This window comes from Paraburkholderia lebeckiae (genome assembly GCF_050436225.1).
Taxonomy (GTDB): domain Bacteria; phylum Pseudomonadota; class Gammaproteobacteria; order Burkholderiales; family Burkholderiaceae; genus Paraburkholderia; species Paraburkholderia tuberum.
Genome location: NZ_JBNDLU010000001.1, coordinates 460742 through 518412 on the forward strand (window position 1 = coordinate 460742; position 57671 = coordinate 518412).

46 protein-coding genes and 7 pseudogenes (1 of these 53 cut by a window edge) are annotated in these 57671 nt (G+C 62.9%); 30 read left to right on the forward strand and 23 right to left on the reverse strand.

Annotated features, from left to right (window positions below; all coding sequences use genetic code 11):
- The 4 genes and pseudogenes from OKW45_RS02150 to OKW45_RS02165 form a co-directional block, all read left to right on the forward strand.
- A protein-coding gene (locus tag OKW45_RS02150) for an outer membrane protein assembly factor BamB family protein (protein WP_429465622.1) crosses the window boundary here: on the forward strand, positions 1-1603 show its 3' portion. Its footprint begins 191 nt before the window's first position; the window shows 1603 of its 1794 coding nt (coding positions 192-1794); its start codon lies beyond the left edge, outside the window; it ends in the stop codon at positions 1601-1603.
- A 317-nt stretch (positions 1604-1920) separates the two neighbouring features.
- A pseudogene (locus OKW45_RS02155) lies at positions 1921-2262 on the forward strand (alpha/beta fold hydrolase); the annotation flags it as partial.
- Positions 2263-2702: 440 nt separating this feature from the next.
- The gene (locus tag OKW45_RS02160; protein ID WP_429465624.1) at positions 2703-3869 is read left to right on the forward strand and encodes a hypothetical protein; all 1167 of its coding nucleotides are present in this window, start codon (positions 2703-2705) and stop codon (positions 3867-3869) included.
- Positions 3870-4020: 151 nt separating this feature from the next.
- Positions 4021-4161 (forward strand): annotated as a pseudogene (locus OKW45_RS02165) (UDP-galactopyranose mutase); the annotation flags it as partial.
- Here OKW45_RS02165 and OKW45_RS02170 read toward each other — a convergent pair.
- The 7 genes from OKW45_RS02170 to OKW45_RS02200 form a co-directional block, all read right to left on the reverse strand.
- The gene (locus OKW45_RS02170) at positions 4149-4484 is read right to left on the reverse strand and encodes a recombinase family protein (RefSeq protein WP_429469200.1); all 336 of its coding nucleotides are present in this window, start codon (positions 4482-4484) and stop codon (positions 4149-4151) included. The pseudogene OKW45_RS02165 and the gene OKW45_RS02170 overlap by 13 nt on opposite strands.
- Before the next feature lie 30 nt (positions 4485-4514).
- Positions 4515-4652: a hypothetical protein gene (locus OKW45_RS02175; protein WP_429465626.1), complete on the reverse strand. Its 138-nt coding sequence runs from the start codon at positions 4650-4652 to the stop codon at positions 4515-4517.
- A 351-nt stretch (positions 4653-5003) separates the two neighbouring features.
- Positions 5004-5837, reverse strand: a complete 834-nt coding sequence (locus OKW45_RS02180) for a DUF707 domain-containing protein (RefSeq protein ID WP_429465629.1) — start codon at positions 5835-5837, stop codon at positions 5004-5006.
- 108 nt (positions 5838-5945) lie between these two features.
- Complete coding sequence (gene glf / locus OKW45_RS02185; protein WP_429465631.1) at positions 5946-7058, reverse strand: UDP-galactopyranose mutase; 1113 nt, start codon at positions 7056-7058, stop codon at positions 5946-5948.
- The gene (locus OKW45_RS02190; RefSeq protein ID WP_018424679.1) at positions 7048-8313 is read right to left on the reverse strand and encodes a flippase; all 1266 of its coding nucleotides are present in this window, start codon (positions 8311-8313) and stop codon (positions 7048-7050) included. Before OKW45_RS02190 ends, glf begins: the two co-directional genes overlap by 11 nt.
- Positions 8314-8521: 208 nt before the next feature.
- A complete protein-coding gene (locus tag OKW45_RS02195) occupies positions 8522-9502 on the reverse strand; it encodes a glycosyltransferase family 2 protein (protein ID WP_429465633.1) in 981 nt (326 codons plus the stop codon).
- 71 nt (positions 9503-9573) lie between these two features.
- Positions 9574-9804, reverse strand: a complete 231-nt coding sequence (locus OKW45_RS02200) for an NHL domain-containing protein (RefSeq protein WP_246530000.1) — start codon at positions 9802-9804, stop codon at positions 9574-9576.
- A gap of 450 nt (positions 9805-10254) precedes the next feature.
- On the opposite strand from OKW45_RS02200, the gene OKW45_RS02205 reads away from it, so the two are divergent.
- Together OKW45_RS02205 and OKW45_RS02210 are read left to right on the forward strand one after the other, a co-directional pair.
- On the forward strand, positions 10255-10815 hold the full coding sequence (locus tag OKW45_RS02205; protein ID WP_429465636.1) for an MFS transporter: 561 nt from the start codon (positions 10255-10257) through the stop codon (positions 10813-10815).
- On the forward strand, positions 10784-10996 hold the full coding sequence (locus OKW45_RS02210) for a hypothetical protein (protein ID WP_239499260.1): 213 nt from the start codon (positions 10784-10786) through the stop codon (positions 10994-10996). Before OKW45_RS02205 ends, OKW45_RS02210 begins: the two co-directional genes overlap by 32 nt.
- Here OKW45_RS02210 and OKW45_RS02215 read toward each other — a convergent pair.
- Entirely contained in the window at positions 10971-11906 is a 936-nt protein-coding gene (locus OKW45_RS02215) for a LysR family transcriptional regulator (RefSeq protein WP_429465638.1), read from the reverse strand. The genes OKW45_RS02210 and OKW45_RS02215 overlap by 26 nt on opposite strands.
- 136 nt (positions 11907-12042) lie before the next feature.
- Here OKW45_RS02215 and OKW45_RS02220 point away from each other — a divergent pair, with 136 nt between their 5' ends.
- The 3 genes and pseudogenes from OKW45_RS02220 (at position 12043) to OKW45_RS02230 (ending at position 15605) form a co-directional block, all read left to right on the forward strand.
- On the forward strand, positions 12043-13383 hold the full coding sequence (locus OKW45_RS02220) for an MFS transporter (RefSeq protein ID WP_429465640.1): 1341 nt from the start codon (positions 12043-12045) through the stop codon (positions 13381-13383).
- Positions 13384-13406: 23 nt separating this feature from the next.
- Positions 13407-14580, forward strand: a pseudogene (locus tag OKW45_RS02225) (L-rhamnonate dehydratase).
- 131 nt (positions 14581-14711) lie between these two features.
- Positions 14712-15605: a 4-hydroxythreonine-4-phosphate dehydrogenase PdxA gene (locus tag OKW45_RS02230; RefSeq protein ID WP_503129154.1), complete on the forward strand. Its 894-nt coding sequence runs from the start codon at positions 14712-14714 to the stop codon at positions 15603-15605.
- 4 nt (positions 15606-15609) lie between these two features.
- Here the strand turns inward: OKW45_RS02230 and OKW45_RS02235 are convergent, their stop codons facing one another.
- Positions 15610-16626, reverse strand: coding sequence for a LacI family DNA-binding transcriptional regulator (locus OKW45_RS02235; RefSeq protein WP_090809209.1), 1017 nt, complete (start codon positions 16624-16626; stop codon positions 15610-15612).
- Between the two features lie 202 nt (positions 16627-16828).
- On the opposite strand from OKW45_RS02235, the gene OKW45_RS02240 reads away from it, so the two are divergent.
- From OKW45_RS02240 to OKW45_RS02265, 6 genes are all read left to right on the forward strand, one after another.
- Positions 16829-17968 (forward strand): ABC transporter ATP-binding protein, encoded by a 1140-nt coding sequence (locus OKW45_RS02240; protein WP_429465643.1) that lies wholly within the window; start codon positions 16829-16831, stop codon positions 17966-17968.
- A 117-nt stretch (positions 17969-18085) separates the two neighbouring features.
- Positions 18086-19339, forward strand: a complete 1254-nt coding sequence (locus OKW45_RS02245) for an ABC transporter substrate-binding protein (protein ID WP_018424687.1) — start codon at positions 18086-18088, stop codon at positions 19337-19339.
- A 76-nt stretch (positions 19340-19415) separates the two neighbouring features.
- Entirely contained in the window at positions 19416-20321 is a 906-nt protein-coding gene (locus OKW45_RS02250; protein ID WP_018424688.1) for a carbohydrate ABC transporter permease, read from the forward strand.
- A 27-nt stretch (positions 20322-20348) separates the two neighbouring features.
- Positions 20349-21200: a carbohydrate ABC transporter permease gene (locus OKW45_RS02255; protein WP_018424689.1), complete on the forward strand. Its 852-nt coding sequence runs from the start codon at positions 20349-20351 to the stop codon at positions 21198-21200.
- A 60-nt stretch (positions 21201-21260) separates the two neighbouring features.
- Complete coding sequence (locus tag OKW45_RS02260) at positions 21261-23225, forward strand: beta-galactosidase (protein ID WP_429465645.1); 1965 nt, start codon at positions 21261-21263, stop codon at positions 23223-23225.
- A gap of 162 nt (positions 23226-23387) precedes the next feature.
- Entirely contained in the window at positions 23388-24578 is a 1191-nt protein-coding gene (locus tag OKW45_RS02265) for a glycoside hydrolase family 53 protein (RefSeq protein ID WP_429465647.1), read from the forward strand.
- 64 nt (positions 24579-24642) lie between these two features.
- On the opposite strand, the gene OKW45_RS02270 is transcribed toward OKW45_RS02265, so the two are convergent.
- The 5 genes and pseudogenes from OKW45_RS02270 to prpR form a co-directional block, all read right to left on the reverse strand.
- On the reverse strand, positions 24643-24975 hold the full coding sequence (locus OKW45_RS02270) for a hypothetical protein (protein WP_429465649.1): 333 nt from the start codon (positions 24973-24975) through the stop codon (positions 24643-24645).
- Between the two features lie 385 nt (positions 24976-25360).
- On the reverse strand, positions 25361-26719 hold the full coding sequence (locus OKW45_RS02275; RefSeq protein ID WP_018424694.1) for an MFS transporter: 1359 nt from the start codon (positions 26717-26719) through the stop codon (positions 25361-25363).
- Positions 26720-27102: 383 nt separating this feature from the next.
- Positions 27103-27367: pseudogene (locus tag OKW45_RS02280) on the reverse strand (succinylglutamate desuccinylase); the annotation flags it as partial.
- Positions 27368-27452: 85 nt separating this feature from the next.
- A pseudogene (locus tag OKW45_RS02285) lies at positions 27453-27722 on the reverse strand (isocitrate/isopropylmalate family dehydrogenase); the annotation flags it as partial.
- A gap of 302 nt (positions 27723-28024) precedes the next feature.
- Positions 28025-29983, reverse strand: a complete 1959-nt coding sequence (prpR, locus tag OKW45_RS02290) for a propionate catabolism operon regulatory protein PrpR (RefSeq protein WP_429465651.1) — start codon at positions 29981-29983, stop codon at positions 28025-28027.
- Between the two features lie 236 nt (positions 29984-30219).
- Between prpR and prpC the strand changes: the two genes are divergently transcribed.
- The 5 genes from prpC (at position 30220) to OKW45_RS02315 (ending at position 36835) form a co-directional block, all read left to right on the forward strand.
- Positions 30220-31389 carry a bifunctional 2-methylcitrate synthase/citrate synthase gene (gene prpC, locus OKW45_RS02295; RefSeq protein ID WP_090809234.1) on the forward strand — a complete coding sequence of 390 codons (1170 nt, stop codon included), beginning with the start codon at positions 30220-30222 and terminating at the stop codon, positions 31387-31389.
- Between the two features lie 112 nt (positions 31390-31501).
- Positions 31502-34099, forward strand: coding sequence for a Fe/S-dependent 2-methylisocitrate dehydratase AcnD (gene acnD / locus OKW45_RS02300; RefSeq protein ID WP_429465653.1), 2598 nt, complete (start codon positions 31502-31504; stop codon positions 34097-34099).
- Between the two features lie 106 nt (positions 34100-34205).
- Positions 34206-35393 (forward strand): 2-methylaconitate cis-trans isomerase PrpF, encoded by a 1188-nt coding sequence (prpF, locus tag OKW45_RS02305; protein WP_429465654.1) that lies wholly within the window; start codon positions 34206-34208, stop codon positions 35391-35393.
- A 10-nt stretch (positions 35394-35403) separates the two neighbouring features.
- The gene (locus tag OKW45_RS02310; RefSeq protein ID WP_429465657.1) at positions 35404-35550 is read left to right on the forward strand and encodes a hypothetical protein; all 147 of its coding nucleotides are present in this window, start codon (positions 35404-35406) and stop codon (positions 35548-35550) included.
- Between the two features lie 43 nt (positions 35551-35593).
- Positions 35594-36835, forward strand: a complete 1242-nt coding sequence (locus tag OKW45_RS02315; protein WP_429465659.1) for an MFS transporter — start codon at positions 35594-35596, stop codon at positions 36833-36835.
- A gap of 13 nt (positions 36836-36848) precedes the next feature.
- Here OKW45_RS02315 and copM read toward each other — a convergent pair whose 3' ends face one another.
- Positions 36849-37244 (reverse strand): CopM family metallochaperone, encoded by a 396-nt coding sequence (copM, locus tag OKW45_RS02320; protein ID WP_429465661.1) that lies wholly within the window; start codon positions 37242-37244, stop codon positions 36849-36851.
- Between the two features lie 189 nt (positions 37245-37433).
- Here copM and hmuQ point away from each other — a divergent pair, with 189 nt between their 5' ends.
- The gene (gene hmuQ, locus OKW45_RS02325) at positions 37434-37748 is read left to right on the forward strand and encodes a heme-degrading protein HmuQ (RefSeq protein ID WP_018424703.1); all 315 of its coding nucleotides are present in this window, start codon (positions 37434-37436) and stop codon (positions 37746-37748) included.
- Between the two features lie 129 nt (positions 37749-37877).
- On the forward strand, positions 37878-38885 hold the full coding sequence (locus tag OKW45_RS02330) for a zinc-dependent alcohol dehydrogenase family protein (protein WP_026226572.1): 1008 nt from the start codon (positions 37878-37880) through the stop codon (positions 38883-38885).
- Between the two features lie 49 nt (positions 38886-38934).
- Here OKW45_RS02330 and OKW45_RS02335 read toward each other — a convergent pair whose 3' ends face one another.
- The gene (locus OKW45_RS02335) at positions 38935-39558 is read right to left on the reverse strand and encodes an ABC transporter ATP-binding protein (RefSeq protein WP_429465663.1); all 624 of its coding nucleotides are present in this window, start codon (positions 39556-39558) and stop codon (positions 38935-38937) included.
- Positions 39559-39686: 128 nt separating this feature from the next.
- Positions 39687-40531: pseudogene (locus tag OKW45_RS02340) on the reverse strand (shikimate dehydrogenase family protein).
- A gap of 557 nt (positions 40532-41088) precedes the next feature.
- Here OKW45_RS02340 and OKW45_RS02345 point away from each other — a divergent pair.
- Positions 41089-42987 (forward strand): ATP-dependent metallopeptidase FtsH/Yme1/Tma family protein, encoded by a 1899-nt coding sequence (locus OKW45_RS02345; RefSeq protein WP_429465665.1) that lies wholly within the window; start codon positions 41089-41091, stop codon positions 42985-42987.
- Between the two features lie 200 nt (positions 42988-43187).
- Here OKW45_RS02345 and OKW45_RS02350 read toward each other — a convergent pair whose 3' ends face one another.
- Positions 43188-44312: an acyltransferase family protein gene (locus tag OKW45_RS02350; protein WP_429465667.1), complete on the reverse strand. Its 1125-nt coding sequence runs from the start codon at positions 44310-44312 to the stop codon at positions 43188-43190.
- Positions 44313-44697: 385 nt separating this feature from the next.
- Between OKW45_RS02350 and OKW45_RS02355 the strand changes: the two genes are divergently transcribed.
- Both OKW45_RS02355 and OKW45_RS02360 read left to right on the forward strand, forming a co-directional pair.
- Entirely contained in the window at positions 44698-45813 is a 1116-nt protein-coding gene (locus tag OKW45_RS02355; protein ID WP_429465669.1) for an OpgC domain-containing protein, read from the forward strand.
- Between the two features lie 74 nt (positions 45814-45887).
- Positions 45888-47505, forward strand: a pseudogene (locus OKW45_RS02360) (tannase/feruloyl esterase family alpha/beta hydrolase).
- Positions 47506-47604: 99 nt separating this feature from the next.
- Here the strand turns inward: OKW45_RS02360 and OKW45_RS02365 are convergent.
- Positions 47605-48063: a hypothetical protein gene (locus tag OKW45_RS02365; RefSeq protein WP_184010637.1), complete on the reverse strand. Its 459-nt coding sequence runs from the start codon at positions 48061-48063 to the stop codon at positions 47605-47607.
- 352 nt (positions 48064-48415) lie between these two features.
- On the opposite strand from OKW45_RS02365, the gene OKW45_RS02370 reads away from it, so the two are divergent.
- Both OKW45_RS02370 and OKW45_RS02375 read left to right on the forward strand, forming a co-directional pair.
- Complete coding sequence (locus OKW45_RS02370; RefSeq protein ID WP_018424712.1) at positions 48416-49342, forward strand: ABC transporter ATP-binding protein; 927 nt, start codon at positions 48416-48418, stop codon at positions 49340-49342.
- On the forward strand, positions 49339-50100 hold the full coding sequence (locus OKW45_RS02375) for an ABC transporter permease (protein ID WP_429465671.1): 762 nt from the start codon (positions 49339-49341) through the stop codon (positions 50098-50100). The genes OKW45_RS02370 and OKW45_RS02375 overlap by 4 nt, the downstream gene beginning before the upstream one ends.
- Before the next feature lie 76 nt (positions 50101-50176).
- Here the strand turns inward: OKW45_RS02375 and OKW45_RS02380 are convergent, their stop codons facing one another.
- Complete coding sequence (locus OKW45_RS02380) at positions 50177-51178, reverse strand: helix-turn-helix transcriptional regulator (RefSeq protein WP_429465673.1); 1002 nt, start codon at positions 51176-51178, stop codon at positions 50177-50179.
- Positions 51179-51360: 182 nt separating this feature from the next.
- Here OKW45_RS02380 and OKW45_RS02385 point away from each other — a divergent pair, with 182 nt between their 5' ends.
- The 3 genes from OKW45_RS02385 to OKW45_RS02395 all read left to right on the forward strand — a co-directional run bounded on the left by OKW45_RS02385 (position 51361) and on the right by OKW45_RS02395 (position 54165).
- A complete protein-coding gene (locus OKW45_RS02385) occupies positions 51361-52272 on the forward strand; it encodes an AraC family transcriptional regulator (protein WP_429465675.1) in 912 nt (303 codons plus the stop codon).
- Positions 52273-52572: 300 nt separating this feature from the next.
- The gene (locus OKW45_RS02390; protein WP_018424716.1) at positions 52573-52998 is read left to right on the forward strand and encodes a DUF3830 family protein; all 426 of its coding nucleotides are present in this window, start codon (positions 52573-52575) and stop codon (positions 52996-52998) included.
- A gap of 132 nt (positions 52999-53130) precedes the next feature.
- The gene (locus OKW45_RS02395; protein ID WP_429465677.1) at positions 53131-54165 is read left to right on the forward strand and encodes an SGNH/GDSL hydrolase family protein; all 1035 of its coding nucleotides are present in this window, start codon (positions 53131-53133) and stop codon (positions 54163-54165) included.
- Positions 54166-54239: 74 nt separating this feature from the next.
- Here the strand turns inward: OKW45_RS02395 and OKW45_RS02400 are convergent, their stop codons facing one another.
- The 3 genes from OKW45_RS02400 to shiA form a co-directional block, all read right to left on the reverse strand.
- Complete coding sequence (locus tag OKW45_RS02400; RefSeq protein ID WP_018424718.1) at positions 54240-54368, reverse strand: MFS transporter small subunit; 129 nt, start codon at positions 54366-54368, stop codon at positions 54240-54242.
- Positions 54369-54378: 10 nt separating this feature from the next.
- Positions 54379-55782, reverse strand: coding sequence for an L-lactate MFS transporter (locus OKW45_RS02405; RefSeq protein ID WP_018424719.1), 1404 nt, complete (start codon positions 55780-55782; stop codon positions 54379-54381).
- Between the two features lie 416 nt (positions 55783-56198).
- Positions 56199-57518, reverse strand: a complete 1320-nt coding sequence (gene shiA, locus OKW45_RS02410) for a shikimate transporter (protein ID WP_429465678.1) — start codon at positions 57516-57518, stop codon at positions 56199-56201.
- Between the last annotated feature and the right edge of the window lie 153 nt (positions 57519-57671).

Sequence of the window (57671 nt, forward strand, 5' to 3'; positions counted from 1 at the left end):
GTCTGGCGTCGGACCGAAAGTGCCGCCAGCCTTCGCCCTCGATGGATCGGACGTAGACAAGCAGAACGGCGGAGACAAGATCAATCCGAATAAATTCCGCGACGATACCGGGCCGGCGGTGGATACGCCGTACCAAGCTCCCGAAGCAGCGACTAAAGCTACATTGAGCCGGACACCAGGGGCCGTCGCCGCGCCAACCTTTACGACGACCGACTGGCCGACGTTTGGCATGAACAGGCAGCGGACTGGGTATAACTCAGTCGAGACGGTGCTCACCCAGACCAACGTGACGACGTTGAAAGAGCACTGGAAGTCACCTGTCCTGGACGGTGCCATCCTGACTCAGCCGGTACTGGCTACCGGGGTGACAATCAACGGGGTGCCAACCGATATCGTCTATGTTGCGACAGAGGGGAACACTACATGGGCACTGAATGCCGCGACAGGGGCGGTCATTTGGCAAAGCGCCCCTATCCCTCAAGCTATCTTGACGTCGAACTGCACCGGGCTGTTCCAAGGCAAGATCGGGGTGCAGGGCACGCCCGTCATCGACCATGCCAACAACCGGATTTTCGTTGTGAGCGGGCGAGGCTACCTGCATGCGTACAACCTCCAGACCGGCGTGGATCTCCCGGGCTTCAACCTGCCACTTCTAGACGCAGCCAACGCTTCTCCAAGAACGATGGTCTATGGCGGCTTGACGCTCAGTCCCGATAGTTCGTCGATATACGTGGCGACAGCCGGCGACCCCTGCGATACGGTGCCGTACCATGGACAGGTCGTCCGCGCGTCCACCACCAACCCAGCTGCGATTCTGCAACGCTGGTACCCAGACGGCGCAAGCGGGCCAGACGGGGGCGGTATATGGGGTGCGGGAGGCGTATCGATTCCGCCTGATGGGACGGTCGTCTATGCACTCACGGGCAACGCATTCGCCAATCCGGAAAATGCCGCGTTCGCGGAGCACGTCGTGAAGCTCACGCCGACCCTGGCGGTAGCCGCGTCGAACTCGCCGCTTTCTCCGCCCAGCACGGACTCCGACTTCGGCGCTACAGCATTGCTCTTCCAGCGTCCCACCTGCCCGACGATGCTCGCGGCCTACAACAAGTCCGGCAGCCTCTTCATTTATAACCGAGCCACTATTCAGCAGCAGGGCCCCATTGAAAAGTTGACGATTTCCCTCAGTTCAGTCGAGGGCAGCAACATAGGCCTTCCTGCATTCGACCCGGTGCTAAATCGGCTTTACGTCGTGTCCCCTGGCGGTTCGGGGAGCAACAACTTATACAAACACGGGGTCATTGCACTGTCGATCGACAGCAACTGTACTGTGAACCCCAAACCCGTGTGGCAGGCGCAAGTCGGCTTGAACAGATCCTCGTTCAACCCGGCTATCCCGCCCGTCGCCGCAAATGGTGTGGTGTATTACGCAGACGGTTTGGGCAACGACTTTTACGCATTGGATGCAGCGGACGGGACCATACTCTTCCACCGCCAATACACGCCAGTTCAAACCAGCGAGGGTAACTTCGCGTCGCCGATGGTTGTGAACGGGCAAGTCTTCGTCGCTGGTAGCGACCACGTGGTTCATGCCTATGGCCTCTGACTGCTTAATTCGTTAGGAATACGGTACCTTTTTCGCAAGAGTAACCACTCTGCCCTTATTGCGCGCAGTGATTCGCAGTATCGCGCCGCTGCGCGCGTCCTGCGGACACATCGCAATTCGATGTCGTCGACGCAGGCATTGCCGCGAGCGCTTCACGACATCGCGAATCTTTTTTAATAGTTGATAGCAGCGCGTTCCTTCGCGCTCGGGTCCTTTATTCACAGTGCCCTGACATCGAGTTCGACGAGCCTATCGTCTTAGCTCACTTTGTGGCTGTCCTTAAAAATCAGATTGAAAAGATAATTTCTCCAACCGATACCGGTGGGACCAGCACGTTCGTTCCCCAGCCGACAGAAGGGATCAAGCTACTGAATTTCGTTTATCGAGAGCCCACGCTGGAAAACGTCAAACGCATGATGAATGTGTTTGTTTATGATCCTTCGGCACTGACCGATGACCTGCTGCAACAGCGTGTCAATAACTTGCAAGCCAACAAGCACCACGTCGAAAACTGGCTGGCGAGTATGGCAGCAAACCCCAGGCAGTTCACAGGCTACCAACTGCGATTGTCGGAGATCAAGGCGCCGACACTGATCGTCTGGGGTAGAGAAGATCGATTTTTGCCCTTTGACATCGGGTTGCGTCTGCTATCCGGATTGCAGGAGGGGTCGCCGGCCCGAAGCGTGGGTAGCATCACGGGTAGGAGGCTGTCGGGAACGGTTGAGGTGGCACATGGCGACGCTTTCCGGGCGGCAGTCGGCATTTGCTGCCACCCGCCATGATGGTTTGGCGGATTTTAGCGCACTGAAATGTCCGATAATTCATAAAACGTCCTCCCCGCAGTTGATTGGCTTAGAACAGCGACGCGCTATGGAATACGGCTTCACTTCATCTTCGCTTGTACTATGATGAACCGGTGTGTTCCGTCCTGTCTCTTGAGTAGTCGCGATCGGTGCTGCGACCGGAGGCGCGGTTATTAGCATCGGCACCGTTGGTGCTGGCATATTCGTGATGCACGTGATGCCAGGTTCGGTGCCTTCCGATATTCGCATGTATGTTCCCTGGGCAATGTGCTCGTCGCTACCTACGAAGGAGTAGCATGACTGCATCCGGTTCTAACGTGGCATCGAGGCGAGTCGCCATTCTGGTCCTGCTCTGTCGCGACTATGCAGCGCTCGAACTCACCCTCGCCAGTCACATGGCGTACCGGCCAACAGGCGTCGAGTTCATCCTGCTTCAGAACTGCCGGGGCGGCTATGACGCGGAACGCACGCTTGCCGTCGCGCGGCGCTACGCAAGACTTTTTCCGGGCATCGTTCGGGTCGTCGACGACATTCCGCCTGGCCCACCCTATCGCACGATCAAAAAACTACTCTCGCAACCGGCGCTCGCCGAAATCGACTTGATCTGCAAGGTGGACGACGACGCGTTCCCGATCGCCGGCGAGTGGCTCGACAAGATGCTCGCCACGTACGACGCGGCGGAAAATGAAAGCGCGAACGAGCTTGCCTACGTCACCCCGCTGATCAACAACAACAACTGGGGCTTCCCTGAGGTGATGCGTGTGATGAACCTGGAGCGCGAGTACTTCACGAACCAGGCGCATCCGCATTTCGTCGGTGCCGCCGGGGACAAGCGCTTTCCGATGCGAATCATCCCTGCGGAGCAGATCGAGATCGGCACCAATGGCACGATATGGGGCTATCCGCACATCGCGCGCTGGCTGCATGAACGGACCACGCTTCAGCCTGATGCTTTCATCGCTGCCACGCGGGACCTCGAACCTTGCGAAGTGCCGTCAGAATCGCGCTATTCGATCGGCTGCATTCTTTTTCGCAAGCAGTTATGGGACATGATCGACGACGGTGGGCAAGACGACGAGCACATGATGCATATGTACTGCGCGCGACACCAGCTGCGAATCGTTTGTACGCGCAGCGTGCCGTTCGTTCACATCGCGTACTTTACCCAGCGTGAGGAGAACCGCGACATCGTCGATGCCGCTCGCGCGCTTTACGACGCGAGGCTTGGCCATCCCTTCCCGATTGCACTCTACGCGGACCGTGAACGCGATATCGAAGCACGGCTGCGCTGGCTCGAAGATCACCCGCCGCAGGCCACCAAGGGGACGCTTGAAGCGTCGAAGCGTGTGAGCCGCGCGATCTATCGGCGAGTGCGCGCGCTGTGGAAAAACGGTCGCCGAGCGTGGTATGTCGTGACTGGCAAGCGCGATGCGACGAGCGGCCGACGCTCTCCGTCGCCATGACGATGCGCAAGATCCATCCCCGGATCTTCTATTGCTTCGTGAGAAGCCTCAATAGCCGCTGACCCTGCGAAATGCGCCATCTGGCACATAACGCAGAGCGCGCTGCTATCTATCGAATCGAGTGCGCACTGCGCTTGTTCATGGCGGTGACTCTGGTGCCGTCAACTATCCGAACGATCACGAATACACGAGGATTACGGAGTTCAAGTACCTCACCGGGCACCAGCATCAGGGAACCTCGATCGTCAGGGAGTATCCGCGAGCCGAAGGCGAGTCGTACTATCCGATTCCACTCTGGCGGCTCAGGCGGTCAAGGTTTTCGACGATCAGCGTATCGCCGGGTACGACGTCACCGGCCTTGATACGCTCGATGAACGCGCCGAGCGCGCCGCCTTTCTTTACGTGCTCGCCCTTGTGAGCGGACTTGCCGCGGTCCTCCATGCGTAAAGAGCGATCGAGTATCAAGCCGTGCTGCTCGGCCCACGCTTCCGCGTAGGCATCCTGCCGCGCGATCGAGCTACCGTCTGCCTGCTGTGAACTCGAAAAACGGGCGCATGTATAGATTCGTGGCGTGTTGCTTATCGCTTTGCGCTTTCGTTGACATGGTTCATCTATCCTGTGGCGTACTAGCTATATTCGGCAAATCTATTCGCGGCAATCGAGCTTCGTCGAACTCATCGCGTCCGGATAGAGCTGCATCAGCACGCGTAGCACACCAGCGGTCGAGCCTTCGCTTCCATTCGGCTGAAGCCCTTGCTGGACCGGAGCCCTGCGGGCATTCATCTATTGTGCTTTGAGGTCCAACGAGCTTGCCGGTGCGCTGGTAGTACGCGACGTCGGTGCGGATCCAGCGCGTCGCGATATGAAGCGTTGCGATGCGATCAACCCTTGCACATTGCGTACCAGTTCGTGAGGCTAGTGCCGGTCGCGGGTAGTCGACGCTGTTCAGCTTGCGAAGTGCTGGTCAGTCAGCAAAGTGCTGGACGAAAGCTGCTGGAGCCGCAACCCGGTTGGCTAGCTTTGGCCGTGTTCGGATCGCAGAGCCGTTTCAGGCGTTCACAAGATTGGTGATGCCGGTGCCTTTATCACTACGACGCAGCAGCGATACGGCATTCAAATCAATTATCCATGTTGTTACCCTAAGGGACTCGAACGTCCATTCGGAGCCCAATATGGCTGCGTTTTGCGCTTGGTATAGTGAAGCCACGGAAGATACTCTTTCAGCAGCCCCAGATAGGCGATGAGATTTTTCCGTCGCGCAGGATGGCTGCCTTTTACTGCATGGATGAACAACATTGGGTTGCCCAGCCGACCGCTCGCATAGGTTTTGCCTATGTAGCGTGTTCTGCCCCGCAGAACCTTGATCGACGCGCGCATTCCGTGTTGCGCGAGCGTCTGATGCAATTCCGACCACGCCATGCTGTGGTCCGCTGAGGCGACCGGCCGTGTATGCAACACGGCAAAACGGTCGACAATGCCAACCTTCCCTAGCGGGGCGACCTGTTTGGGCCACAGGTAATCCAGACCCCAGCCTGTGCTGGTCCATCCAAAGCTGTCCTTTATCGCATGCAAGGCATTCGACGAGAAACATGGCACCATCACTTCCACGAAATTGGTTTCACGAAACTCGAACGCCCTGTTCTGCAACGTCGTTGCGTGACTGAAGTAGCTTCTCTGGTCGAGAGACGGTTGCGCGAGTGCGAAATTCTCCCGTTCTACATAGTCGAAGAACTCGTTGAGCGTTTGAACATCGGTCAGGATATCGTCGTCCGGGAGCCAGATGTAGCGGTATTGCAAAACCAATTCGGCGTTTCGCAACATGAAGTCGTGAAGACCTTCCCACTTTGATCCCTTGAATCGATGTATGGTTTTAGCAAAGTCGTCCGCAAATTTTTTGTCTTTCCCGTAGTAACTCAGTATCAGGTCAAAGTGCGGGGTCTTTCCGCCGCTGAACCATTGCGGATGCAAGGAGCGGTCTCAACACCTCAGAACGACCAGGTACTTTTCCATCTTCCGAACTCCCTATGCGATGCTCCGAATCTTCCAGTCAGTCCCAGGAAAGCTCTCAGGTGCCCGCTAGCACTCGCTGATTGCAGCGCCCTGGATGAGCCCTTCCGCAGCTTTAAGCGCCGCACCAACGACCTGGTCCATGTTGTAGTAGCGATACTGCGCGAGCCTGCCCACAAAAGTAATATCGGCAACTGTCTCCGCAAGCGCGTTGTAGCGCAGGAACAATGCCTCGTTTTCCTTGCGTGGAATCGGGTAGTACGGCTCACCTTCGGCTCGCGGATACTCCCTGACGATCGAGGTGCCCGGATGCTGCTGCCCGGTGAGGTGCTTGAACTCCGTAATCCTCGTGTATTCGTGATCGTTCGGATAGTTGACGGTACCTGTCGTCTGAAAGCGCTCCACGTCGCTCAGATGCTGGTGCTGAAAATCCAGGCTGCGGTACGGCAGCTTGCCGAAGCGATAGCCGAAATACGCGTCAATCCGTCCTGTGTACACAAGGTGTCCGCATTCGATACTCGCTTTCACCTCGTTATAGTCGGTCGACAGACGTACCTCGATGTCCGGACTGCCAAGCATCCTTTCGAACATCGCGGTGTAGCCTTGCGCCGGCATGAATTGATACGTATCGGTGAAGTACCGGTCGTCGTCGTTCGAACGTGTCGGGATTCGCGCAGCGACACCCGCGGACAGTTCAGAAAGATCGAGTCCCCATTGCTTGCGCGTATAGCCACGGAAAAACTTCTCGCACAGATCGCGGCCAACGCTGCTGAGCACCGCGTCTTCGCTGGTGGAGACGGTTCCTCGCGCTTCACGTACCGACTCTAGAAACGCCACGGTGGCCTGCTCGTTCAGGTCGAGGCCATATAACCTGTTGATCGTCGTGCGATTAATCGGTATTGGATAGAGGCCCCCGTCTACATAGGCCTTCACGCGATGCTCGTAGAAGCGCCAATCGGTAAAAGCCGACAGGTATTCGAATATCCGCTTGCTGTTGGTATGAAAGATATGCGGACCGTACGGATGGATCAGCACGCCGTTCTCATCGTGCCGGTCGTAGGCGTTGCCGCCTATATGATTCCGTTTGTCGACGACGAGCACGCGTTTTCCGCTTGCCGCGAGGCGTTCGGCACAGACCGCGCCCGCAAAGCCGGCGCCTACGATAAGGAAGTCATATTTCATCTGTGCGCACCCTCGTTTGGAAAGCCGGAACCTTGCATTTGATCAGGTAAAGCGCCATCGAGGCCGTGACGAGAAACTCGGTGGCCAGCGCTGACATTGCCGCGCCCTGAGCGCCGTAAAACCATACAAGCGGCACGAGGATGGCAAGATTGAACAGGCCGGCGACGATCAGGATCTCGCTGACCTTCTTCTTCATGCCGAGCGGCAGCATCAGCTGAACGCCGAATACACCGCTCAGCCCGATGAGCAGTGGCATCGGCGCCATCCACTTCAGGACGATCACGGCCGGCTCGTATCCGGAGCCCATCGCGATACGAACGATCAACTCGGCGCCGCCCCACAGCGCGACCGAAGCCAGCAACATGGACGAGCCCGCCAGGTAAAACATCTTGCGCACCAGCGCAAACGCCTTGGCGGAGTCTTCGGAAAAGAGCGCCGTCATGCGCGGGTACACCGCGTTGGCGACCGGTCCGAGCGGCGCCTGGGCGAGGTTGCGGATCTTGTCGGCGACGCCAAAGAAGCCAACAGCGGCATCCCCCGCAATAAATCCGAGCACCACGCTATTGGTGGTGGTGTACAAACTGATCGCTGCGGTGGAAATGAACGTGTGCCAGCCGTCACGAAGCGTCTCCAGGATCTCCTCCTTGCCCGGCACCATCGCGACAATCATCCGGTCTTTTACGATCAGGAACGAGGCGACGAGTCCGGCAGCAACCACGCTCATCGAGCTGATCAGCGAGGCGATCCACGTGTCGGCCGGCGAGTGCACCAGGATGAACGTGAGCGGAAGCAGCAGCAGCCGCGCGCTCAGCATCGAAACGGTAGTCAGCGTCATCTGCTCCAGACCCTGGAACAGCCACTGCGGAAACAGCACCGTTCCGATCACGACCGGATAGGTCGCCAGCAGAACCGGCAGCAATTCGCGCAGTCTTGCCACGAACAACGCCGCTAACAGCAGCATCGCGAGGCAGACCACCGCGATCAGCGCCTTGGCGCCTTGCGTCGCCCAGAAGATCTTCGACACCGCGTACCGGTCATTCTGGACCCGTGCGACGTGGGCAGTCGATGACCAGTTGAAACCGTAGTCGGTCAGCAGTACGAGGTAGCCAATGATGGCTTGTGCGAAGATGTATGCGCCAAAGTGTTCCGGGCGCAGCACGCGCAACAGGTAGGGAACGGTTGCAAGCGGCAGCAGCATGTTAGCCGCCTGCAGGATGGTCAGCGCGACGATGTTCTGTCGGAGTGAATTCGCCATGGTTAGACCGTTTTCAATACTTCGATGAAAGTTCAGGACAAGCGCGGCATAAGCATAAGTCCATCATATATGTCATACGCAGGGTCACCAGATTTCGTCGTCAGTAGGCGCGGCCCGTTGGGGTACGCAAACGCCGTGCCTTTCAGAGGGTTAAACGGATACTTCCAACGCGCTCTGCGTTATGTGCCAGATGGCGCATTTCGCCGGATCAGTGATGATTGAAGCGTCTTACGAAGCAATAGAAGATCCACGGATGGATCTTGAGCATCGTCATCGCAACGGAGAGCTTCGGCCGCCCGTCCGCATACATGCCGATCCGTTGCTTCACACGCAGCTTCTTCGAAACGCTATATAGGATCGGGCTCGCGAGCTCGTAGCGCGGCGCGGTCATAGCGGCCTGAAACGCGATCGTGCGGTATCCGAAGATGTATCTGAGCCGGAACAACAGACGTTTGTAGTCGGGAATCGGGAGGAACGCAGTGCGTTTTTCAACGCGGTCGATGATGACAAAAAGATCGACGACCCGCGGGTTGAAGCGCCTGGAAATTGCCGATTCGCGGAACATGTATGAGTAAAGGCTGTCCGGAATGAGCCGCACGATTTTCGCGCTGGCGAGCGTCTGCACCGTCACGCAAATGTCTTCGTAGATGAGACCGCACGGATGGTCGGCCGCGACGAAAATGGAACGGCGCACGAGTTTGTTCCAGCAAAAGGCTTGCAGTTCCAGTCCCATGATTTTCTGCACGGCTTGCACGCCGGTGATGATGCAGTCGCCGGAATCGATGCGAGCGTTGACGGCGCCATCGGGGCTCACGTGTTCGGCGGCGAAAATGACGACATCGGCGTCGTGCTGATCGGCTTCGCGCAGCACGGTGCGAATCAGATCGCGATGAACGTGGTCGTCGCTGTCGACGCAGAGCACATAGTCGCCGCGCGCTTCCGATGCGGCGATTTTTCGCGTTTCAGCGAGCCCTTTATTGTCGGTGTTCCTGATCAACTTCCATGGAATGCGATCCTGTTGCGCGAGCAGGCGGGCGGCGATTTCACCTGAGCGATCGGGGCTGCTGTCGTCGACGGCGATGATTTCGAAATCAGTGCAGGTTTGTGACAGCAGGGAATCCAGACAGTCTTCGATATAGTCCTCGACCTCGTAGACCGGCAGCAGAACGCTGATTCTCGGCGCGGACATGGACAGGCTCCTGGAAGCTTCGGTTTCTCCGGGCCAAGCGATGCCCGTTGTTTTGCTCTGCAATTCTGACCTCAATCTTCGTCACCATCGTTGCCGTCAAGGCCGTAGCGCCGTTTGTCCCGGCAATCCCAGCGGTGACGACCTGGGAGTCCGGTGATCTTGCGGATCCTGAAACCATCGGCGACATACAGCGCTCCGTCACGCCCGAACGCGAGCCCCCTTGGACCCGACAGCATCGCCTGAACCGCGAGACCGCCGTCACCTGCGTAGCCCGCCGCACCAACCATGCACGAATGGGACATCTCATGACACACACCCTTGGATCTGTCCTGACGCAAGTAGTCGACGGAATGATCCGTCGACGCCCCGTAGCGGGCAATCAGCCGGAAGGCAAGGTTTGAATATAGTCCTTGGCGCGAGGGCATTTGAAACACTGACCCGAAGCGCTGAAGATTTGGCGCGTTTGTTCGAGTGTATGCGTCATCCAGTTCAATGAGCCATGCGAGAAAACTTCACATATCCAGCGGGCGAAGCCCTACCGGGCGGTGACAAAGCTCCAAAGCGCTGCGCATTCTGTATCGCTGAACGTGTATTGCGGCATCGCTTTCTTCAGCACGATTCCTGTCGGATCGACGCCGACATTCGGGACACGGCAGAACGAGCCCAAATCGTAACGACTCGGCGGGCCGCCGCGTCGGCGGGTATCGCTGAGCAGATACTGGCTTGTCAACGGGGGCGCAAAAGACGCTGCGTTGTCCGCGTGGCCGTGGCGGGTGTCGTTTCTCGCGGTCGCCGCGCTGACGCTCGTGTGGGTCGTGGTCTACGCATGGTATTTCACGGACGATCCGCGCAAGCATCGCCATATGACCGCGGACCAGGAAACGCAATTGCCGCCGGTCCGTCGATCCGCGGTCGAAGCGACACGCGAGCCCACGCCGTGGCGGCGTCTGCTCAAACGCATCGCACCAACGATGCTCGTCTACTTCTGCTACGGCTGGACCGGCTGGCTGTTCTTCACCTGGCTGCCCACGTTCTTCATGCACGGTCGCGGCCTCGATCTTAAAAGCTCGGCGATGTTCTCCGCGGGCGTGTTTCTGTCCGGCGTGGTCGGCAATACCGCGGGCGGCGTCCTCAGCGACCGCGTGTTGAAGCGTACGCGCAACGTCGTCGCGGCGCGCCGCAACGTGATCATCTGCGCGTTTCTCGGTGCCTTGGTGTTCCTCGCACCGGTGATGGTCGTGAAGTCGCTGCCGGTCATGGCGGCGTGCATGAGCCTGTCGTTTGTTCGGCCTGATCGTGGACCGCACGGGTAGCTGGACGCTGCCGTTCGCCGGCTCGCTCGGACTGCTCGCGCTCGGCATCGTCGCGACCTTCTTCATGCGGCCGGATATTCCGCTCGACGCGGCTCGCGCTCACCCGGATCTCGCGGACATCAATGCGGGCGGCGAATTGCGCTTCGCGGAAAACCTCACGCCGCGCGAATCGAATCGATGACCAGTTGCATCGCCGGCGTGATGCGCCGGTTTCTGCGCAGAATCAGCCCATACGGCGCGAGCCGGCCGCGCAGCGGCGTCGCGATCGCGGCGATCGCATCGAGCGCGACGTAGTATTGCGCGACCGAACTCGGTAGTACGGCGAGCATGTCCGAATCGCGCAGCAACGACAGCGTGGTCAGAATCGACGACGTCTCGACCGTGCTGACCGGCGGCGCGACGCGCGACTCGCGAAACGTTTGATCGATGACCTGGCGCATCGGGCTCGGATGCGGCTGGATGATCCACGGATAGCGCGCGAGGTCCGCGAGCTTCGGCCGCGTGCCCGTTTGTTTGTCTGTTTTCACGGCCGGATGATCGGGCCGCACGACGATCGACAGCGCCTCTTCCGCCAACGTTTCGAAGCTCAGATCGAGCGCCGGAAAGCCATCGGGAATCCGGCCAATCACGATATCGAGCTGATCCTGTTGCAGCGACTGCACGAGCACGTCGCTGGTGTCGATCGTGACCGCCATCTGCAGGCGCGGGTGCGCTTCCTTCAGCTTGACGATCGTGTTTGTCAGCAATTCGGGCGACGGCGCCATCACCGCGCCGATGCGCACCTTGCCGATGTCGCCGGCCTCGATGCCGGCCAACTCCTCGCGCAACTCGTCGAGATCCTCGAACACGACGCGCGCATAGCGCATCACGGCCTCGCCGAAGATCGTCGGCGCCATGCCGCGCGCATGGCGCACGAACAGCGATACGCCGAGCGTGTCTTCGAGTTCCTGCAAGGCCTTGGTCGCGGCTGGCTGGGTCATCGCGAGATCGTCGGCGGCGCGGCGCAGCGATTCTGTTTCCGACAGCGCGACCATCAGTTGCAGATGACGCAGGCGCAAGCGTTTGCGAATGGTGGAGGCGGCCGGGATCATGAGCGATAACTTTAGCGAATCGGCCGATTCGAATTATTCAGTGGTCAGTTATCGGATAGTTTCGCACACTAGCGGTTATCGCAGGACGGCAATCGCAACGCCGTTCGCGTTGACAAGACAAAACCGGAGACGACGCATGACGATGACCGCGAGCCCCGCGCTCGACAGCGCGATTACCAAAGCGCGTACGAGGCTGCTGCCTTTTCTGATCCTGATGTACGTACTGGCGTTCATCGACCGCGCGAACGTTGGCTTCGCGAAGAACGTGCTGCAGGCCGACACGGGCTTGAGCGACGCGGCGTTCGCGTTCGGCGCCGGCATTTTCTTCATCGGCTATGCGGTGTTCGAAGTACCGAGCAACCTGCTGATGTACCGCTTCGGCGCACGCGTCTGGATGAGCCGCATCATGGTCACGTGGGGCATCGTGTCCGCGTGCACGGCTTTTGTCGACAGCGCCACGAGCTTCTATGTGCTGCGCACGCTGCTCGGCATCGCCGAAGCCGGTTTCTTTCCCGGCATCATCCTGTTCCTGTCGAACTGGTTTCCCGCGAAAACGCGCTCGCAGACGATTGGCATGTTCTATTTCGGCTTCCCGCTCGCGCTCCTGCTCGGCAGCCCGATCTCGGGTCTGCTGCTCGATACGGGCAATCCGTTCGGCATGCATCCGTGGCAATGGCTGTTTGTCATCGAAGGGCTGGCGGCGTCGGTAGTGGGCGTCGTCGCTTACTTCTATCTGACCGACCGGCCCGTGCAGGCGCGCTGGCTCGATGGCGAAGAGCGCGATGCACTGGATCAGGCGTTGCGCCAGGAAGACCGCCAGAAGCTCGCGCATGGTCCGGCTTCGGTGCTCGGGGCGCTGCGCGATTCGCGCGTACTGTTCTGCGGCCTGATCTACTTCGCGGTGCAGATGAGCGTGTATGGCGTCGTGTTCTATCTGCCAACCCGCATCGCCGGGCTCGCGAGCGGCGGCCATGTGGGCGTCGAGGTCGGAATGCTGACAGCGATTCCGTGGATCGCCGCGATCATCGGCACGTTCTGGGTGACGCGCTACGCCGACCTCCACGGTCATCACCGTATCTGGGCCGCGGCGATGCTTGCGCTCGCGGCGTTCGGCATTGCCGCGTCGGCGATGACGTCGTCGGTCACGCTTGCGATTGCCGCCTTCTGTTTCGCCGCCATCGGTTTCGTCTGCGTGCAGCCATTGTTCTGGACGCTGCCCACCGGTTACCTGGGTGGCGCCGCGGCCGCGGGCGGCATCGCGTTGATCAATTCGATCGGCAATCTGGGTGGCTTCGTCGCGCCGAATCTGAAAGGGTTGGCCGAGCGCGCGATCGGCTCTTCGCAGGCGGGTATGTTCTCGCTCGCGGTGGTCGGCCTGATCGGCGCATTGCTGCTGCTGACGTTCCGCTTCGCCCCTGCCGCCTCGCATTCCGTCTCTCATCGCAGCGGCCCGCTCGGCGAACGCCCGGGCCACTGACTCTTTGAAGGAAATCGTCGAACATGAAAATCAAGCATATCCGAACGCGTGTTTTCGAGTGGAAAGGCAAAGTCGTGCCGCCGCAAGCGCATTTCTGCACGAACGCGGTCGATATTCTGTACGAGCGTGGCGACGCGATGGGGTCGTTCCGCTTTCACGGCTGGCTCGTCGTCGAAGTCGAATGCGACGACGGCACCGTCGGCATCGGCAATTGCGCGCTCGCGCCGCGCATCGCGAAGCAGATCATCGACGAATACCTCGCGCCGATCGCGATCGGCGAAGACCCGTTCGACAACGAATACATCTGGCAGAAGATGTATCGCCGCACGCTCGCGTGGGGCCGCAAAGGCATCGGCATGGCGGCGATCTCCGCGATCGATATCGCGCTGTGGGACATCATGGGCAAGGCCGTGAAAAAGCCGGTGTTCAAGCTGCGGCGGGCGCACGAAAGAAAAGATCTGGTGCTATGCATCGAAGCTTTACAACAACGATGATCGCAACGCTTTCCTCGGCGAAGCGGAAAGCTATCTGGACAGCGGCTTCACCGCGATGAAGATGCGCTTCGGCTACGGTCCGAAAGACGGCCCGAAAGGTATGGCGAAGAACATCGAACAGGTGCGTCTGTTGCGTGAACTGGTCGGCGACGAAGTCGACATCATGCTCGAATGCTATATGGGCTGGACGCTCGAATACGCGCGCAGAATGCTGCCGCGCCTCGCCGAATTCAATCCACGCTGGATCGAGGAGCCGGTGATCGGCGACGACGTCGAAGGCTATCAGGAGTTGAAGAAGATGAACCTGATGCCGGTGTCAGGTGGCGAGCATGAGTTCACGAGCTATGGCTTCAAGGATCTGCTCGAACGCCGCGCGATCGACGTGATCCAGTACGACACGAATCGCGTGGGCGGGATCACGGCGGCGCGCAAGATCAACGCGATGGCCGAAGCGTGGTCGGTGCCGGTGATTCCGCATGCGGGACAGATGCACAACTATCATCTGACGATGTCGAGCACCGCGAGCCCGATGTCGGAGTTCTTCCCGGTGTTCGATGTCGAAGTGGGCAACGAATTGTTCTACTACATCTTCGAAGGCGAGCCGCAGCCGGAAAATGGCTATCTGCAACTGTCGGACGACGTGCCGGGTTTTGGCATCAAGTTGAGCGACAAGTATCTTGCCGACTTCAACATCGTCGAATGAGTGGACCCATCCGAGGAAAGCACATGAAGCCACGCATCGCAGTCCTTCTTGGCGACCCCGCCGGTATCGGTCCCGAGCTGATCGCGCGTCTGTTCGCGTAGCGGGCGAACCGGGCGCGCGCGGAGCTGCTGATCATCGGCGACCGGCGCGAGCTGGAAACCGGCATGAAGATCGCGCAGCAGCGCTTCGATTACGACGTGGTCGAAGATGCGCATGCCGCGTTTCAACGCGACGGCGTGCCGTCGCTGATCGATTTCCGTCTGCCCGGCGATCAAGCTTTCGAGCGTGCGGTGGCGACCGAACACGGCGGCCGCTATAGTCTCGCCGCGTTCAGGCACGCGCTCGCGCTGACGCAAAGCAACGTCACCCAAGGCATGCTGTTCGCGCCGGTCAACAAGACCTCGCTGCATCTGGCCGGCATGGAAACCGGCGACGAGATGGAGTGGTTCGCGAAGCAGCTCGGCTACACGGGCAGCTTCTGCGAGTTCGACGTGCTCGACGAGTTATGGACTTCGCGCGTGACCTCGCATATGGCATTGAAGGACGTCAGCGCGAAGCTGTCGGAGGAGCGCATCGTCGGCGCGGTACGGCTGATTCACGAAGGCCTGAAGCGGGCCGGCCATCCGCAGCCGCGTATCGCGGTATGCGGTTTCAATCCGCACAACGGCGACAACGGCGCGTTCGGCCGCGAGGAGATCGACGTGATCGCGCCGGCCGTCGAGGCCGCGCGCAAGCTCGGTTACGACGCGCAGGGACCGTTTCCCGCCGACACGATCTTCGTGCGTGCGCGCGACCAGAAGGCCTTCGACGGCGTCGTCACGATGTACCACGATCAAGGCCAGATCGCGATGAAGCTGATGGGTTTCTGGCGCGGCGTGACCGTGCACGGCGGCTTGCCGATTCCGATCGCGACGCCCGCGCACGGCACCGCGTTCGACATCCACGGCCAGGGCAAGGCCGACGTCGGCGCGACGCAGAAGGCATTCGACATCGTCACGCGGATGGCGACGGAGCGCGTGAACTAACGCGTCAGCGTTTCCTGCGCGGCCCGGTCGAGGCGCGCACCACGAGCTCGGGCGGCGGCCCGAGCACCATCGACGGCTGCCGCTCCGGCGTCTGGATCAAACGGATCAGGCTCTTGATCGACAACTCCGCGACGGCCGCGGTTTGAATCGCGACCGTGGTCAGCGCGGGATGCACCTGATGCGCGAGCTGAATGTCGGTGATGCCGATCACCGACACGTCGTCGGGCACCGAGCGGCCGAGCGTGATCAACGCCTGGATCGCGCCGATCGCGAGCAGGTCGTTGGTCGCGAAGATCGCGCTCAGTTGCGGGCGGTTCGCCATCAGTTCCATGCAGGCGGCGAAGCCGGCGTCGATCGAGTCGCGAATCTGCAGCACGGCGGCCGCATCGGCTTCGATGCCGGCCATGCGCATCGCGGCGCGAAAGCCGTTCGAGCGCGCGTCCTGCAAACCGCCGCAACCGTCGCCGATCAGCAAGCCAATCTCGCGATGGCCGAGTCCGAGCAGATGCCCCGCGGCTAGCTCGCCGGCACGCGCGAAGTCGACTGCGATGCACGGTAGCTCGGGCGGCGACTCGGGGTGCTCCCACATGGCGAGCAGAATCGGCGCGCTATGCGTCGCCGATGCGCACAGGTCGTTGATCGTGATGTCCGTGTTCATCACGAGCACGCCGTCGGCGAGCGTGCCGGCAATCTGGTTCAGATACGCGCGGCCGATTTCGGCATCGTCGTCGGTATTGCAGACCATCAGGAAGTGGCCGGTCTTGCGCGCCGCGCGCTCGGCGGCGAGCACGAACTCCGGGTAAAACGGGTTCGAGATGTTCGACAGCATGAGCGCGAGCGTCGACGAACGGCCTTCGGCCAGCGCGCGCGCATTCAGGTTCGGCCGATAGCCGAGTTCAGCGATCGCCTGCAGCACGCGCTCAGCCGTTTCAGGGCGGACTTTCTCGCGATTGCGCAGCACGTTGGAGACCGTGGCGGCGGTAACCTGCGCGCGTTTCGCGACTTCTGACAACGTGACCATGTCGTTATCCCATATTTAGGGAGGTCAATTCAAATGTTGCAAACGGCCTGCGACATTGCTAACTTTCTCAAAAACGTAACGGAGACACCCACCACGACTTTTCCCGTCGAACTCGAATTTAAGCGATTAAATGCCGCCGGCACAAGACCGGGACGTTTTATTTCGGCGAAAATTTAAGCGGTTAAATCAAGGCGGAGACAGCATGGCGACGATTCGTTTGAGCGATGTGCAAAAGGCCTACGGCGACCATCCGCCGGTGATCCGGCGCGTGAATCTCGAGATCGCGCAGCATGAATTCTGCGTGTTTCTTGGCCCCTCGGGCTGCGGCAAGTCGACCTTACTACGGATGATCGCCGGTCTCGAAGACCTCAGCAAAGGCGAGCTGCATATCGGCGGCCGTCTCGTCAACGACGTGCCGGCCGCCGAGCGCGGCGTCGCGATGGTGTTCCAAAGCTACGCGCTGTTTCCGCACATGACCGTGTTCGACAACATGGCGTTCGGATTGAAGCTCGCGAAGCAGCCGAAGGACGTGATCGAGCGCAAGGTCCGCGAAGCCGCGCGGATTCTACAACTGGAAAGCTTGCTCGAACGACATCCGAAAGCGCTGTCGGGCGGCCAGCGGCAGCGCGTCGCGATCGGCCGCGCGATCGTGCGCGAGCCGGGCGTGTTTCTGTTCGACGAGCCGCTATCGAATCTCGATGCCGCGCTGCGCGGTCAGACGCGCGTCGAGATCGCGCGTCTGCATCAGCGCTTCGCGAATGCGAGCGTCGTGTACGTCACGCACGATCAGGTCGAAGCGATGACGCTTGCCGATCGCATCGTGCTGCTGCATGCGGGCGCGGATGCCGAGCGCTTCGGCAGCATCGCGCAGAGCGGTGCGCCACTCGAGCTGTATCACCACCCGAAGTCGCGCTTCGTCGCGGGCTTTATCGGCTCGCCGCGTATGAACTTCGTCGATGCGACCGTCGAGTCGATCGAACCGGGGCGTGTGACGGTGGCGCTCGTGGCCGGGGCGGAAAAGCTGGTCGCGCACGTCGACGGTAAACGGCTGCAACGCGGCCAGCGCGTCACGCTCGGCGTGCGCCCCGAGCATCTGCGGCTCGATGGCGACGAACAGTTCATTCAGTGCGCGACCGTGCTATCGGAACGGCTCGGCGAGCACAGCTATATCCACGCGGACCACGCGGGAGGCACGCTGATCGCGAAGGCGCCCGGCGATACGCCGCTCGGCGCGGGCGAGCGCATCCGCGTCCATGTTCCGCCCGCTGCCTGTCATCTGTTCGACGAACAGGGACTCGCGCTGCGGCGTAGCACGTTCGAGCCGGAACGCGCGGCCGCCTGATCGATCGTCGACGGCGGACCTGCTTCAACGGTTCGTCAGACTGAATTCCGCCATAGAGCGGGTTACATCGCCGGCCACACTGCGTAGCCGGTCAACAAGGTAGACAAGGAGACATAGATGATCGCTCTTCGCCTTCGCCGTTTTGCACAGGTGTCGATCGCCGCGGCCGTGGTGGCCGGCGCGCTCGGCAGCGCCGTGGTCGACGCGGCCACGCTGAACGTCAACGTATCGGCGCGTGGTAATCAGCGCTCGACCTGGCAGGACGCATTCGACCAGTTCAAGAAAGCCAATCCCGACATCGACCTGAAAATCACCTACGTGACCGAGGAAGCATACAAGGTGCAGATGGGCGGCTGGCTCGCCACCGATCCGCCCGACGTCGTGTCGTGGCACGACGGCGAACGAATGGCGTATTACGCGCAACGCGGTCTGCTCGAGGATCTGAGCTCGGACTGGGCGAAGAACGGCTGGTCGCAGCAGTATGCGTCGGTCAAGGACGCGTCGACGTACAAGGGCAAGCAGTATGCGGCACCGCTCGGCTATGACGCGTACGGCTTCTTCTATCGCAAGGATCTGTTCGAGAAGGCCGGCATCAAGAGCGAGCCTAAAACGTGGGACGAACTGCTCGAAGCGAACAAAAAGCTGAAGGCGATCGGCGTCGCGCCGATCGCGGTGGCCGCGCGCGATAGCTGGACGCTGGCCGCCTGGTTCGACTATCTCGATCTGCGCATCAACGGCAACGAATTCCACCAGAAGTTGATGGCCGGCGAAATTCCATACACCGATCCGCGCGTGAAGAAGGTCTACACGACGTGGAAGACCCTGCTCGACAATCACGACTTCATCGAGAACGCGCTGTCGTACGACGTCGATTCGATCGGCCCCATACTCAACAACGGCAAAGCCGCGATGATGCTGATGGGCACCTTCTTTTCGGCGAGCTTCCCGCCGTCGATTAAAGATCAGATCGGCTTTTTCCGCTTCCCGGTGATCGACGCAAATGTGCCGATGGCCGAGGATGGTCCCGTCAACGTACTGCTGGTTCCGGCAAAGGCAAAGAACAAGGCCGACGCGCGCAAGCTGCTCGCGTTCATGGAGACGCCGAAGATCAACGCCGAACTTGCGAAGGGCTGGGGAACCTTGCCGTCGAACAGCCAGGCGGCGCCGCCTGAAGATGCGATTTCGAAGGTCGGCTTCCAGACGCTCGCGAACACGAAGGGCGGCATCGCGCAGTTCTACGATCGCGATATGCAAAAGGAAATGGCCGACGAAGGCATGAAGGGCATGCAGCAGTTCTACAGCGATCCGTCGCAACTCGACAGCGTGCTCGCTCATCTCGAAGCGACGCGCAAGCGCATCTACCAGAAGTAAGTCCCGCCGGGCCGGCCGCGTGAACGGCCGGCTACGGCGCCCAGATTCCGCCTTCGATTTCCGACGAGGCCGTTCCATGTCTCATACCGCAGCGCGCCGCCTGCCCGCGGCGCGGCACCGTCGCGTCTCGACGACGCGCCGTCATCAGCATCGCGCCGCGTTTTTCTTTCTGCTGCCGGGCTGCGCGTTGTTCGCGCTGTGCGTGATCTATCCGATCATCAGCAGCATTTCGCTGAGCTTCTACCACTGGGACGGCATGACGCCGAAGACCTTCGCCGGTCTCGCCAATTACGTCGAGCTGTTTCAGTCCGATACGTTCTATACGGCGCTGAAGAACAACCTGATCTGGCTCGCGCTGTTTTTGCTCGCGCCGCCTCTCGGTCTGCTGTTCGCGCTGTATCTGAACCAGCACGTGCGCGGCATGCGCGTCGTGAAGTCGCTGTTTTTCGCGCCGTTCGTGCTGTCGGGCGTCGTGGTCGGTCTCGTATTCAGCTGGTTCTACGATCCGACGTTCGGGCTGCTGCGGCTGATCGTCGGCCGTGGCATCCCGGTACTCGGCGATCCGCATACGGTCACGTTCGGCATCATCTTCGCCGCGCTGTGGCCGCAGGCGCCGTTCTGCATGATCCTGTATCTGACCGGGCTCACCGGTATCAATCCCGAGGTGGTCGAGGCTGCGCGCATGGAAGGCGCGCAAGGGCTGCGACTGCTGTGGCACGTGATCCTGCCGCAATTGCGGCCCGCCACCTTCATGGCGGTGGTGCTGACCGTGATCGGCGCACTGCGCAGCTTCGATCTGATCGCGGTGATGAGTGGCGGCGGTCCGTTCGACAGTTCCACCGTGCTCGCCTATTTCATGTACGACCAGGCGATCAAGTACTACCGCGAAGGCTATTCCGCCGCGATTGCGGTCGTGCTGTTCGCGATCATGCTCGTCTATATCGTGTTCCATCTGCGCCGCATGTTGCGCGAGGAACGCTGATTCTCTGAACCTCAGGAGTATCCGGTCATGTATCCGCTTCCCGTCGAACGCTGGAAACCGCTGAATCGCACGCTTTACAAGGCCTCGCTGCCGCTGGCGTTGTTCATCTGGCTGCTGCCGATGCTCGCCGTGCTGCTGACCTCGATCCGCTCGACGGATGAATTGTCGCAAGGCGACTACTGGACGTGGCCGAAACACTTCGCGTTGCTGGAGAACTACGGCACCGCGCTCACGCAAACGCCGATGCTGCATTACTTCGCCAATAGCGTGCTGATCACGGTGCCGTCGGTGATCGGCGCGATCGTGCTCGCGTCGATGGCGGGCTTCGCGTTGGCGACGTATCGCTTTCCGGGCAACACGGCCGTGCTGTTCGCGTTCGTCGCCGGCAATTTCGTGCCGATCCAGATCCTGATGATTCCGGTGCGCGACATGGCGTTGAAGTTCGGCCTGTTCAACACCGTGTGGGCGCTGGTGATCTTTCATGTGTCGTTTCAGACCGGCTTCTGCACCTTGTTTCTGCGCAACTTCATCAAGCAACTGCCGTTCGAGATGATCGAGGCCGCGCGCGTCGAAGGCGCGGGCGAGTGGACGATCTATCTGCGCATCGTGCTGCCGCTGATCCGCCCCGCGCTCGCCGCGCTCGCGATCCTCGTGTTCACGTTCGTGTGGAACGACTACTTCTGGGCGCTGTGCCTCACTCAAGGCGACGACGCCGCGCCGATCACGGTGGGCGTCGCCGCGCTGAAAGGGCAGTGGACGACCGCGTGGAACCTCGTCGCGGCGGGCTCGGTGCTGGCCGCGTTGCCTTCGGTGCTGATGTTCTTCGGCATGCAAAGGCACTTCGTCGCCGGACTGACCTTCGGGGCGAGCAAGGGATAAACGGCGCCTGAAACACGATTGAAACGACGGCTCGACGTCAACTCACCACGAGACTTTCACATGCAACTTGGTGTCTGCTACTACCCGGAACAATGGCCGCGCGCGATGTGGGCCGACGACGCGCAACGTATGGTCGAACTCGGCATCACGCATGTGCGGATCGCCGAATTCGCGTGGAGCCGTATGGAGCCGCGCGCCGGCGAATTCGACTGGCAATGGCTCGACGAAGCCGTCGACGCGCTCGCGAAGGCGGGCCTCAAACTCGTGCTCGGCACGCCGACCGCTTCGCCGCCGAAGTGGCTCGTCGACGCGCACCCGGACGTGTTGCCGGTGCGCGCGGACGGCACGCGCTGGAATTTCGGCTCGCGGCGTCACTACGATATTTCGAGCGGCACGTACCGGCGCGAATGCGTGCGCATCGTCACCGCGATGGCGAAGCGCTATGGCCGGCATCCGTCGATCGTCGCATGGCAGACCGATAACGAACTCGGCTGCCACGACACGGTGCCGAGCTATTCGGCTGCGGCGTTGCAGCGCTTTCATGTGTGGCTGCAGCGGCGCTACGCAACGATCGGCGCGTTGAACGACGCGTGGGGCAACGTGTTCTGGAGCATGGAGTACCCGTCGTTCGACGGGATCGACCTGCCGACGCTGACACCCACCGACGCCAATCCGATCCATCTGCTCGACTTCCGCCGCTTCATGTCCGACGAGGTGGCGAGCTTCCATCGCGAGCAGATCGACGTATTGCGCGAGCATGCGCCGAACGCGGATCTGCTGCACAACTTCATGGGCTTTTTCACGACCTTCGATCACTATCGCTTCGCCGCCGACAACGCGATCGACGTCGCCGCATGGGACAGCTATCCGATTGCGCGCACTGAGTCGATCGCGTTGCCGGAGGAGCAGAAGGCGCGCTTCGCGCGTACCGGACATCCCGACGTGTCCGCGTTCGATCACGACCGCTACCGGGGCATTGGGGGCGGGCGCTTCTGGGTGATGGAGCAGCAGGCCGGTCCGGTGAACTGGGCGTCGTGGAATCCGATTCCGGCGCCGGGCATGGTGCGGCTATGGGCGTACGAGGCGTTCGCACATGGCGCGGAGCTGGTGTCGTATTTCCGTTGGCGTCAGTGCCCGTATGCGCAGGAGCAGATGCATTCCGGGCTCAATCTGCCGAACGACGAACTGTCGCCGGGCGGTCTCGAGGTGCAACGGGCCGCGCGTGAGATCGCGGGCAGTACGGCGCTGTCGACGCTCGCCGCGCCCGCGCGCGCGGCCACCGCGCTGGTATTCGACTACGAGACGCAGTGGATGTTCGAAATCCAGCGTCACGGCAAGGGCTTCGACTACCAGACGCTCGCGTTCGACTACTACGAGTCGCTGCGCGAACTCGGGCTCGATATCGATATCGTGTCGAGCCGGGCAGATCTTTCGCGCTATCAGCTAGTCGTGGTGCCGAGTCTCGCGGTGATCGACGCCGCGCTCGTCGAGCAGATCGCGCGTTCGAACGCGCAATGGGTGTTCGGCCCACGCAGCGGCTCGAAAACCGACGCGTTCGCGATTCCCGGCAATCTGCCGCCCGGCGCGTTGCAGCGCGCGCTGCCGATCCAGGTGCTCGAAGTCGAAACGCTGCGCTCGACGCTCGCGCCCGCGCTGTCGATCGACGGCACCGAGGGTCACGCGCTGCACTGGCGCGAGCATGTGCGCGCCAATGGCGAGACACGCATTGCCGCGCGCTTCGACGATGCATGGCCCGCGCTGCTGACGCACGGCAACGTGCGCTATGTGGCCGGCTGGCTGTCGCATGAACTGCATCGCACGCTGTTGCGGCAGGCGGCGCGCGACGCGGGCCTCGATACGCAGGTACTCGCCGACGGACTGCGGTTGCGCCGCCGCGGCGGCTTGACCTTCGCATTCAATTTCGGCGCGCAACCGGTGCAGGCGCCAGCACCGCGCAATGCGACGTTCGTGCTCGGCGAGCCGCGCCTGAATACCGGCGACGTCTGCGCGTGGAAAGACGCGTGACGTGGTGTGGTTGTCACGTCACGTCAGGAAGTCAACCAGGGAGGAAGTGGTAACAGCAGTCAGAAACTCGCAGTTCAAAACTCGTAGGTTGCAGCACGGACGCATCAAACCAGGACCAGGCGGCCCGCAAAGAGCCGCCATTTAATCGATGGAGGATGACGGATGAACCGAAGAGAAATGCTGGGATGGCTGGCGGGCGCCGCTGCGGCGGCGGGTGTCGGCGCGACGCTCGGCACGCCCGCTGTTGCGGCGGAGCAGGGTGGGGCGCCCGGCAACGCCACGGCGCAGGACGCCGCCGCGCGCGCTAGCGGCTTCGCGATGGGCGCGGACGTCTCGACGTTGCTCGAACTCGAAGCGAACGGCGCGAAGTACTACGAGCATGGCGAGGCGCACGACTGCCTGCATATTCTGAAGCGTCACGGCGTCGATTCGATCCGTATCAAGGTGTGGAACGATCCTGGCAATCCTGACTTCTTTCCGGCCAATCAGAGCCCCGCGGCCGGCTGGAACAATGCCGGGCACGTGCGCATTCTCGCGCGCCGCGCCGCCGCGCTCGGCCTGCGTATTCTGATCGACTTCCACTACAGCGACTGGTGGGCCGATCCGGGCAAGCAGTACCCGCCGCACGACTGGGCCGGCAAGGACATCACCGAGACCTGCGCGCTGCTGTCCGCGTATACGTCGAACGTGTTGCGGATGCTCGAGCGCGACGGCGTGCATCCCGAGTGGGTGCAGATCGGCAATGAGATCACCGGTGGCATGCTGTGGCCGCTCGGCAAGTACGATCAGCTCGATAACCTCGCGGCGCTGCTGAAGGCCGGGCACGACGCGGTCAAATCCGTCGACGGGCGCATCAAGGTGATGCTGCATATCGACAGCGGCGGCAACAACGCGACGAGCCGCTGGTGGTTCGACAACATGACGCAGCGTGGCGTCACGTTCGACGTGATCGGCCTGTCGTATTACCCGCAATGGCAGGGCTCGTTCAGCGACCTGCAGGGCAATGTGAACGATCTTGCGACGCGCTACGACAAGGACGTGATCGTCGTCGAGACCGCGTATCCGTGGACGACCAGCGACGGCGATTCGGAACCGGACTCGATGACCAACGTCGGCACCTCGCCGTACCCGCAGACGCCCGCAGGCCAGGCGCAGTTTCTCGGCGCGGTGACCGATATCGTGAAGGGGATCCCCGACGGACACGGCAAGGGCGTGTTCTGGTGGGAGCCCGAGTGGATTCCGACGCCGAACGTCGGGTGGAAAGTCGGCGCCGGCGACCAGTGGGACAACAACACGCTGTTCGATTTCCACGGCAATGCACTGTCGTCGCTGGATGCGTTCCGGCAGCGCTAGCGCATCGCGGGTGACGCGCGGCTGAATGCGCGCCAGCCGCTACGCGCATGGGGACACGCCGGCATCACTGTGCCGGCGATGCCTGCCCCTTGTGCTGGTTCACGCACTCCGACGTGATCGCCATGCTCGCCTGATCGGGCGTCATGTGGGGCGCGTCGGGGCTGAAGATTTTTTCGATGATCGCGTCGACGGCCGCGCGGTCGGACGGGTCTTTGTAGTAGTGGGTGGCCTGTTCGAGCGCCTGAGCTTTGGTCTTTTTGTGCGCGCGCCACGACGCGACCTGGCCGGCGATATCGCCGAGCGCGAAACATTGATCGCTGACGGTCTGCGCGACGGCCTGAGCGGCCGGCTGCGCGATGCACAGCGCGACGAGCGCGGATACGACTACGCGTTTCATTACCGGAGTCCTGACATGAGACGGCGGCGGCGCGAAAGCGGCGGTGATCGCCGCGCCGGGCCGCGCGCGGAAAAATTGTTGCGTAGTGTATCGGGAAGTGGGCCGGGGCGCTTTTTGCCGCCGTGGATCACAATGCCGCAGGCGAACGGGTGTGACGTCGATGCGTCACAGCGGCAGCGGCCGGTCCTCTAGCCAGGTTTCAGGCGCGGCGATGGTTCTGATTGCCGTGCTGCTGTGTGTCGATCAACTGCTCGCGTTCTGGTAAGCGAGAGATTCGAGGCGTTCAGCGAAACAAAAAGCCGCCCTGCGATTCGCAGGGCGGCCTCTGGGTCACCACTCGATCGAACCGTTACCGGTCCGCTGGCGCGCACATTTCATTGCACGCTCAATGGCCGAACGACTCCGTCTTCGACGCACCCGCGTCCACCGCCTGCGGCCGTGCCGCCTGCTTGATCAGCAGCGCGACGCACGACAACAGACCCGCCACCGCGATCGTCGCGAAGATGCCGCCGAACGAAAAGTGGCGGCGCGCCAGCTCGGCTACGAGGAACGAACCCGCAATGCCGCCGAAGCGGCCGACGCCAAGCATCCACGCGACGCCCGTGCCGCGGCCCACGGTCGGGTAGAACGCGGCGGCGAGCGCCGGCATCGACGATTGCGCGGTATTCATCAGCACGCCGGCGATGAACACGATCAGCACGAGCGCGCCGACGTTGCCGGCCGCCTGACCGATGAAGTACACGCTGACGGCGGTCAGTGCATAGCAGGCCGCGATGATGCGATTCGCGTTGAAGCGGTCCATCAGCACGCCGGCCAGCACCGCGCCGACGCCGCCGAGCGGGAACAGCGCGGAGATCAGCGTCGCGCGTTGCGGCGTGAGGCCGGCGTCCTTCAGCAGTATCGGCATCCAGTTGATCGATGCGTAGAAGATCACGAGGCCCATGAAGTACGCGAGCCACAGCATCACCGAACCGACGATGTACGAGCGCGACAGCACGACGCCGAGACCTTTGCCGCCGGTTTGCGGCGCGGTTTCGGTCATCGTGAAACCGACGGCCTGCACCGCGTCGCCGGAAATGCGCGCGAGAGCGGCGCGAATCCGCTCGGCCGGCTTGTTATTCGCGACCATGTAGCGGACCGACTCCGGCATCTTCGCGAGCAACAGCAGCAACAGCAGCAGCGGCGTGACGCCGCCGAGGATCAGCACGCTGCGCCAGCCCAGATGCGGAATCATCCACGCGGCGAGGAAACCGCCGAACGCGGCGCCGAGAGGGAAGCCGCAGAACATCAGGTTGATCACGGTGGCGCGGCGCTTGTCCGGGCAGTACTCGCCCATCATCGTGACCGCGTTCGGCATCGCGGCGCCGAGGCCGACGCCGGTGACGAAGCGCAGCACGGTCAGTTGGTCGATGCCGGTCGAGAACGCCGACGCGAGGCAGGCGAGGCCGAACAGCAGCACCGAGCCGATCAGCATCGAGCGACGCCCGAGGCGGTCGGACAACGGACCCGAGCCGAGTGCGCCGCACGCGAGGCCGAACAGCGCGGCGCTCAGCACCGGCGCGAGCGCGGGCTTGTTGATACCCCATTCGGTGATCAGTGAAGGCGCGATGAAGCCGATCGCAGCAGTGTCAAAACCGTCCAGCAGGACGATGATGAAGCACATGAAAAAGATCAGCCACTGGAACGGCGAAAACGGATGCTCGTTGATGAAGGTTTGAACGTTCACAGCGGGGCTGCGGTTCATGATGGTCTCCTGGCAGCGAAAGGCCCGACACGACGAGCTATTCTTCTCTAAGACTGTACGCCGTCTGGCAACGGCGTACGATGCCTTCGGCGGGCCAACTGACCGTTCGTCGGCAATGAATCACACCCGGACGGATCGGTTTGACGGAATCGCGCCGGGCGAGGGAATTTGTTCGCATAAAGAACCGCGATTCTCTATGCGAACGCGCGCCACTGTAAGGAATGAAATCGATGCGGTCAACGGGGGAATACCCGAGCTTCGCAGTGGCGGACGTGCCCGCCGATGTATGGGAGCGGCGCGCTGCAATGGGCCGGAGAAAGGACGAGGCACGCCAGGCTCAACGCGCCAAAACAACCGGCGAGCGGCGTCGAGACATCAGCCCGTCAGGCCGTCAGCCCGGGATTGGCCAACGTCCGCTCGATTCGCCCCAGCCGGACCACCGTCACACCGGGGCGTAACTGCCGCAGCGACGGCATCACGAGCATGCAGTTGTCGTAGGGGGTGCGCACCTCTTCGCCGTTCGACCATCCGATCACGGCACGCGCCTCGGCGAAAACCTCGAGGCCGGTGTACGCCGCGGCGAAGCTGAAAGTCCATGCTGGTCGCGACGACCGGCTGTGTCACGCGCACGATATTCTGCTCGGGCGGACGGTGCCCGGCGTAGACGTATTCAAATGGGGTTTCGACTTGCAGCGGGTGGGCGCGCTTTGATGGGCCTGGCGCGTCGTTCATATCAGGCGACTTTTGCCGCGATCGCCTCGCCGACTTCGCTCGTGCTTGCCTTGCCGCCGAGGTCGCCGGTGTGCGGACCCTCGATCAGCGTCGCCTCGATCGCCTTCAGGATCGCGTCGTGCGCTTCGCGCTCCTTGCCGCTCGAATGACCGAGGAAGTCGAGCATCATTGCTGCCGGCAAGCACATCGCGATCGGATTCGCGATGTGCTTGCCGGCGATATCGGGTGCCGAGCCGTGCACCGGCTCGAACAGCGACGCAAACTTGCGGCTCAAACCACTGTACCCGGCGCTAGTAATTTGCCTGACTGCGACCACTGGCTTCGCGGCCGGGCTGACGGCCGCCCTGTCATCATTCATCGGAAAATGGACCGTCACCGAGGTGGTCGGATACAGCGATGTTCCGGGCGGAATACCTGAGGCAAAACGACTGCTCGAAGGTGCTGAGCATATCTACCGGGCAGATCGAATTCGCAGGCGAGCGCTGTCGTCCGCACGGCGGTTTCAACGATGCGCATCGCGTCGTATTCGGTTGGGACGGCGTGATCGTGCGGGCAGTGAAATTGTCATCATCTCTACCGCCCCGCATTCAACTTGCGCCACAACGTCGTCTTGCTGATGCCCAACGCGGCGCAAGCCGCATCGCGATCGCCTTCGTGAACCGCGAGCACCGCGCGGATTTCATCGGCTTCGACATGACGGCTGCGCTCGCGCAGCGTCAGCGCCGCCGGCTTCGCGCGCGCGATGGGCTCGACGACTTCCGGCGCGATCGCGCGCAGCATGTCGCGCGTGACGAGCGCTGCACTCGCATCGGTGTCCGCATCGCCATCGGCGAGTTCAACCACGATCCGCTCGATCACGTTCTGCAACTCGCGCACATTGCCCGGCCACGCATGGCGCCGCAACGCCGGCCCCAAACCCTCCAGCATGCGAGCGGCGGTCTGCGCGTCGGGCACGCGCGCCGCCAGCCTCGGCTCGCGCGCGGCCGCCTGGCGCAACAGTTCGGCGGCGAGCGGCAGCAGGTCGTTCGGCCGCTCGCGCAGCGGCGGTAGCGCGATGCTGAGGATGTTGAGCCGGTAGTACAGATCGGTACGGAAACTGCCGGCTGCGACGGCGTCGGTCAGCGCGCGATGCGTCGCCGCGACGATGCGGATATCGACGCGCATCGGCTCCGTCGACCCGAGCCGCACCACCTCGCGCTCCTGCAACACGCGCAACAGGCGGCTTTGCAACGGCAACGGCATCTCGCCGATCTCGTCGAGAAACAGCGTGCCGCGATGCGCGACCTCGATCAGCCCCGCCTTGCCGCCCTTGCGCGCGCCGGTGAACGCGCCTTCCTCGTAGCCGAACAACTCGCTTTCGAGCAGCGCCTCCGGAAATGCGCCGCAATTGATCGCGACGAACGCGAAGTCGCGTCGCGCGCTCAGTTGATGCATGCTCTGCGCAACCATCTCCTTGCCGGTGCCGCTTTCGCCGAGAATCAGCACGGTCGCGTCCGACCTCGCATAACGCGCGACGAGCGCGCGCACGCGTTCGATCGATTCCGACGCGCCGACGATATCGTCGAGCCGGTAGCGCGCGGTGAACTGCTGCACGCGTTGACGCGCGCGCAGCGTCCGATCGAGCCGTTCGACCGCGCGCGATTCCTGAAACGTCAGCACGGTGCCCGGCGCCGAGCCGCTGCTTGCGAGCGGCCCGCGATGCACGACATAGCTGGCGCCGCGCACCGTGCAGAAGCTGTCGCCCTCCGCGTCCGGCAGGCTGCCCGCGAGATCGGGCGCGAGTTCGAGCAGCGCGCGGCCGACGGCCTTTGCCGCATCGATACCGAGCACGCTCGCGAGCCGCTGGTTCATCAGTTCGACGCGGCCTTGCGCATCGAGCGCGACCACGCCGTCGCGCAGGTGCTGCAGCAGCGTGTCGAGCCGCTGACGTCGCACGGTTTCGCGGCGCGTCGCCTGCGCGACTTCGAGCGCGGTGTCGAAACCGGCCCGCACCGACGCGCGCGAGTACAGGAACACCGCGCCCATGCCGGCGTTCGCAGCGAGGTCGGTGACCATGCCTGGGCCGACCACGACGTCGATGCCACGATCGCTGAGATCGAGCACGACGCTTTCCGCGTCCTGCGCCGATTGGTACGACGCGAACGTGACATCGAGCGCGTACGCGGCGGCGAACCGCCGCACTTCGTCGGGCGTGTCGCCGTGCGTGACGAGCGCGACGCGCGCGCCTTCCCGACGCGCGCGGGCGAGTGCATGCATGACGTCGTAGCCGGTCGGGCTGATCCGCACGACCGGCACCGACACGCGCGTTTTCAGATACGCGCCGTTCGAGCCGCCCGCGAGCACGACGTCGGGCCGCGCGGCGCCCGCGCCCTCGATTTCGCGCACCGCGTCTTCGAACGCGTGCGACACGATGCGAACATCCGCGTGTTCCACGTATTCGCCGGCGATGTCGAAGAACAGATCGCGCAGGCGGCTAATGCTGAGCGCCCAGACGCGCGGACGCTGCGGCGATTCATAAAGAGGCGTGCTCAAGGCGGACGGCTCGCGACGGGATGGTTCGGGAACTCCATTATGCGAGCATTCATTGCCGATTTGAAATGCGCAGTTTCATTAGTGAAATCGCGCGTCGTGCGGGCCACGTCATCGTTTCGCCAGACCGCCGCCAAATCAGACACTTAGCCGGCCATGAGCGGGATGGCCCGTTCTTTGCTTACAAGGCAACCCAGTCGAAGCAATGGCCAAATTCCAACCCTTTCTGGAGACAATCGATGAGCGAAGCAGACAACAGCACGCCGAACGCAGGCGCTTTCAAACCGAAAAAATCCGTCGCGCTGTCGGGCGTGACCGCGGGCAACACCGCGCTGTGCACGGTCGGCAAGACCGGCAACGATCTGCACTATCGCGGCTATGACATTCTCGACATCGCCGAGGCGTGCGAATTCGAGGAGATCGCTTATCTGCTGGTCCACGGCAAGCTGCCGACCCAGGCCGAACTGACCGCGTACAAGACGAAGCTGAAGTCGATGCGCGGCCTGCCCGCCAACGTGAAAGCCGCACTCGAATGGATTCCGGCCGCCGCGCATCCGATGGACGTGATGCGCACCGGCGTGTCGGTGCTCGGCACCGTGCTGCCGGAGAAAGACGATCACAACCTGCCCGGCGCGCGCGATATCGCCGACAAGCTGATGGCCTCGCTCGGCTCGATGCTGCTGTACTGGTATCACTACTCGCACAACGGCAAGCGCATCGAGGTCGAAACCGACGACGATTCGATCGGCGGTCATTTCCTGCATCTGCTGCATGGCGTCGAGCCGTCGAAGGCGTGGGTCGATGCGATGCACGTGTCGCTGAACCTGTACGCGGAGCACGAGTTCAACGCGTCGACGTTCACCGGCCGCGTGATCGCGGGCACGGGCTCGGACATGTACTCGGCGGTCACCGGCGCGATCGGCGCGCTGCGCGGCCCGAAACACGGCGGCGCCAATGAAGCCGCGTTCGAAATCCAGTCGCGTTACCAGACGCCTGACGAAGCCGAAGCCGACATCCGCCGCCGCGTCGAGAACAAGGAAGTCGTGATCGGCTTTGGCCATCCGGTGTACACGATCTCGGACCCACGCAACAAGATCATCAAGGAAGTCGCGAAGAAGCTGTCGAAGGAAGCGGGCAACACGAAACTGTTCTCGATCGCCGAACGGCTCGAATCGGTGATGTGGGACGCGAAGAAGATGTTCCCGAACCTCGACTGGTTCAGCGCGGTGTCGTATCACATGATGGGCGTGCCGACCGCGATGTTCACCCCGCTGTTCGTGATCTCGCGTACGGCAGGCTGGAGCGCGCACATCATCGAGCAGCGCGTCGACAACAAGATCATCCGTCCGAGCGCGAATTACACCGGTCCGGACGATCTGCCGTTCGTGCCGCTGGCGAAGCGCGTTTGACGCGAGCAGCGAGCTAAACTGCCTGCACTGTCCAACCGGCCGCGCGCGAGAAGCGCCGCCGGACGCCGCCGGCATCCTGTCCGGCGGCCGATAACCGTCCTGTCCCTACGCCATGAATACTGCCAACCGCAAACGCCTTCCGGGCACCAAGCTCGACTTCTTCGATACGCGTGCCGCGGTCGACGCAATCAAATCCGGCGCCTACGACAAGCTGCCGTACACGTCGCGCGTGCTCGCCGAAAACCTGGTGCGCCGCTGCGATCCGGTGACGCTGACCGCTTCGCTGAAACAGATCATCGAGCGCAAGCGCGAGCTCGATTTTCCGTGGTTCCCGGCGCGCGTCGTGTGCCACGACATTCTCGGCCAGACCGCGCTCGTCGATCTGGCGGGTCTGCGCGATGCGATCGCCGCGCAAGGCGGCGATCCGGCGCTCGTGAATCCGGTGGTGCCGACGCAACTGGTCGTCGATCACTCGCTGGCCGTTGAGTGCGGCGGTTTCGATCCGGACGCGTTCGCGAAGAATCGCGCGATCGAAGATCGCCGCAACGAAGACCGCTTCCATTTCATCAACTGGACCAAGCGTGCGTTCCGCAACGTCGACGTGATTCCGCCGGGCAACGGCATCCTGCATCAGATCAACCTCGAACGCATGAGCCCGGTCGTACAGGTGAAGGACGGTGTCGCGTTTCCTGACACGCTGGTCGGCACCGACTCGCATACGCCGATGGTCGATGCGCTCGGCGTGATCGCGATCGGCGTCGGCGGCCTCGAAGCGGAGAGCGTGATGCTCGGCCGCGCGTCGTACATGCGGCTGCCCGATATCGTCGGCGTGGAGCTGAGCGGCAAGCCGGGCGAGGGAATTACCGCGACCGACGTGGTTCTGTCGTTGACCGAGTTTTTGCGCAAAGAGAAGGTGGTCGGCGCGTACCTCGAGTTTTACGGAGAGGGCGCGGCGAATTTGACGCTGGGCGATCGCGCGACGATCGCGAACATGGCGCCCGAGTTCGGCGCAACCGCCGCGATGTTCTACATCGACGAGCAGACGATCCGCTATCTGAAGCTGACCGGCCGCGACGACGAGCTCGTCAAACTCGTGGAAACGTATGCGAAGCAAACCGGCTTGTGGGCCGATACGCTGAAGCACGCCGAATACGAGCGCGTGCTCAAGTTCGATCTGTCGAGCGTGGTGCGCACGCTCGCGGGGCCGTCGAATCCGCATCGCCGCTTGCCGGTGTCGGAGCTGGCCGCGCGCGGCGTCAGCGGCAAGGTCGAGAACGAGCCCGGTCTGATGCCGGACGGCGCGGTGATCATCGCCGCGATCACGAGCTGCACCAACACGAACAATCCGCGCAACATGATCGCGGCGGGCCTGGTCGCACGTAACGCGAATCGGCGCGGACTCATTCGCAAGCCGTGGGTCAAGAGCTCGCTCGCGCCGGGCTCGAAGGCGGTCACGCTGTATCTGGAAGAGGCAGGGCTCCTGCCTGAACTCGAACAGCTCGGCTTCGGCGTGGTCGCGTATGCGTGCACGTCGTGCAACGGCATGTCCGGTGCGTTGGACCCGGTGATCCAGAAGGAGGTGATCGAGCGCGATCTGTATGCGACCGCCGTGCTGTCGGGCAACCGCAACTTCGACGGCCGCATCCATCCGTACGCGAAGCAGGCTTTTCTCGCGTCGCCGCCGCTGGTCGTCGCCTATGCGATCGCGGGCACGATCCGCTTCGACATCGAGAAGGACGTGCTCGGCGTCGATGCGAACGGTCATGCGGTCACCCTGAAAGATCTGTGGCCGTCGGATGCGGAGATCGATGCGATCGTCGCCGCGAGCGTGAAGCCCGAGCAATTCCGCAAAGTGTATGAACCGATGTTCGCGGTCTCCCCCGACACAGGCGCGAAGGCCGACCCGCTGTACGACTGGCGCGAAGAAAGCACCTATATTCGCCGTCCGCCGTACTGGGAAGGCGCGCTCGCCGGCGAGCGAACGCTGAAGGGTATGCGCGCGTTGGCCGTGCTCGGCGACAACATCACGACGGACCACCTGTCGCCGTCGAACGCGATTCTGCCCGACAGCGCGGCCGGCGAATACCTGACGAAAATGGGCCTGCCCGAAGAGGACTTCAATTCGTACGCGACGCACCGCGGCGATCACTTGACCGCGCAGCGCGCGACCTTCGCGAACCCGACGCTGAAGAACGAGATGGTGGTCGAGAACGGCCAGGTGAAGGCCGGTTCGCTCGCCCGTATCGAGCCCGAAGGCAAGGTCACGCGCATGTGGGAAGCGATCGAAACGTATATGGAGCGCAAGCAGCCGCTGATCGTGATCGCGGGCGCCGACTATGGCCAGGGTTCGTCGCGCGACTGGGCCGCGAAGGGCGTGCGGCTGGCCGGCACCGAAGCGATCGTCGCGGAAGGCTTCGAGCGGATTCACCGCACGAACCTCGTCGGCATGGGCGTGTTGCCGCTCGAATTCAAGCCCGGCGTGAATCGCCTGACGCTCGGCATCGACGGCACCGAAACGTTCGATGTGATCGGCGAGCGCAAGCCGCGCGCCGATCTGACGCTGGTGATTCATCGCCGCAACGGCGAGCGCGTCGAAGTGCTGGTGACGTGCCGGCTCGATACGGCCGAAGAGGGGTCGATCTACGAAGCCGGTGGCGTGCTGCAGCGTTTCGCGCAGGACTTTCTCGAGTCGACCAGAGCGGCGGCTTGACGCGTAGACGCGCGTTTTGCAGTGAACGTCGCAACAGACCAGGGCGATGCGGCTTGACGGGCCGCATCGCCCTTCATCAAAGAACATGTCACCTCAGGACACCTTCATGGCCCACCTTCCCCAGATCAAGATTCCGGCCACCTATATGCGCGGCGGCACCAGCAAGGGCGTGTTTTTCCGTCTGCATGATCTGCCCGAGGCCGCGCAGCGACCGGGCGCCGCGCGCGACGCGCTGCTGATGCGCGTGATCGGCAGTCCCGATCCGTACGGCAAGCAGATCGACGGCATGGGCGGCGCTACGTCGAGCACCAGCAAGACCGTGATCGTTTCGCGCAGCAGCCGGCCCGATCACGACATCGACTATCTGTTCGGGCAGGTGTCGATCGACAAGGCGTTCGTCGACTGGAGCGGCAATTGCGGCAACCTGTCGGCCGCGGTGGGACCGTTCGCGATCAGCGCGGGCCTTGTCGATGCGGGCCGCGTGCCGCGTGACGGCGTCGCGATCGTGCGTATCTGGCAGGCCAATATCGGCAAGACGATCGTCGCGCACGTGCCGATGAGCGATGGCGCGGTGCAGGAAACCGGCCACTTCGAACTCGACGGCGTGACCTTTCCGGCCGCCGAAGTGCCGCTCGAATTCATGGACCCGGCCGCCGACGAAGAGGGCGCGGGCGGCGCGATGTTCCCGACCGGCAACCTCGTCGACGACCTGGAAGTGCCGGGCGTCGGCACGTTGAAGGCGACGATGATCAACGCGGGCATCCCGACGATCTTCATCAACGCCGAGGCGATCGGCTACAAGGGCACCGAGTTGCAGGACGCGATCAATAGCGACGGGAAGGCGCTCGCGATGTTCGAGACGATTCGCGCGCATGGCGCGCTGCGCATGGGGCTAATCAAACATCTGGACGAGATCGCGACGCGGCAGCACACGCCGAAGGTCGCATTCGTCGCGAAGCCGGTCGATTACGTGGCGTCGAGCGGCAAGCCGGTGCGCGCGGGCGACGTCGACCTGTTGGTGCGCGCGATGTCGATGGGCAAGCTGCATCACGCGATGATGGGCACGGCGGCGGTCGCGATCGGCACCGCGGCGGCGATCGCGGGCACGCTCGTCAATCGGGCGGCGGGCGGCGGCGAGCGTGAGTCGGTGCGCTTCGGGCATCCGTCGGGCACGTTGCGCGTCGGCGCGCAGGCGAGTCTGCAGGACGGCGAGTGGGTTGTCACGAAGGCGATCATGAGCCGCAGCGCGCGCGTGTTGATGGAGGGGTGGGTCAGGATACCGCAACAGGGCTGAGGCGGCGCTGATGTCGGTCAACGTCAGCGGCACGGAAGGCTATGTAGAGCAGGCCGCAGCACTGATCGCGATCGAACCGGTCGACGCATTGCTTAACGCGGCCGATGCGAACCGACGTGTCGTCTACAATGGCCGCTCGAAACGGCCGCTCCCATAACCACGCCCGGCGGCCGACTCAGTCCCGACGCAGAGGAGCCACGATGCAGAAAAGGCTGGACGCCGACGCAACGAAGTCCGGCGACGCGGCGCACGACATCGCGCGCGCGAGACGCGCGGTGCTCGTGATCGCGATTGCGCAATTGCTCGGTACATCGTTGTGGTTCAGCGCGAACGGCGCGATGCGCGATCTGCAGATCGCCTGGCAACTGAGCGCGTCTGACATCGGCTGGCTGACGAATGCGGTGCAGGCTGGCTTTATTGTCGGGACCTTGCTGTCGGCGACTACCGGACTCGCGGATCGCGTGTCGGCGAGCAAGGTGTTCGCCGTCTGCGGCGTGCTCGGCGCGACCTTGAATGCGCTGTTCGCGCTGTGCAGCAGCGGGCTCGCGTCGGCGCTCGTGTTCCGCTTCGGCGTTGGCGTCGCGCTCGCGGGCATCTATCCGCTCGGCATGAAGCTGCTCGTTACGTGGGACCCGCGCCGCGCCGCGCAGACGCTCGCGTTGCTCGTTGCGATGCTGACGCTCGGCACGGCCTCGGTGCATGCGATTCGTGCGTTGCTGTCGAGCGTGCCGTGGCAAACCGTGGTGCTCACTTCGTCGGGACTCGCGGTGATCGGCGCGCTGCTGGTGTTGGTGCTCGGCGAAGGGCCGCACGCGCGGCGCTCGGGCAACCGACGCTTCGGTTTGTCGGCGGGCGTCGGGCAGGTCGTGCGCATCAGCGAGTTTCGCTCGGCCGCGCTCGGCTATTTCGGTCACATGTGGGAGTTGTACGCGTTCTGGACGCTGACGCCGCTGCTCGTGCAGCGCGCGTTCGCGAGCGGGGCGCCGGCGACGCCGGGCACCGTCGCGTTGTGGTCGTTCCTGATCATCGCGATCGGCGCGCTCGGCTGCCTGTTCGGCGGCAGGCTCAGCCAGTCGGTCGGCAGCGCGCGCACCGCCGCGCTTGCGCTGACGACATCGGGCACGCTGTGCGCGATTTATCCGCTGACCACCGGGCTCGGCACCGCCGCGCAGCTCGGGTTACTACTCGTGTGGGGCATCAGCGTGATCGCCGATTCGCCGCAGTTTTCGGCGCTGTCCGTGAAGGCCTGTCCCGCCGACAAGATCGGCGGCGCGCTGACGCTGCAGAACAGCTTCGGCTTTTTCCTGTCCGCATGCTCGATCCTGTGGTCGACTAGCGTATTTCACGCGCTCGACGTGCGCGTCGCGTGGCTGCTGCTGCCAGGGCCGATCATCGGTCTGATCGCGATGACGCCGCTGTTGCGCAAGCAGCCACGCTGGTGATGCTTACGCTGCGTTACTTGCCGCCATGCTTTTCCTGCCAGCGCCGCATGAACGCGATCTCGTCATGCTGCGCCTTGATGATGTTGCGCGCGAGCCGCTTGATCTCCGGGTCCTTGCCGTATTTCAACTCCGCCTGCGCCATCTCGATCGCGCCCTGGTGATGCGGGATCATGTGCGCGACGAAATCCCGGTCGGCGTCGCCGGTGTATTCGGGGGCGCTCATGTCATGCATCATGCGCTCGTCGGCGGCCTTGAAGGCTTGCGTCGATGCGCCCGCGTCGGTATGCGCCGAATCCGCCATGTCCATGCCGGGCATCCCCTGATGTTGCGCGTGAGCGGGCAATGCCGCCGCCGCGAATGCCAAACCGCCGAACACACAGAGAGCGCGCAACGCGCGAACGTTTTTCATATTGATTTTCCGTTGTTGAAGAGATGGCGACGTGATCCGCGCGATTCTAACGGTCACGTCGGACATCGTGTCGCTTCCCACCGTGGTAAGGTCAAGCGAAGGCAAAGCAATGCACGCCTATAATGAAACGCGACCGGATGACCAATCCAGCATCATGGGCAGCATCACTCACTCAACGAGGCTGACAGCATGTACATCGCGATGAACCGCTTCAAGGTGGCGCCTGGCTCCGAGGACGCCTTCGAACATCTGTGGACCACGCGCGACACCCATCTGAAAGAGGTGCCGGGGTTCGTGGAATTTCATTTGCTGAAGGGACCGCGCAAGGACGATCACGTCCTCTATTCGAGCCATACGATCTGGCGCGACCATGGATCGTTCGAGGCATGGACGAAGTCCGACGCGTTTCGTGCCGCGCATCGCAGTGCCGGTAACGAAAACCGCGTGCTGTATCTCGGCCACCCGGAATTCGAAGGCTTCGAAGTCATCCAGACCGTCAAATAGCGCGGTGCTCGCGCGGCGCCTGCATGCCTGTTCGCATTCGCGCGGGCATGGCGCATGCACATCCGACGCGCATCGCGCGTTGACATCGAGCTGCTCACGGCAGCGCACCACTCACCAAGGATCGAAAACATGAAAGCCGTCAGAATCGGTTCGCCCGCCACAGTCGATAGCCTGCAAGTCGTCGATCTCGCCGATCCCGGTCAGCCCGAGGCCGGGCAGATTCGCGTGCGCATTCGCGCTAGTTCGTTGAACTACCACGACTACGGCGTCGTCTGCGGCAATCTGCCGGCCGAAGCGGGCCGCATCCCGATGGCCGATGGCGCGGGCGTCGTCGAAGCGGTCGGCGCAGGCGTGCGCGAATTCAAGGCCGGCGATCACGTCGTGTCTTGCTTCTTCCCACACTGGGAAAACGGTTCGCCCGCGATCGGCGATTTTTCGACCACCCCCGGCGACGGCGTCGACGGCTACGCGCGCGAAGTCGTCGTGCTGCCGAGCCACTACTTCACGCATGCACCGGCCGGCTACAGCCACGCCGAAGCGGCGACGCTGACCACGGCGGGGCTGACTGCGTGGCGCGCGCTGGTCGTCGATGGTCAGTTGAAGGCAGGCAGCAGCGTGCTCGTGCTCGGCACTGGCGGCGTGTCGATCTTCGGCTTGCAGATGGCGAAGGCGATGGGGGCGTCGGTGATCGCGACGTCGTCGTCGAATGCGAAGCTCGCGAAGCTGCGCGAACTGGGTGCCGACCATACGATCAACTATCGCGACAATCCCGAGTGGGGCAAAGAAGTGCGTCACATCACCAACGGGCGCGGCGTCGATCACGTGGTCGAGGTGGGTGGTCCCGGCACGCTGCCGCAGTCGATCACCGCATGCCGCATCGGCGGGCACATCGCGCTGATCGGCGTGCTGACCGGCCGCGCGGGCCAGGTGCCGACCGCGCATCTGATGGCGCGGCAACAGCGTCTGCAAGGGCTGATCGTCGGCAGCCGGCAGGATCAGATCGATATGGTGCGCGCGCTCGAGACCACTGGCATCAAGCCGGTGATCGACAGCACGTTCGCGCTGGACAAGCTCGCCGACGCGTTCCGGCACGAGGCATCGGGTGCGCACTTCGGCAAGATTTGTGTGGCGATCTGAGGATTCAACGCTCGCGCCCGGCCCGCATGACCCGCAGGATCGCTCTAGCTCAAATGCCCCTCGCGAGGTCCGCGAAACAGACACTCGTCGCCTCGCAGGCTTGCGTGAACGCTTCGTCGTAACTCGTGAAAAACACCGTGCGCGTCGTGCCGAGCGTTCTGAACAGCTCGGCGAGCGCCGCGCGCGCCGACGCGTCGAGTCCGCCGGCCGGTTCGTCGGCGATCAGCACGCGGGTTTCGCCGAGCGCGGCCGCCGTCAGAAACACCTTTTTGCGGCTGCCATACGACATCTGCTCGAAACGTTTGTCCAGATGCGGCGCGAGGCCCAAGCGTCCGGCGAGCGCGAGCACATCGTCGGTCAGCGCGGTGTGCCGCGCCGCCGCAACCTGCCGCAGATAATTGCGGCCGGTCTGATCGGGCCAGCTCATGCTGTCTTCCGGCACATACGTGAGCAGCGCTTGCGCGGCATGCGGCGCGGCGCGCAGCGAATGACCGCCGAGCCATACGTCGCCGCTGTCGGGTTCGAGCGCGCCGGCGAGGATGGCGAGCAACGTCGATTTGCCGCTGCCGGATTCATCGTTCAATGCGACGCAGCCGGACGTCGCGTCGAAGTGCAGTCCTTCGAACAGGACGCGGTCGCTATAGCGCTTGCTGAGGTTGTCGAATCGAAGCATGGATTGGCGCGCAGAGGGCGATGTGAACGCGGCGCAGGTTCGCGCCACGCCTCGTGCATGCCGTGTGGGATCTCCGGCACGGCAATTTCGCGCCAGTGTAGCAGCGCGCGCCTGGTTTCTTCGCGCCGTTACGCAGACGTCGGCGTGTTCAGAAAGAACTCCACCATCCGATCACACGCGCGTTCGAACATCTGCGTGCCCGTCACGGTCGGGCAACCGCGCGCGCGGCTTCGATCAGCGGCGTAAGTGGCGGTTTCGTTACGACATCGCCGACATAAGTCGTGGCCGGCAAGCGCGCGACGTCGATCGGCAACGAATCGCCCGCGCGCATGCCGAGCGGCGACGCGTTGACGACCACGTCATACGTACTCGGGTCGAGGTCGGCCGCCGCACCGCGCGCCGTGCCTCGGCCGAGCGCATTGAGCCGTGCGGTCAGCGAGCCGGTGCGTTCGACTTCGTTGTCGCGCACGTCGAGCGAGCCGACGCCGCGCTGAATCAGCGCATGGCCGATCGCCGAGCCCGCGCCGCCCGCGCCGACCAGCAGCGCGCGCTTGCCCTGTAGTTCGCAGTCCGCCGCGACGAGCGCCGCGACGAAGCCGGTGCCGTCGAACATGCCGCCATGCCAGCCGCCATCGGCGTTGCGGCGCAGCGTGTTGACCGCGCCAAGGAACGCGGCTTCTTCGGCGAGCGTCGCGCAATAGCTCGACGCGGCGAATTTGTGCGGCACCGTGATGATCACGCCGTCGACGTTGCGCATCGGCGCGATGCCCGCGAAAAAAGCCGGCAGATCGGCGGGCGCGACGTGCGCGGGCACCACCAGCGCATCGCGGCCGGCCGAACGCAACGCGGCGGTCACGCCGGTTGGCGAGCGCACCTGCGCAATCGGATCGCCGACGATGAAATACACGCGCGTCGCGCCGCTCAGACCCGCGTCGAGCGACGCCGCGAAGGAAGGGGTTTCAGCCCGCTGCATAGTCGAACCTCCTGAGTGCAGCGTAGGAAAGAACCGTCGATGCCGCGAACGGGTCCGCAGAGAACCGTCGCTCATCCGCCGGTATTGCCAGCTGATTCCCAAAATCCTGACTTAATCGTGGCCCATTTTCGGATCGTTTAGGTCCGTCTAAATGGCGATTTAGTCAGTAATTGTGACTGATTTTAATTGGGGTGCGGTTAGATATAGACATTTAAAAACACGCGCCGCTTTTTACGCTGATAAACTGTGCGCGGAGCCAAGGCGGCGACGCCTTACGCGCGCTTGCCGCGTCCCCTTCCGGCGTGTCGATGGCTGGATCGACGGTACAAAAAGGCCTTTTCCGCGGATTTGACAGACGCGTACCGCTGGCATACTGCCTTCGGCTAACGCGGTTCACCGGGACGCACAGTCCTTCCGAATTGTCTTTTGAGCCTCGCCGTGTGGCGCTTCGCCCCAGCCGATTTTCCGCAGACTCCGCCTCCGATTTCGACAGGTAATTTTGACAGACAGCTTGATTAAGTAAGGGCTTGTTCAAGTCCGCATTTTGGAAATGACTCATGAAGCCGGGAAACAATTCGCTTGGTAAAAAGCGCGCACGCAAAATTGCGGTGGCGGCGGTGGCGGTGCTGATCGCGGTGTTGGTAGGTTGGGGCGTCTGGTATGTCCAGCAACGCGCCGAGCTGCAGGCGCCGGCGCTGACCGGTATCGCGAGCCAGATGCGTCACGATGCATCCGCGTGGACGCATGCGGAGAAGGATGCGTCGACGATGCTGCGCGACATTCACGACACCAACGTCGCGGCGATCGGGGTGAGTCCCAACGCGATTCTGGTATCGCTGCATGACGGCTCGAAGTACTTCGTCACCGATCACAACGCAACCTTCTCGCACGCTCTGCTGCTGGGCGAGCGCTCCGACGCCGCCGCGTATCAGCTCGTATGGCTGCCCGACGTCGACATCCACAGCGACGGCGCACGCTGGACCCAACTGTTCGAACAGTTCCGCGACGCGCTGAGCGTGCTGCTGCCGCTCGCCCTGATCGGCGGCATGGCGTGGTTCATGCGACGCGAGATGAAGGGCGGCGCGAAGCTGCTCAGCGAAACACCGACGCTGCGTTTCGACGACGTGATCGGCGCGAACGAAGCGAAGGCCGCGCTCGCCGACATTCGCGGTTACCTGTCCGATCCGAAGCAGTTCTCGTCGCTGGGCGTGCGCGCGCCGTGCGGCATCCTGATGGTCGGCGCGCCCGGCGTCGGCAAGACGCGGCTCGCTCAGGCGCTGGCCGGCGAATGCGGCGCGAACTTCATTTCGATCACGGGCAGCTATTTCAGTGCGAAGTACTACGGTGTCGGTATCCAGAAGGTGCGGCACCTGTTCGAACTCGCGCGCAAGAACGCGCCGACGGTCATCTTCATCGACGAAGCGGACGGTCTCGCGAAACGAACCGATACCGGCGGCGGTCCGGTCGAAGCCGAAAGCAACCGAATCATCAACCAACTGCTCGCGGAGATGGACGGCTTCGAGTCGAACGAGGGCGTGATCGTCGTGGCCGCGACCAACCATCCCGACAATCTCGACGAAGCATTGCGCCGTCCCGGCCGTTTCGATCGCACGGTGCAGGTGCGTCTGCCGGATCGCGAGGATCGCGCCAAGATTTTCCGTTTCTACGCGCAGCGGCTGAAGTCGAAAGCGGCGGATATCGACTACGACCAGCTCGCGCGTTTGACGACTGGACTGTCGCCGGCCACCGTCGCGATGGTCGTGAATCAGGCGGGGCTGATCGCGCGCAAGGCGGGCGATAACGAAATCGCCGCGAAGCATTTCATGGAAGCGATCAAGATCGCGCGCATCGGCGACGTGAGCGGCGCCGAGCGCGCGCTCACCGACGACGAGCGCAAGCGCATCGCGGTGCATGAGGCGGGGCACGGTCTGGTCGCCGCGCTGCTTGACACCGGCGTGCTCGAGGAAGTGACCATCCTGCCGCGTGGCGGCGCGCTTGGCGTCGCGCTGATCACGAAGGCGCAGGACAAGCACCTGTACCGCGAAACGGAAATCCGCAACGAAATCCAGGTGCTGCTCGGCGGACGCAACGCGGAGATTCTGATGTTCTCTGAAGCATCGAGCGGCGCCGCGTCGGACTTGCAGGAGGCCTCGCGTATCAGCCTCGACATGGTGTCGAAGTTCGGCTTCAACAGCGACGGCGATTTGTTCAGTCTCGCGGCGCTGCCGTCGCAGTACGCGGGCCTGCAAATGAAGAGCGCAATCGAGCATGCGAACGTGCTGCTCAAGGAGCTCAACGAACTTTGCTACGGGCTACTGCGCGCGTACGAGCCGGTACTGCGCGACATTTCGGACCAGTTGCTCGAGCACGAGACCGTACCCGGGGACACCGTTTATCGGCTCATCGCCGAGCACAAGAGCACGCTGAAGATCGTGCACGAGCCCGCGGCGGCTTGACGGGCCAGATGATGCGCTACGCGAAGTCCGACGATCCCGGGTCGGGCGGCATCGCTAGAAAGCGCCTCGCGCATCGTGTTCTTCTTTCGTTTGGCCGGTTCGGTCCTGTGGAGTGCGTCAGATGAGGCGCGGCCGGGTGGTGACGCCGAATGATAGCGTGAGGCGCGTAACCGGATAGATCGGCGACCTGGTTCGATCTTTCAGGCTACGTCGGAAGCGACGTTCTCCGCCGCGTTCAATACCGATTCGCCACGCGTCTTCACTCGCAGAATCGGCGCCTCGATCAATCGCCACGACAGCACCGCAATGCCAAGCGAAATCGCAAACGACGCGACGATGCCAAGCATATGTGCCCACATCGGCACGCTGCCGTCAAACAACGCCTCGGCGTGACGGTTACGCGTCAGATCGGGGATCAGGTTGTGATACAGATAGAAGCCGTAACTGATACGCCCAAGACCGGCGAGCCAACGCGTCTGTAGCAGACCCATCACGGCAGCATTGCGGCAACACGCGATCGAAGCCACCAGCGCCGCGATACCGATCCCGTACGTTGCGCTGATCGCAGTAAACAGCAAGGGATCGTCGAGCATGTTCCACTTCGGCTCGGCCGCGCACAAACCGATCACGACCAGACTCAGCGCGAACAGCGTCAGGCCATGACCGAGCCAGGCACGCACGCGGCCGCGATCGTCCTCGATCACCAGACCACCGATGCCGCCCAACGCGAGCAACCATACATTGCTCAACGGGTGCGTATAGATCGTGATCTCATCCCAATGCGCGGCGCGCATCGCGAACAGCGCGGCAAGGCCGAGCGCCACGATCGCCCAACATGCCGCTCGATGTCGCCGTGTCGCGAGGAGCAGCAAAAGCGGCGCCACGACGAGATAGAACTGCTCCTCGATCGCGAGGCTCCACAAGTGCGAATAGCGGCCCGGCCAGTAGCGCAGCACCGAGCCGATCCAGAAGTTGGACAAATACGCGAAGTGAAACGGCATGCCGCTCGCCAGTTCCGGATTCGCGAGGCCGAATGCCATCAGCACGCACATCACGACGAGCATCAGGTAATAGATCGGAAAGATGCGCACCGTGCGACGAAACAGAAAGCGTCCGAGTTCGGTGCGGAAACCGCTGTCGCCCTCTTCGATGCGCGCGCGCCGCGACGACAGGATGCCGATGATCAGGAAGCCGCTCAGCGCAAAGAAGATCCACACGCCGAGATGCCCGATTTCGCCGATGTCGCCGAAGAGTCGATGCTGCAGAAACACCATCAGCACGGCGATCGCGCGCAATCCATCGAATCCGGCAATTCTGTTTTTCATAAACCTCTATTCGCAAAGCGGCGGAAAAGCACGAAAACATCGTACGGGGAAAAAATGCGAAAAAAATCGCAGCGCGGGTTCGATGATTTATTTTCGAGGCTCGCGTCCATCCATGAAGACGGGTGTCCCTGTTCCGTGCATGAAAAGCCGCAAAACTTTCCGCGTGTTCGCTAAAGACGCGCCGAGTATTACCAGTCGCCAACGACTCCATTTCAGATAGCCGTTGTGAAAAGCGAACATTAGAGGCGACTCGTCAGCGCCTTCGCCTGCGTCATAGGTGATGCATTGAACGATTGGGTCTTTTGTTGTTCGCACAGGACGGCACGCTGATGCGTGGCCATTCACGTTCTTGCGTGCCGCCAGCGCGCATTCTTCGAGAAGACGAATGGAAACCCCAAGCCGTGGCCGTGGACGATCGGTCGAAGTCGATTTCTTTCGCGGTGTCGTGCTGATCGTCATCGTGCTCGATCACATTCCCGGCAGCACGCTATCGCATCTGATGCTGCACGCGTACGCGTTATGCGATTCGGCCGAGGTGTTCGTGTTTCTCGGCGGCTATGCATCGGCGGCGGCGTATACGGCGGTGCTTGCGCATCGCGGCGAACACGCGGCGCAACTGCGCTTCGTCAAACGCTGCGGGGAGATCTATCGCGCGTATCTGTTGACGGCGATGCTGACGCTCGTGTCCGGCGCGATTCTCGCGCTGCTCGATCTGAACCGGCCGATGGTAGAAATGACCGGCTGGCCGCCATTCGCGTTGCAGCCATGGCGTCAAGCATTCGATATCGCGCTGTTGCGCCGGCAACCGTATCTGTCCAGCGTGCTGCCGATGTACGTGCTGTTCGCGCTATGCGTGCCCGTGATGGTGCCGCTCGCGCGCCGCTCCGCATCGCTCGCGCTCGCGGCGAGCGTCGCGGTGTGGGCCGTCGCGCGGCCGCTTGCCGCGTTATTCAGCATTGACGATGTCGCCGACTGGGCTTTTAATCCGTTTGCGTGGCAGCTGATGTTCATGCTCGGTATGGTGTGCCGCGTGCAGCCGATCAGCGAACGTTTTCATGCGAGCTATGCCGCGCAGTGGCTCACGCGCGTCGCGGTGGTCGCGGTGCTTGGCTTCGCGATGGTCAAACTTTTCGTGCTGACGCAGCCATTGCCCGGCACGCACAAGCAGAATCTTTCAGTGGAACGTGTGATCAATTTCATCGTCATCGCGTGGCTCGCCGCCCAGTTCGTGCGGATGGGCAGTGTCGCGTGGCTAGCGAGGCGGCTGCCCGCCGTCGTGACGGTGGGGCGCACCGGACTCGTGTGCTTCGTCACCGGCACGCTCGTGTCGTTGATCATCGACACGGCGACACCGCACACGTTTCACGGTTTTCGCGCGGTGCTGGTCGGGCTCGGCGGCGACCTCGCGGCGATCGGCGCGCTGCTGATGATCGCGCGCGGCTGGAGCGGCTGGAAAGGGCAGCAGTCGGGCGCACAGGCGAACGGCGCGGGTTGCGGATGACACGAGGCGAGCGCCGCGGGCGCATCACGACCACGATGCGCACGACGCGCAAGCTCGTTGGACTTGCAACCGTGATGAGCGTCGTCGTGCTCGCGTGGCTCGCGATGCATCGCACGGCCGCGCAGGCCAAAGAGACACCGTTCGCGATGCACTGCGCGGAGTTCGCGGGCGCGGTGCTGTCGCCCGAATTGATCGAGATGCCGACGGCCGGCGCGCTGATCGAAAGCGCGGCGATGATCGGCGCGACCGCGCCCGGCAATCAGCAAGGCGGCGAGTATTGCCGCATCACGGGCCGCATCAAGGCACTGAATCGGACGACACCCGACATCCGCTTCGATCTGAATCTGCCGCGTCGGTGGAATGGCCGTGCGTTGCAGATCGGCGGCGGCGGGTACAACGGCGTGGTTGTCAGCGGCACCGGCGTGATGCCGTTCTCGCCGGATCGCGCGCCGCTCGCGCAAGGCTACGCGACGTTCGGTGACGACTCGGGGCATGTCGGCGATTCGTCGCTCGCGGCGTTTGGTCTCGTCGATGAAGCGGTGACGAACTTCGGCTACGCGCATCTGAAGAAAACCCATGACGTCGCGCTCGCGTTGATCGCGCACGCGTACGGCAGGCCGCCGCAGCGCATGTATTTTGCCGGCGGCTCGACGGGGGGCCGCGAAGGCTACACGGTGATGCAGCGCTTCCCCGACGACTACGACGGCGTGATCGCCAATGCGCCCGCGCTGAATTTTTCCGGCGTGCGGCTGATCGGCGTGAAGCTCGGCCAGGCCGAGTACGGTACGCCGGGCGGCTTCGTGCCGCCGGCGCTGCTCGAACGCGTCTATCAACGCACGCTCGAGGTATGCGACCGGCTCGACGGCATGGCGGACGGTATCGTCAGCGACGTCGAAGCATGTCGCGCGCACGAAGCGAAAATTATCGATTCGCTGCGTTGCGCGCTGCGCCCTTCATTTGACGATGCGTGTCTGACCGACGCGCAACGGGCCACCTTGCTGGCGATGCGCGACGGGCTGTCGCTGCCGTATCGGCTCGCGTGGGACGTGAGCGGCTATCGCGGCTACAACGTGTTCCAGGGCACGCAACTGACCGGCTCGCTCGGGCTCGCGCATCAGCCGCGGCGTCAACCGGTGCCGACGTTCTATGCGAACGGCTATCTGTTCGCGCAAGGCGACGGCTATCTGCGCTACTTCGTCGCGCGCGATGCGGACTTCGATTCGTTGACGTTCGATCCGCAACGCCCCGGCAAATATCGCGCGCAACTGATCGCGCTGTCGGGCACGATCGGCTCGATGAATCCCGACCTGTCGCGTTATATCGCGCGCGGCGGCAAGCTGATCACGCTGCAGGGTCTCGCCGACGAAGTGATCAGCCCGAACCAGACGATCGCATATCACGACGCGCTAGTCGCGCGTTTCGGCAAGGGCGAAGTCGATCGCTTCATCGCGGCTGTACATGGTGCCGGGGTTTCAGCATGGCAACGGCGTGTTCATTCCATCGGTCGATCTGCTCGGCGCGCTCGACGCGTGGGTCACGCGCGGCGTCGCACCCGAAACGCTGATGGCCACAGATCTCGCCGCGGCGACGAATGGACGCTCGCGGCCGCTGTGCCGCTATCCCGGGTTTCCGCGCTATGTCGGCAGAGGCAATGAAAATCTGGCGAGTAGTTTTGTCTGTGCGCAGCCCTGAGGTCTGAGTCGTCGCAGCGCCTGTTTGACCGGCGAGCCGCGCAAGAAAACGGCGACGCGGCAACTCGATACCGCGTCGCCCGACGAAGCCCGACAGCAGTTACTGCCCGTTCTGCATCGTGCCGTTGTTCATGCCGTTGTTCATGCCGTTGCCGGTTCCGCTGCGCATGCCGTTGTTCATGTTATTACCCATGCCGCCCGTCGAACCATTGGTCGCCGGGCTATTCGGGGTCGCGCCGGTGCCGGTGCCCATGCCGCCGCCAGTGCCGGTCACACCTGGCGAACCGTAGCCGGAGCCGGTGTTGCCCGGCGTGCGGACCGAGCCGGGGCCAACGCCCGGGGTGGCCGTACCCGCTGCGCCGCCGGTCGTGCCGCCACCGGCGCCGATGCCGTTGCCGGCCCCGCCACCGCCGCTCATGCCGCCGGCAGCACCGCCGCCCGCGCCTCCCGCACTACCGCCGGCACCGCCACCCGCACCGCCGCCCGCCTGCGCGTACACGCCGCCCGACAACGCTATCACGAGCGCGGAAGCAAAAATCGTCCTGGTCATGCGTTTCATGATTTACCTCCACGAAAAGGGTTGATGTGATGCAGGCGTCGCAAGGGGTGTGCCTTGGGGGGCTTTCACGTCGCTGAAACCTCGGCGTGAATCTGTCGAACGTGATTGCAAGCCGCTTCCCGGGCGCGCACCGCAGCGCCTCGGCGTAAAAAGCCGTCGGCGCGCGTCATGCGCGCGCCGGATCGCCGCGCCGAGCCTCGGTCTGCGCCCCGACCCATCAGGGCCGAAATGTCTTGCGCCGCAGGGAAATCGCCGCTGCACGCTTTCGCACTTTCCATTACATTGCGGATGCGGCGCGTTCCTTCGCGCCGTTTCCTGTCATTCAACAGCGGTGTCTGCCATCATCGAGTCCATGCAGCCAATCGTTTCGGTCACGAATCTGTCGAAAACCTATGCCAGCGGTTTTCAGGCACTGAAGAACATCAATCTGGCGATCCACCGTGGAGAAATCTTCGCGCTGCTCGGGCCGAATGGCGCGGGCAAGACCACGCTGATCAGCATCGTCTGCGGCATCGTCAACGCAAGCGAAGGCGGCGTGACGGTGGACGGCCACGACATCGGCTCCAACTATCGCGCGGTTCGCTCGCTGATCGGCCTCGTGCCGCAGGAGTTGACCACGGACGCGTTCGAAACCGTCTGGGCCACCGTGTCGTTCAGCCGCGGCCTGTTCGGCAAGCCGAAGAACCCCGCTTACATCGAGAAAGTGCTGCGCGACCTGTCGCTATGGGAGAAGCGCGACAACAAGATCATCACGCTGTCGGGCGGCATGAAGCGGCGCGTGCTGATCGCGAAGGCGCTGTCGCACGAGCCGCGCGTGCTGTTTCTCGACGAACCGACCGCCGGCGTCGACGTCGAGCTGCGGCGCGACATGTGGAAGCTCGTGCGCTCGCTCGCGGCGAGCGGCGTGACGATTATCCTGACCACGCATTACATCGACGAAGCCGAGGAGATGGCCGACCGCATCGGCGTGATCAACGCGGGCGAAATCATGCTGGTCGAAGAGAAGACCGAGCTGATGCGCAAGCTCGGCACGAAGCAGTTGACGCTGCAACTGGAGAGCCCCCTCGACACGGTGCCGGCTTCGCTCGCCGGCTACGGGCTCGCGGTCGCGAACGGCGGCAACGAACTGACCTACACCTATGAAGGCGAGGGCGGGCGCACCGACATCATCGCGCTGCTGAAATCGCTCGACGACGCCGGTATTCGCTTCAAGGACCTGCATACCACGCAGAGTTCGCTCGAAGACATTTTCGTCAGTCTGCTGCGGGGGAACCCATGAACATCTACGCAATGCGCGCGATCTACCAGTTCGAAATGGCGCGCACGTGGCGCACGCTGATGCAAAGCATCATCGCGCCGGTGATTTCCACGTCGCTGTACTTCGTCGTGTTCGGCTCGGCGATCGGCTCGCGTATCAAGGAAGTGGAGGGCATCAGCTACGGCGCGTTCATCGTACCGGGTCTGATCATGTTGTCGCTGCTGTCGCAAAGCGTCGCGAACGCGTCATTCGGGATTTACTTCCCGCGTTTCACGGGCACGATCTACGAGCTGCTGTCGGCGCCCGTATCGTATCTGGAGATCGTCGTCAGCTATGTGGGCGCGGCGGCCACCAAGTCGATCCTGCTCGGGCTCATCATTCTCGCGACCGCCGCGCTGTTCGTGCCGTTGCAGATCATGCATCCATTCTGGATGGTGCTGTTTCTCGTGCTGACGGCGGTCACGTTCAGTCTGCTCGGCTTCATCATCGGCATCTGGGCCGACAGCTTCGAGAAACTGCAACTGGTGCCGCTCCTGATCGTCACGCCGCTCACGTTTCTCGGCGGCGCCTTCTATTCGGTGGACATGCTGCCGCCGTTCTGGCACGCCGTCACGCTGTTCAATCCGATCGTTTATCTGGTCAGCGGATTTCGCTGGAGTTTCTACGAGTTGGGCGACGTCGGCGTCGGCCTGAGTCTCGGCATGACACTGCTGTTCCTCGCGGTGTTCCTCGTGATCGTCGGCTGGATCTTCAGGACCGGCTATCGATTGAAAAGCTGATAAGACCGCGCGATTGGCAGAGGGCGCGACAGCGAAAAGCCGTCGCGCCCTCTTCATCGATACGCGGAGTCGCCGACTACGACAGATACGCCTGCGCGACATTGATCAACTGCACGCGGTTGCGCACGTTGAACAGCTGCCGCAAGCGCCGCAGATGATAGTCGACGTTATGCGGCGACAGCCCGAGGAAATACGCGATTTCCTTGTCGCGCTGCCCCTGCATGACCGCCTTCAGCACCGCGTGCTGCAGCTTGCTCAGCGCGATGCACTGCTGCTGCGCGGGCGCGATGCCGATCACGCTTTTCGCGTGCATCCAGATGAACTCATGAATCGAGTGCGCGAACATCAGCGTTTCCGCGACGATCGATTCGGTCATCCAGCGTGGGTTGCCGATCTCCGAATTGAAGCACAGGCTCGCGCTCAGCTCCGGCTCTGGCAGCGGCATCTGCGTGAGAATGCCGCTCTTGCGGCCGGTCGCCTCCAGCATGTCGATCAGCGCGCCGAGCCGCTCGCTGCGCAGCTGCGCGCGCGGCAGATCGGCGCGCAGGTCGGCGGTATTCCACAGAAACGGCATGCCGGTCGGCGACGCGAGCGCGACGCGCGGGTCCAGCTCGAAATAGCGCTCGCGGAAATAGCGCGTGAGCCATGCCTGCGATTCGTAGCTCGTCAACACGAACATCGTCTTGTGATGCGACGACGTGCGCGTGGCGGTATAGCTGAACGAGTCGAAGCCCAATTGCCTGATGCGCTGACGCACGAACTCCATGCGGTCCTGCGCGCTGCCGAACCGTCCGAGCGGACTGATCAGCGGCGCGGAACGCCGCGCCGCGGGCGACGGTGTGCCGATCTCTTCCTCGGTGAACAGAGTGAGAAAGCCACTGCGCACCGCACCATTCGCGGCGCGGGGAGACATCTTCACTGCTTCAGCCGCGTGGGCTGATTTCGCGGCGTGCCGCGCGCCGGCCGGGTAAGCCGGTTGGGCGGATGCCGCTCTCGGGTGTGCTGCCGACGCGTGCCCGGCTTCGCCTTGCGGCGAGCCGGTCAGCCATTGCGGCAGCGTATCGCATTCATGTTCCATGAAACGGTAGCTCCGGCGTTCTAAACGCGTGAAAGACGACAACCTCAATGATTAGCGATTTCGTGAAATGTCGGTAGCCGGTTCCTTGCTATCATTTTCGTGATCTTGCGCTGACAGTGGACCGGCAATACAGGTACGGCGGCGTTTCTCCTTCCATACGGCACCTCCTTCGAGGGGATGTGATGGCACGAATTCCCAAGCTCACAACGACGCTCGCCTACGACCGCTACATGGCCGGCCAGCGACTCGTGTCGAGCGTGGATCGCGAGTGGCGGCATCTGGTGCTGCGCTCGTATCTCGAGCCGGTGCGGCAAGACCTGCTCGAAGCGCCCGGTTTGCGCGACTTCACGCTGATGACGCTCGCGAGCGGCGCCGAGCATCTCGAACGCAACCTCGGCGGTGCTTGGGAAAGCGCCGATATGCGCGTGAACGACCTGTGGTTCGTGCCGCCCGCGCCGATCTCGTGGCGCTGGCATTCGATCAGCGACGAGCCGTTGTCTACGTTGCACGTGCACATCGAGCCCGAGTTGATCGACAGCGTCGCGCAACAGATGGGGCTCGACGCGTCGCGTGAACTGTCGCTCGGCGACGCGATGCGCTTCAACGATCCGCTGATCGCCGCGATGCTTGCCGCGCTGCATCGCGCCGCCCGCGATCCGGCCGATTCGCGTCTGTATGTCGATACGCTGGCTCACGCGCTCGCCGCGCACCTGCTGCAGCACTATTCGAGCGGCAACGCCGCGCGGCGCGGCGGCGCGACGCGGCCCGAACGGCTGGTGCCGCGCCGGATCCGCCGAGTGACCGACTACATCCGCACCAATCTCGCCGAAGATCTGGCGATCGCCGAACTGGCCGAGCAGGCCGGCCTAAGCAGTTTTCATTTTGCTCGGGTGTTTCGCCGCGAGACCGGTGAGACGCCGCATCAGTTCGTGACGCGCTTGCGGCTCGAGGAAGCGGCGAGGCTGCTGCGCGCCACGGATCGAACCGTGCTGCAAATCGCGCTCGAAGTTGGCTTCGAGAATGCCAGTCATTTCTCCGTGCAGTTCAAGCGTGGCTATGGTGCGACGCCGCTCGCCTACCGGCTGCGCGGTTGAGATGCACGCCGGCTGATGCTTGCCTGCGCACGTCGTAACGGCTCGCCTTTCTACAGTCGGAATCACGCACTCGCGCAGTGTGCTTTGCATTGCGCGGCTTGCAAACTACGAACTTTCGTGGCGGCGCGCGGTGCAAACTGGCATGGCACGTAGCGCAAGGCTTCGCGGTTCGGCCGGCCGCCCGCGATCGGACGTGGTCTAACTGGACTGACCGCGGCGCCGACAACTGTATCTGTCGAAACCTTGCATCGGACGACAGAATCGAACCGCTTTTGAACCCCACATACCGGATAACGCGCCATGACCCGACTCAAGATGACCGCCTGCGGCCACGCCTTCATCGCCGAAACCCATCCCGATGCGCCGCAGACCGTGGCCGCGTTCCTGAAGCTGCTGCCGTACCGGCAGAAGCTGATCCATGTGCGCTGGAGCGGTGAGGGCTGCTGGGTGCCGCTCGGCGAATTCAAGCTCGAGAACGACGGCGTCGCGGTCGGCTTCGAGAATCACACGAGCCATCCATCGGTCGGCGACATCCTGTTCTATCCGGGCGGCTATAGCGAGACCGAGATCATCCTCGCATATGGCTCATGCTGCTTCGCGAGCAAGATGGGGCAACTCGCGGGCAATCATTTTCTGACGATCGTCGAAGGCAAGGAAAAACTGCGCGAGCTCGGCACGAAGGTGCTGTGGGAAGGCGCGCAGGAGGTGGTGTTCGAGAGGCTTTGAGCGGGCCGCATTTCCTTGCTGGGCATACGTGATGCTTGTTCGAAGAGCCGTCGGCGATCGGGCGCCAATCCGGCACCGATCACGCAGGTGACGTACTCGACACCGCCAGGCCCGCCCGACGAGGAGGAGCAAATGCGAGGAATAAATGACAAGGTCCGCGCTGTAGTTTTTGCCATGTCCATCGTGTTGCTGTCGGCTTGCGGCGGGGGCGGTGACGGCAGCGGCGGGTCGAGTAGCGGCGGCAGCACGGCGGCCGAGCCAGCTGGCGGCGTCAAGCTGCAGGTCGTGTCGTTCGGCGACAGCCTGTCGGACGTCGGGACTTATGCGCCGCTCGCGAGCGCGGTGGGAGGCGGGCGTTTCACGACCAATCCCGGCCAGGTGTGGGCCCAGCAGGTCGCGCAATACTACGGCGATACGCTCAGCGCCGCGTTCACGATCGATTTCACGCATAAGCTGACTGCGCAGAGCGGCTTCGGTTATGCGGAAGGGGGCTCGACGGTGGCGACGCCGGCGAACCAGTACGACTATCTGAGCGACGTCATCGGCGACATCGAAATGCCGGTCAATCAGCAACTGTCGAGCTATCTGAGCGCTCACGGCAGCTTCAACGCCAATCAGCTCGTGCTCGTGTGGGTGGGCGCGAACGATGTGCTCCGCGCCGGCAACCTGCCCGCCGCGGCGCCGATCGTGCAGGCGGCGGCCACGACGCTCGCCCAGCTCGTCGGGCAGATCGTGCAGAACGGCGGCGCGCACGTGGTGGTGATCAATCTGCCGAATATCGGGCTGTCGCCGAAGGGGCTCGCTTCGGCCGATGGTGGCGCGAACCTCACGCAGTTGTCGCAGCTTTTCAACGCTACGTTGAATACCGCGTTGCAAACCGATGGGCTGCAGTCGAAGGTGATCGAGGTCGATTCGTACACGTGGACGAATCAGGTCATCGGAAGCTTTCAGGCGAACGGTTTTACCGTGTCGAATACGGGCCAGGCCTGCGATCCGAAGAAAACTCCCGATGACACCGCGCTGCTATGTTCGCCGGCGACCTATGTGAGCGCCAATGCGGATCAGACTTACATGTTCGCCGATGATTTGCATCCGACGACGCATATGCATGCGTTATTTGCGCAGTTCGTCGAGCAGCAGATCGCGCATAGCGGGTTGGGGCGGTGAGGGAAGACTAAGGCGGGGCGCGCTATCGGCACCCCGCCCCTCAACCAGGCCGGGGTGCGCACCCCATCAGGTCATCACTTGAACAACTTCATCGCCTGCGTCAGCGTATTGATCACCCCCCAGGCAAGCGGAATCATCACATACACCCAGAACACCACGAGCATCACCTTGTTGGTCGGATGTACGGTTTGAACGGTCGACATACGGATCTCCTCACGCGCCCTTGGCGACTTGTGCATCGGTCATGTGGTGCTTCTCATCCACACGCTTGACCAGCAGGTTGCAGATAAAGCCGATTACGAGCAGCACGGCCATGATATGCACGGTCATCGTGTACGCGTCTGCTTTGGCGACGCCGTTCGCGACTTCATATGCGCGGATGTAATTGACGAGCACCGGACCCGCTACACCCGCCGCCGCCCACGCGGTCAGGAGCCGTCCATGAATGCCGCCGACGAACGCCGTACCGAACATGTCGGCGAGATAGGCCGGCACCGTCGCGAAGCCGCCGCCGTACATGGACAGGATGATGCAGTACGTCAGCACGAACAGCGCGATCTGTCCGTTCGCGGCAAAGCTGGGCACCAGGTAGTAGAGCACCGCGCCGAGCACGAAGAAGATGGCGTAGGTGTTCTTGCGACCGATCCAGTCCGATGCCGACGACCACACGAAACGTCCACCCATGTTGAACAGCGAAAGCAATCCGACGAAGCCGGCCGCAGCCGATGCCGTCACGGTGTTCTTGAAGCTCTCCTGGATCATCACCGAGGCCTGGCCGAGAACGCCGATCCCGGCCGTCACGTTCAGGAACAGCACGAACCAGATCAGATAGAACTGCGGTGTTTTCAACGCCTGATCGATATGCACGTGGTTGCGCGAGATCAGCCGGTGCTGCGTGACTTCGGGCGGCGTCCAGCCGGCCGGCTTCCAGTCGGCGGGCGGCACACGGATCGCGAGCGCGCCGATCGTCATCGAGATGAAGTAGACGATGCCGAGCACGACGAAGGTCTCCGCGACGCCCACGCTCGTTGCGCTATGAAAGTGGTTCATCAGCGCGACCGACAACGGCGCCGCGATCATCGCGCCGCCACCGAAGCCCATGATCGCCATGCCGGTCGCCATGCCGCGGCGGTCCGGGAACCAGCGGATCAGCGTCGACACCGGCGACACATAACCGAGCCCCAGCCCGATCCCGCCGATCACGCCGTAACCGAGATATAGCAGCACGATCTGATGCAGATAGACGCCGAGCGCGGCCACCAGGAACCCGCCGCCGAAACAGCATGCTGCCGTGAACATGGTGCGGCGCGGACCGACGTGTTCGAGCCATTTGCCCGCGAATGCCGCCGACAAACCGAGGAACACGATCGCGAGCGAAAAGATCCAGCCGAGCGCGGTCAGCGACCAGTCATCGGGCGCGGACTGCGTGATGCCGATCACTTTGGTCAGCGGTCCGTTGAATACCGAGAACGCATAGGCCTGACCGATGCACAGATGCACGGCGAGCGCCGCGGGGGGCACCATCCAGCGCGAAAAGCCGGGCTGTGCGACGGTGGCCTGTTTGGAAAAAAATGGGGCTGAACCTCGTTGGCCGCCCGGCTCGCTGATGCTACTCATAAGTGGGTCTCCTTACAGTTGTTCTGTTTATCGGCGCTTCGTGCATTTACCTTGAGGCGGCGGAGTGTAACTTTGCGCAGGTCGTCGCGTCATCGTTATATGTACTTTTATTTCATATGATCCCGATCCACGCACCCAAAATCGTGCCTGGCTCGAACAATAGGACGTGAACGATGGCTTCGCAATATGAATCACGCGGACATAAGGTGTGAACCTGGTGAAACGCGGATATTCTTCACGCGATCGTGCAAATCGTGGGACGCTCGGAGCCGGTTGCTCCGCGCTTCCGACTAGAGCCACTATGCAAATTCGCCAATAAGCGAGCCACGCACGACGCGCGGCACAAAAAGAAACGGGCCGGCGCGGCTTCTTCGCCGCGCCGGCCCGTCGTGTATCGACGGCGAGTTCCGCCGGTGTCAATCGATCTTGCGCCCGGTCTTCATGCGTGCTGCAACGAGTACCGAAATCAGACAGCCGATCGCCAGATACGCGGCCACCGGATGCCACGAGCCGCCCGCCAAGCTGACCAGCGCGACCGCGATGAACGGCGTGAAGCCGCCGCCGACCACGCTCGCCACCTGATAGCCGACACCGGCGCCGCTATAGCGGTACTCGGTGCCGAACAGCTCGGTGAACATCGGCTGCTGGACGCTGACGACCATGTCGTGCGCGATGTTGGCAAGCATCACCGCGAACACGACGATCCATACTGTCGAACGCGCTTCGAGCGCGAGGAAGAACGGCACCGCGCTGAACACGCCGACCAGCGCACCGATCATATAGATGCGACGGCGGCCGAAGCGATCCGCGAGCCAGGCGAAGCACGGAATCGTCACGCAGCTGAGCGCGCCGACGACGAAGCCGATCGTCAGGAAAAACTCGCGCGGCATGTGCAGGTTCGTGGTCGAGTAGCTCAGCGCGAACGCGGTCACGATGTACATCGTGAACAGCTCGGCGAGCCGCAGCGCGATGATCAGCAGGAAGGCCTTCGGATGGCGCAGCAGCGCTTCGACGATCGGCAGGCGCACGCGGCGCTCGCCATGCTGGCCGACTTTCTCGACGAACTCCCGAGATTCCTCCATGCTCGAGCGGATCCACAGCGCGATCAGCACCAGCACGACGCTGAACAGAAACGGCAGACGCCAGCCCCAGCTGAGGAACGCGGCGTTGTCCATCGAGCGGCTGATCAGCGCGACGAGTCCCGTCGACAGCACGAGCCCGACGCCGTAGCCGACCTGCACGCCGCTGCTGTAGAACGCCTTCTTTTTCTCGGGCGCGCTCTCGACGGCCATCAACGCCGCGCCGCCCCATTCGCCGCCGACCGCAAAGCCCTGGATTGCGCGCAACGTGACGAGCAGCACCGGCGCCAACCAGCCGATCGTCGAGAACGCCGGCAGCAGACCGATCGCGGCCGTCGACAGACCCATCATCATCACGGTGAGCACGAGCATGCGCTTGCGTCCGAGCCGGTCGCCGTAATGGCCGAACACGAAGCCGCCGAGCGGCCGGAACAGAAAGCCGACGCCGAAGGTCGCGAACGCGGCAAGCGTGCCCATCGCCGGGCCGACGTTCGGGAAGAACTCGGCGTTGAACACGAGCGCGGCGACGATGCCGTACAACAGGAAGTCGTACCAGTCGACCACGGCGCCGATAAAGCTGCCGAGCGCGGCCTTGCGAGCCTGGCTGCGCGCATTGCGGTGAGTGGCCACTGTGGCCTGCGGGTGGGCGGTGCTCATCGAGTCTCCTTCAATGTGATATGTGCTTTAATCGATCGCGCCGCCGGGCAAGGCTTTCGACGCGATCGATCCGCAGAGGGAATGTCCGGAAGGTTAATGACGCCACCCGGAATTCACAATCCGCGTGATGGAGAAAATGCGCGATGATCGCAC

What these genes read in the sequence shown, in the direction of transcription:
- OKW45_RS02160 (WP_429465624.1), top strand. Translation starts at nt 2,703, where the DNA reads ATGACTGCATCCGGTTCTAACGTGGCATCGAGGCGAGTCGCCATTCTG.
- OKW45_RS02175 (WP_429465626.1), bottom strand. Translation starts at nt 4,652, where the DNA reads ATGAATGCCCGCAGGGCTCCGGTCCAGCAAGGGCTTCAGCCGAATGGA.
- glf (WP_429465631.1), bottom strand. Translation starts at nt 7,058, where the DNA reads ATGAAATATGACTTCCTTATCGTAGGCGCCGGCTTTGCGGGCGCGGTC.
- OKW45_RS02190 (WP_018424679.1), bottom strand. Translation starts at nt 8,313, where the DNA reads ATGGCGAATTCACTCCGACAGAACATCGTCGCGCTGACCATCCTGCAG.
- OKW45_RS02195 (WP_429465633.1), bottom strand. Translation starts at nt 9,502, where the DNA reads ATGTCCGCGCCGAGAATCAGCGTTCTGCTGCCGGTCTACGAGGTCGAG.
- OKW45_RS02200 (WP_246530000.1), bottom strand. Translation starts at nt 9,804, where the DNA reads ATGTCCCATTCGTGCATGGTTGGTGCGGCGGGCTACGCAGGTGACGGC.
- OKW45_RS02215 (WP_429465638.1), bottom strand. Translation starts at nt 11,906, where the DNA reads ATGATCCCGGCCGCCTCCACCATTCGCAAACGCTTGCGCCTGCGTCAT.
- OKW45_RS02220 (WP_429465640.1), top strand. Translation starts at nt 12,043, where the DNA reads ATGACGATGACCGCGAGCCCCGCGCTCGACAGCGCGATTACCAAAGCG.
- OKW45_RS02235 (WP_090809209.1), bottom strand. Translation starts at nt 16,626, where the DNA reads ATGGTCACGTTGTCAGAAGTCGCGAAACGCGCGCAGGTTACCGCCGCC.
- OKW45_RS02240 (WP_429465643.1), top strand. Translation starts at nt 16,829, where the DNA reads ATGGCGACGATTCGTTTGAGCGATGTGCAAAAGGCCTACGGCGACCAT.
- OKW45_RS02245 (WP_018424687.1), top strand. Translation starts at nt 18,086, where the DNA reads ATGATCGCTCTTCGCCTTCGCCGTTTTGCACAGGTGTCGATCGCCGCG.
- OKW45_RS02250 (WP_018424688.1), top strand. Translation starts at nt 19,416, where the DNA reads ATGTCTCATACCGCAGCGCGCCGCCTGCCCGCGGCGCGGCACCGTCGC.
- OKW45_RS02255 (WP_018424689.1), top strand. Translation starts at nt 20,349, where the DNA reads ATGTATCCGCTTCCCGTCGAACGCTGGAAACCGCTGAATCGCACGCTT.
- OKW45_RS02260 (WP_429465645.1), top strand. Translation starts at nt 21,261, where the DNA reads ATGCAACTTGGTGTCTGCTACTACCCGGAACAATGGCCGCGCGCGATG.
- OKW45_RS02265 (WP_429465647.1), top strand. Translation starts at nt 23,388, where the DNA reads ATGAACCGAAGAGAAATGCTGGGATGGCTGGCGGGCGCCGCTGCGGCG.
- OKW45_RS02270 (WP_429465649.1), bottom strand. Translation starts at nt 24,975, where the DNA reads ATGAAACGCGTAGTCGTATCCGCGCTCGTCGCGCTGTGCATCGCGCAG.
- OKW45_RS02275 (WP_018424694.1), bottom strand. Translation starts at nt 26,719, where the DNA reads ATGAACCGCAGCCCCGCTGTGAACGTTCAAACCTTCATCAACGAGCAT.
- prpC (WP_090809234.1), top strand. Translation starts at nt 30,220, where the DNA reads ATGAGCGAAGCAGACAACAGCACGCCGAACGCAGGCGCTTTCAAACCG.
- acnD (WP_429465653.1), top strand. Translation starts at nt 31,502, where the DNA reads ATGAATACTGCCAACCGCAAACGCCTTCCGGGCACCAAGCTCGACTTC.
- prpF (WP_429465654.1), top strand. Translation starts at nt 34,206, where the DNA reads ATGGCCCACCTTCCCCAGATCAAGATTCCGGCCACCTATATGCGCGGC.
- OKW45_RS02310 (WP_429465657.1), top strand. Translation starts at nt 35,404, where the DNA reads ATGTCGGTCAACGTCAGCGGCACGGAAGGCTATGTAGAGCAGGCCGCA.
- OKW45_RS02315 (WP_429465659.1), top strand. Translation starts at nt 35,594, where the DNA reads ATGCAGAAAAGGCTGGACGCCGACGCAACGAAGTCCGGCGACGCGGCG.
- copM (WP_429465661.1), bottom strand. Translation starts at nt 37,244, where the DNA reads ATGAAAAACGTTCGCGCGTTGCGCGCTCTCTGTGTGTTCGGCGGTTTG.
- hmuQ (WP_018424703.1), top strand. Translation starts at nt 37,434, where the DNA reads ATGTACATCGCGATGAACCGCTTCAAGGTGGCGCCTGGCTCCGAGGAC.
- OKW45_RS02330 (WP_026226572.1), top strand. Translation starts at nt 37,878, where the DNA reads ATGAAAGCCGTCAGAATCGGTTCGCCCGCCACAGTCGATAGCCTGCAA.
- OKW45_RS02335 (WP_429465663.1), bottom strand. Translation starts at nt 39,558, where the DNA reads ATGCTTCGATTCGACAACCTCAGCAAGCGCTATAGCGACCGCGTCCTG.
- OKW45_RS02345 (WP_429465665.1), top strand. Translation starts at nt 41,089, where the DNA reads ATGAAGCCGGGAAACAATTCGCTTGGTAAAAAGCGCGCACGCAAAATT.
- OKW45_RS02350 (WP_429465667.1), bottom strand. Translation starts at nt 44,312, where the DNA reads ATGAAAAACAGAATTGCCGGATTCGATGGATTGCGCGCGATCGCCGTG.
- OKW45_RS02355 (WP_429465669.1), top strand. Translation starts at nt 44,698, where the DNA reads ATGGAAACCCCAAGCCGTGGCCGTGGACGATCGGTCGAAGTCGATTTC.
- OKW45_RS02365 (WP_184010637.1), bottom strand. Translation starts at nt 48,063, where the DNA reads ATGAAACGCATGACCAGGACGATTTTTGCTTCCGCGCTCGTGATAGCG.
- OKW45_RS02370 (WP_018424712.1), top strand. Translation starts at nt 48,416, where the DNA reads ATGCAGCCAATCGTTTCGGTCACGAATCTGTCGAAAACCTATGCCAGC.
- OKW45_RS02375 (WP_429465671.1), top strand. Translation starts at nt 49,339, where the DNA reads ATGAACATCTACGCAATGCGCGCGATCTACCAGTTCGAAATGGCGCGC.
- OKW45_RS02380 (WP_429465673.1), bottom strand. Translation starts at nt 51,178, where the DNA reads ATGGAACATGAATGCGATACGCTGCCGCAATGGCTGACCGGCTCGCCG.
- OKW45_RS02385 (WP_429465675.1), top strand. Translation starts at nt 51,361, where the DNA reads ATGGCACGAATTCCCAAGCTCACAACGACGCTCGCCTACGACCGCTAC.
- OKW45_RS02390 (WP_018424716.1), top strand. Translation starts at nt 52,573, where the DNA reads ATGACCCGACTCAAGATGACCGCCTGCGGCCACGCCTTCATCGCCGAA.
- OKW45_RS02395 (WP_429465677.1), top strand. Translation starts at nt 53,131, where the DNA reads ATGCGAGGAATAAATGACAAGGTCCGCGCTGTAGTTTTTGCCATGTCC.
- OKW45_RS02400 (WP_018424718.1), bottom strand. Translation starts at nt 54,368, where the DNA reads ATGTCGACCGTTCAAACCGTACATCCGACCAACAAGGTGATGCTCGTG.
- OKW45_RS02405 (WP_018424719.1), bottom strand. Translation starts at nt 55,782, where the DNA reads ATGAGTAGCATCAGCGAGCCGGGCGGCCAACGAGGTTCAGCCCCATTT.
- shiA (WP_429465678.1), bottom strand. Translation starts at nt 57,518, where the DNA reads ATGAGCACCGCCCACCCGCAGGCCACAGTGGCCACTCACCGCAATGCG.